Source organism: Belnapia sp. AC561, assembly GCF_979252845.1.
Genome location: NZ_CEEDBP010000034.1, coordinates 1 through 55,050 on the forward strand (window position 1 = coordinate 1; position 55,050 = coordinate 55,050).

A 55,050-nucleotide genomic window follows, 5' to 3' on the forward strand; every position below is an offset into this window, starting at 1 on the left:
GCCGGCAGGCCCCGCCCCCGCGGGACCCGCCGGCCGCCCCCTTTCGCCGCTAGAGCGGGATGTCCACGTCGAGCAGCGGTGCATGCTGCTGCGCCCCGTAGACATCGGTGTCGCCGAAGTCCCCCGCCGGCACCAGCCGCGGCAGCGTCGCCTTGAAGGCCGAGGCGGTGTCATAAGGCGTGAACAGCACGTCCGATTCCGCCACGCTGTACAGCCGGGCGAACAGCGCGGCGCTCAGCACGCCGGTCGCCTTGACCCGGCGGTAGACCGCCGGGTCCTCGAACAGCACGTCGATGGTCACCATGAAGGGGCCGGCGTTCTTGCTCTTGCAGACCTGGGCGATGTCGCGGATCAAAGCCATCAGCCGACCCTCTCGTATTCGATGGGGAACATCTCGTAGGGGTCGTCCGGCGCGACCACGTGGAAGATGCTGAAGCGGTACAGCTCGCCGAGCGGAATGTCGGAGGGCGAGAAGGGAAAGGCCATGTTGCCCTCCTTGCAGAGCCGCCCGGGGAAGTCGGCATGCAGCAGGCTGGTGCGCGCCATGGCCAGCACCGCATTGGCGATGTCCTGGCTCTCGGCCAGCACCTCCAGGATGAAGCCCAGCTCGTGGGAGGTGGTGGTCTTCACCGGCTCCCACCCCGCCATGACCGCATCCCGCCCGATGGTGCGGACGGACATGCGGTAGCTGTCGGCCGGCACCCCGAAGGCCGCCGCCTTGGCCGCCACCTTGGCCCGGTGGGTTGCCAGGTAATCCGCGATCTGGCCGATCAGCACCGGGTCGCGCGTGGCGCAGATGCTGATGGCGCGATAGCCCGCCAGCTCCACCCCTTCCAGCTTCACCGTATAGGTCTCGGCCGGCGTCCAGGTCATGCCGGCGACCTTCACGGCACGGTCGGTCACCGCGACGAAGGTCACGTCGCTGGTATCCAGCAGCCCACCCGGCTCGACATGGTGGGTCGGGCTGGAATTCTCGTGCAGCGCGAAATTCGCCACCGACAGCGGCGTGCAGCGGCGGATCGGGTTGGGCGGCTCGCAGATGATGTGGTCGTCGAAGATCGTCACCAGCAGGCAGTCCGGCTCCTTCGGCGTGGTCGGCTCGGCGCCGCATTCCAGCATCTTGCCCGCGTACCAGCTCGGTGCCGGCGCCATCCCGGCGCGGATCGCGGGCGCGGCCCATTGCGCCGGGTCGCTGCTGCGCCCGGCCAGGATCACCTGCGCGCCGCCGTCGAGCGCCCGAGCGATCGGCTCCGGTCCCATCATGCCGACGATGCGCGTCGCGCGGTCGATGGTCGCCGCATCGAGCGGCGCCAGCTTGGCCAGCGGCCTGGTGCGGCCGATGCGCCGGGTCAGCGTGGGCTTGTCCTGCTCCGCATGGATCAGCGCCATCTTGAACGACAGCTTCTCCTCGCGCGCGATCTCCCGCACCAACGCCGCGGTATCCTGCAGATGCGGCTCGCCGCCGGCGCCGCCGGAGGTGCCGATGATGCAGGGGATCTTCGCCGCGACGGCCGCCTGCAGCATCAGCTTCAGGTCGCGCTTGACCGACAGCCGCGAGCAGAAGGAGGTACCGGAGCCGAGGTAGTGCGGACCGGGATCGGTGCTGCCGCCGTCGCAGCCGATGACCTGCGGGTTGCGCGCCATCCCGATGCGCAGCGATTCCTCGGCATAGCCGTAACCGAGGATGCCGCTCGTCGAGAGCATGGTATAGCCGGATGCGTTGCTCATTGCTTCGGCAACAGCCCCTCGCGGGCCGCCTTCGCCCAACGGGCCTCGTCGTCGCGCAGCACCGCGGCCAGCGCCTCCAGATCCATCGGGGCGGGGTCGACCGCCATGCTGTTGTAGCGCGCCTGCATCGCCGGCGTGGCGCTCAGCTCGGAGCAGGCTCGGTTCAGCGTCGCCGCGATGTCCTGTGGCACCTTGGCCGGGCCGAACAGCCCGGTCCAGCCGATGAACAGGCTGTCCGGCAGGCCGCATTCCACCAGGGTCGGGCTGTCCGGCAGGAAGGCGGAGCGCTGCGGCGAGGTCACCGCGATGACCTTCACCTTGCCGCCCGGCAGCAGCGGCATCGCCGTCGCCGTGCTGCCCCAGGCGAGCTTGAGATGCCCGCCCGTCAGGTCGCCGAGATAGGCGCCGCTGCCGCGATAGGGCACCTCGGTCAGGTCGATCCCCGCGGTCTTGGCGAATTGGTTGGCGGCATAGGAGGATTGCGCATCCGAGGTCGCCTGCGCCAGCTCGCCCGGCGGCCGGGTCTTGGCATAGGCGATCAGGCTGGGGACGTCCTTGAAGGGCGCATCGACATTGGCCATCAGCACCAGCGGATAGCGGGCCAGCAACGCGATCGGCGTGAAGTCGTTGGTCGGGTCGAAGGGCAGGTTCGGCACGATCTGCCGGTTCATCACATGCGTGCTGGTGACGGCGACGAAGGTATAGCCATCCGGCGCGCTGCGGGCCACCGCCTCACTGCCGACGATGCCGTTGGCGCCCGCCCGGTTCTCCACCACGAAGCTCTGGCCGAAGCGGCCGGTGAGGGCTTCCGCCATCGCCCGCGCGGTCAGGTCGGTGCCGCCGCCGGGTGCATAGGCGACGACGAAACGCACCGGCCGGTTCGGCCAGTTGCCCTGCGCCCGGACGACGGCGGGCGCCGCGAGCAGCCCCCCCGCCACCGTTGCCGCCGCCGCGGCCAATCCGCGCCTGCTCCAACCGGTCATCGTGCGTTCCTCCAATTGCCGTGCTTGGGCTTTTCCAGCCCCAGGTTCTCGCGCAGCGTGTCGCCGGCGTAGTCGCCGTGATAGAGCCCGCGGCGCTGCATCTCCGGCACCACCATGCGGACGAAATCCTCGAAGGATCCCGGGTTCTGCGAGGCCACCAGCACGAAGCCGTCGCAGGCGCGGCCCTCGAACCAGACTTCCATCTGGTCCACGACTTCCTTCGGCGTGCCGGTGAAGTTCGGGAATTCCCGCGTCGTGCCGCGGCCGGAGAAGGTGACGAAATCCCGCACCGTCGGATTGGCCTTGCCGCTGAGCGAGACGATCCGGTCCTTGAATCCGCCCCAGGACAGGCCGGCCAGTTCCGCATCGGTGAAGGGCTCGTCCATCGGCTTCGAGGCGAAGTCGAAGTTCAGCGCCTCCGACAGCAGCACCACGCCGTCCTCGGCAGTCGCCAGCGCCTCGGTGTAGCGACGCTTCTCCTCCGCCGCGGCGGAGGTCTCGGCGACGTTCACGTAGCAGGCCGGCGCCACCGTCACGCTGTCCGGGTCGCGGCCGGCTTCCTTCACCGCCGCCTTCAGGTCGGCATACTGCTTCTTGCCGGCGGCGAGGTTCGGGTAGACCACGAAGATCAGCTCCCCCCAGCGCCCGGCGAAGCGGCGGCCGCGGCCGGACTGGCCGGCCTGGATCAGCACCGGGTGGCCCTGCGGGCTGCGCGGCACCGGCAGCGGGCCATGGCTGCGGAAGAACTTGCCCTCGTACTTCACCGGGCGGACCTTGCTCGCGTCGGCGAAGCGGCCGGTCGCCTTGTCCAGCAGGATGGCGTCGTCATCCCAGCTGTCCCAGTGGCCCATGACCGCTTCCATGAACTCGTCGGCGCGGTCGTAGCGGAGGTCGTGCTCGAGGTGCTCGGTGCGACCGAAATTCGCCGCCTCGCTGTCATTCAAGGAGGTCACGACATTCCAGGCGGCCCGCCCGCGCGACATCAGGTCGAGCGTCCCGAACAGCCGCGCCACATGGAAAGGTTCGTAGTAGGTGGTGGAATAGGTGCCGCCGAGGCCGAGCTTCGAGGTCACCTGCGACATCACCGCGAGGATGGTCGCCGGGTCCATCTTCACCACGCGGATGCCGTTCTCCACCGCCGCAACATGGTCGCGCCCGTAGATGTCCGGCATCGCCAGCCGGTCGTCGAAGAAGGCCAGGTGGAACTTGCCCTCCTCCAGCACCCGGGCGACGCGGGTGAAGTAGTCCGGCGTCAGGAAATCCGTGGCCGCGGCGGGATGCCGCCAGGACCCCGGGGCGATGGAGCAGTTCTGCGCCTGCAGGAAGCCCACCATCTTGATCGTACGTTGCATGGCTCAGCTCCCGTTCAGATGGCGCCGCTGCGGCGCAGCGCGTCGATGTCCTCGGCCAACAGGCCGAGCCAGTCATTCAGGATCGTCTGCGTATCGGCGCCGCGCGCCCGGCCGGCATGGCGGAAACTCGCCGGCGTCGCGGTCAGCCGCGGCACCGCGGCCGGCAGCGCCAGCTCCCCGGCGCGCTCATCGACCACGCGCAGGATGTTCTCCCGCGCGGCGAAATGCGCATCCTCGAAGATGTCGGCGATGCTGTTGATCGGCCCCCAGGGGACGTCGGCGGCATCGCAGGCGACGCCTAGCTCCTCCATCGTCATGCCCGCTGCCCAGTCTGCGACCAGCCCGTTGCACTCGGACCGCCGGGCGATGCGCTGCGCCGTGGTCTGCATCTGGTCGGCATTGGTCAGCTCCGGCTTGCCCATGGCGCCGGCCAGCCGTGCGAAAATCTTGTCGCTGGTGCAGGCGATGGCGACCCAGCGGCCCTCGCTGGTCTGCCAATGGCCATGCGGCACCACCGTCGGCACGTCGGCGCCCATGCGTTCCCGCACGAAGCCGGTCCTGGCATAGGCCGGCGCGATCTCGTCCAGCAGCCGGAACACGGATTCATACAAGCCGATATCCACGTCCTGGCCGATGCCCGTCCGCTCCGCGACGCGCAGCGACATCAGTACGCCGACCGCACCCCAGATGCCCGAGAGGTAGTCGGCCAGCGAGGTCGAGCCCGGCACCACCGGCTTGCCGTCCGGCTCCCCCGCAAGGTAGCTCAGCCCACCGAAGCCATGCGCCACGCGGGCGAAGCCCGGCAGCCCGCGCTTCGGCCCGGTCTGGCCATAGGCGGAGACCCGGAGCACCACCAGCTTCGGGTTGATCTCGCGCAGCAGGTCCGGGCCGAGGCCCCATTTCTCCAGGGTGCCGGGGCGGAAATTCTCCAGCAGCACGTCGGATTGGGCGATCAGCTTGCGGAACACCGACGCCCCCTCGGGGTGCCGCAAATCCAGCGTCATGCACTGCTTGTTCCGTGCTTCGCTCAGCCAAGCGAGCGTATCGCCGCATTCGGTCTTGGTGCCGAAGGCGCGCATCGGGTCGCCGAGCTTCGGATGCTCGATCTTCAGCACCGTCGCACCGAAATCGGCGAGGATGGTGCCGGCGAAGGGGGCGGCGAGGAAGGTGGCGATATCCAGCACCTTCACCCCCGCCATCGGTTGTGGCTTGGTCATGCCGTCTCTCCTGCGTGCCGTAGAATGTCGCGCGCCATCAGCGCATGGACCGCGTCCACCATCATGCCGTCCTCGCTGGCTGCGCCGGCGCCGGCGGCTTCCGCCCGCGCCAGCACCGCCAAAACCTTCCGGGCCCACTCGACCCGCGCCGCATCCGGCGAGAAGACCGCGTTGATCGGCGCGATCTGGTCCGGGTGGATCGCCCACTTGCCGTCGTAGCCCAGGGCGCGCGAGCGGATCGCCGAGGCCCGCAAGCCCACCTCATCGCGGAAATTCGCATAGACCGCATCGATCGGCCGCACGCCGGCGGCGCGGCAGGCATTGGCGATGCGCGCCAGGGCGTAGTGCCACTGGTCGTTGGCGGCGCCATCCAGGGCGTAGTCCGGGTTGGGCAGGCCGACTGCCATATCCGGCGTCCGCATCTCCCGCATGTAGTCGCCGAGGCCGAAGATCACCGTCTCCAGCCGCGGATGCGCCGCGGCGATCTCCTCCACCCGGCCGACGCCCCTCGCGGTTTCGACCAGGGCGGCGATGCCGATCGGCCTTCCGCCGCCACGCGCCTGCTCCACCCCGTCCAGCAGCGTTGCCAGGAAGCGGATGTCGAAGGCCTCGCTCGACTTCGGCAGCACGATGCGATCCAGCCGCGGGCAGGCCGTTGCCACCTCGACGATGTCACGATGGCACCAGGGCGTGCCGAGCCCGTTGACCCGGACCGACATGATCCGCCCGCCCCAGTCCACGTCCCGCAGCGCGGCGATCGCAGCCGCCCGCGCCTCGTCCTTGCGGTCCGGCGCCACGCCATCCTCGAGGTCGAGGACGATCGCATCCGCGGCACTCGCCGCCGCCTTGGCGAAGAACTTGCCCGAGGTCGCCGGCACCGACAGCTCGCTCCGCTGCGGCAATCGTGCCCGGGCTTCGACACCATATGCCTCGACGCTCCCCTGCTCCGGTGTCACCCTGCGCCCTCCATGTCCGTCAATCTCAAGCTGCTGAACGCCTTCCTGCTGGTCGCCGAGCACCGCAGCTTCCGCCGCGCGGCGGAGCTGTCGCGCCGCAGCCAATCCGCGCTCAGCCTGCAGGTGCGGGAGCTGGAGGCGCAGCTCGGCGCCTCGCTGTTCCACCGCACTACCCGCGCCGTGAGCCTGACGCGGGAAGGCGAGGCGCTGCTGCCGCATGCCCGCCGCGCCCAGTCCGAACTAGATGCCGGGCTGCGCCGGGTCCGTGCCGCGGCGGCGATGGAAGGCGGCCGGGTCGCGCTCGGCTGCGCCCCGCATATCGCCATCGTCGCGCTGCCCGCGGTGGTCGCCGCCTTCCGCCGCGCCCATCCGGATGTCGCCATCAGCATCCGCGAGGCGCTGCAGGCCGAGGTACTGGAGGCGGTGCGCCGGCAGGACCTCGATTTCGGCATCGGGCCGCGGCCGGCGAATGCGCCGAGCCTGACCTTCGCCCCGCTGCGGGAGGAAGCGATCCTCGCCCTGGCCCCGCCGCGCCTCGCCCCGCGCGGGGCGCGATCGATCGGGCTCGCCGCGCTCGGCGCCCTGCCGCTGATCGTCACCGCCGGCACCAACAGCCTGCGCGCGATGATCGAGGAGGCGGCCGCCAGCATCGGCGTCTCCTTCGAGATCCGCTGCGAGGTGCAGATGCCCGGCACCGCCCTGGCGCTGGCCGCGGCCGGCGTCGGCGTCGCCATCATCCCGGAATTGTCGCTGCCCCGTGGCCGGCTCGCCGGCCTCAAGCTGTTGCAGATCACCGATCCGCCGCTGATGCGGGAGGTCGGCATCGTCCAGTTGCGCGGCAACCGCCCCTCGCCGGCGGCCGCGGCCTTCCTGGCGTTGCTGGAGGCGCAGCTCTCGGCCAGGCCTGGTTGATCGGACATCGCGCTCCCACCCCGCGCCTTGGAACCGGCGCTTCGGAGCCATCGAAGCGCCTGCGGCCGCCCGACCACAAGCGAGTTTCGGCAACCGATTGATCGCATTTTCCGATCACCGCCCGGCGGCTCGACAGCGGGGCGAAACCGTTCCAGCCTTGGCCCCGGCAGATTGGGGAAAAGCGCCATGGCGGATGCACTGGGCAGCGGCGACTACCGCTACGAACCGGTCCCCGGCTGGGGCACCCTGCCGGAGGGTTGGCAGCTGCGCGATGTCGGCGCCGTCGCGGTCGATAGCCAGGACCGCGTCTATGTCTTCAACCGCGGCGAGCACCCGATGGTGGTCTTCGACCGCGACGGGAAATTCCTGACCTCATGGGGCGAAGGCCTGTTCGGCCGGGCGCATGGCCTGCACATGGGGCCCGACGACACGCTTTGGTGCACCGACGACGGCGACCATACCGTCCGCCGCTGCACGCTGGATGGCCGCGTGCTGATGACGCTGGGCATCCCCAACCGGCCGTCGAAATACATGGGCGGGATGCCCTTCAACCGCTGCACCCATACCGCGCTCTCGCCGGAGGGCGATATCTACGTCTCCGACGGCTACGGCAATGCCCAGGTCCACAAGTTTTCCGCCGAGGGCAAGTACCTGTTTTCCTGGGGAGGCTCCGGCACCGAGCCTGGCCAGTTCAACCTGCCGCACAACATCGCCTGTGATGCCGACGGCTGGGTCTATGTCGCGGACCGCGAGAGCCACCGGGTGCAGATCTTCAACGGCAACGGCCGCTACGAGACGCAGTGGAACAACCTGCACCGCCCCTGCTCGATCTTCCTCGGCAAGGGGAAGTGCCCCGTCTGCTACGTCGGCGAGCTCGGCCCGGCGCTGCCGGTGAACATCAAGGCGCCCAACCTCGGGCCGCGCATCAGCGTGCTCTCGCATGAGGGGAAGCTGCTGTCGCGCTTCGGCGAACTGGGCGAGGGCGCCGGGCAGTTCCTTTCGCCGCATGGCCTCGCGGTGGACAGCCACGGCGACATCTACGTCGGTGAGGTCGTCTATACCGCCTGGCCGCGCTACCACGGCGGTGCAGCACCTCCCGACCACCTCCGCAGCATCCAGAAGCTACGACGCGTCCAGTGATGCGCCGCCGCGCCCTGGCCCTGCTGCTGCTATTGCCGGGCTGCCTGGGCGAGACCATTCCCACCCCGCCGCCCGGCGCGCTGGACCAGGCCGGGCCCAGCGGCCCGCATACCGCCATCGCCGCCCCGGCCAGCCGCGTCCCGGCGCCGGACCTCACCACCCGGCGGTATCCGCTGCCGGCAGCGCGGCTGTTCACCGCCATCACCGCCGTCGCCGCGACCGAACCCCGCACCGAGCCGCTGACCACCTATCCGGCACAGCTGGAAGCCAGCTTCGTGGCCCGCAGCCGCATCCTCGGCTTTCCCGACGTCATCCTGTTGCGCGTCACGCCGCAGGGGGAGGCCGCCAGCGAGCTGACGCTGCATTCCTCCAGCCTCTACGGCTATTCCGACCTCGGGGTGAACCGCCGCCGGCTGGAACATTGGCTGGCGCGGCTGGAGACGGTTCTTCCCTAGGAGGCTGTCAGCTCCGCAGCCCCGGCGCCTCCTGCCCGGTCCGCGCCACGTATTCGGTATAGCCGCCGCCATACTGGTGGATGCCCTCCGGCGTCAGCTCCAGCACCCGGTTCGACAGCGCCGCCAGGAAGTGCCGGTCGTGCGAGACGAAGAGCATCGTGCCCTCGTACTGCGCCAGCGCGGCGATCAGCATCTCCTTCGTCGCCATGTCGAGGTGGTTGGTCGGCTCGTCCAGCACCAGGAAATTCGGCGGGTCGTAGAGCATCTTCGCCATCACCAGCCGGGCCTTCTCGCCGCCCGAGAGCACGCGGCAGCGCTTGCCCACCTCGTCGCCGGAAAAGCCGAAGCAGCCGGCCAGGGCGCGGAGCGAACCCTGCCCCGCCTGGGGAAAGGACGCCTCCAGCGCCTGGAACACCGTCAGGTCGCCATCCAGCAATTCCATGGCGTGCTGGGCGAAATAGCCCAGCTTCACGCTGCCGCCGAGCGCCACGCTGCCCGCATCGGGTTCGGTCGAGCCGGTCACCAGCTTCAGCAGGGTGGACTTGCCGGCACCGTTCACGCCGAGCACCGCGCAGCGCTCCCGCCGCCGCACCAGCAGGTCGAGGCCCTCATAGATCACCCGGCTGCCGTAGCGCTTGTGCACGCCCTTCAGGTTCACCACGTCGTCGCCCGAGCGCGGCGCCGGCTGGAACTCGAAGCTCACGGTCTGCCGCCGCTTCGGCGGCTCCACCCGCTCGATCTTGTCCAGCTTCTTCACCCGGCTCTGCACCTGCGCCGCGTGGGAGGCCCGCGCCTTGAAGCGCTCGATGAACTTGATCTCCTTGGCGAGCATCGCCTGTTGGCGCTCGAACTGCGCCTGCTGGTGCTTCTCGCTCAGCGCCCGCTGCTGCTCGTAGAATTCGTAGTCGCCGGAATAGCCGGTCAGGCTGCCGCCATCGATCTCGACGATGCGGTTGACGATGCGGTTCATGAACTCGCGGTCGTGCGAGGTCATCAGCAGCGCGCCGTCGTAGCCGCGCAGGAAATTCTCCAGCCAGATGAGGCTCTCGAGGTCGAGGTGGTTGCTCGGCTCATCGAGCAGCATGACATCGGGGCGCATCAGCAGGATGCGGGCCAGCGCCACGCGCATCTTCCAGCCGCCCGAGAGCGCGCCGACATCGCCCTCCATCATCTCCTGGCTGAAGCTGAGCCCGGCCAGCACCTCGCGCGCGCGGCCGTCCAGCTCATAGCCGCCGAGCTGCTCGAAGCGCGCCTGGACCTCGCCGAAGCGCTCGATGATCGCCTCGAGGTCGTCGGCCTGCTCCGGGTCGGCCATGGCGGCCTCCAGCGCCGCCAGCTCCGCCGCGACGGTGCTCACGTCGCCGGCGCCGTCCATCACCTCGGCGACGGCGCTGCGGCCCGACATCTCCCCCACGTCCTGGCTGAAGAAGCCGATGGTCACGCCGCGGTCCACCAGGACCTGGCCCTCGTCCGGCTGCTCGTCGCCGGTGATCATCCGGAACAGGGTGGACTTGCCGGCGCCGTTAGGGCCGACCAGCCCGGTCTTCTCCCCCCGCTGGAGCGCCGCCGAGGCCTCGATGAAGAGGATCTGCTGGCCATTCTGCTTGCTGATGGAATCGAGGCGGATCATGGGGTCCCGGGTCTTGGGGCAGTTGCGCGGGGCTTATGGCATGGCCCGGCGCAAAGGGCATGCCTGCCCTGCTGCATCCGCCGGGACCACCCCGGCGTAGTACCCGGGGCATGGGGGATGGTGATCGATGCGCTTGCGACGAATGCTGACGGCGCTGCTGGTCGCGGTCGGCCTCGGCGGCTGCTCAGGCGCCGATGTGCTGAACGCCCTCGCCTCGGGCCGCGGCGTCGCCGCCACCCCGGACATCGCCTATGCGGATGGCCCCGGCCGACGCCTCGACCTCTACACGCCCGCCACCCCCGCCCCCGGCGCCCCGGTGGTGGTCTTCTTCCATGGCGGCGGCTGGGAAACGGGTGCCCCCGCCGACTACCGCTTCCTCGGCACCGCCCTCGCCCGGCACGGCATCACCGCCGTCATCGCCGGCTACCGGCTGTATCCCGCGGTCCGCTACCCCGGCTTCCTCGAGGATGCGGCACTCGCCACCCGCTGGGCGCGGGACCACGTGGCCGGCGGCGGCCGGGTCTTCGTCATGGGGCATTCGGCCGGCGCCTATATCGCCGCCATGCTGGCGCTGGACAGCCGCTGGCTCGGCGCCGTGGGGATGCAGCCGGGGCGCGACCTGGCCGGCTTCGTCGGCCTCTCCGGCCCCTACGACTTCCTGCCGCTCGAGAGCGAGACCTTGAAAACCATCTTCGGGCCGGAGGACCAGCGGCCGGATACCCAACCGATCCGCCACCTCGGCCCCGGCGCGCCGCCGATGTTCCTCGCCACCGGCTGCGCCGATACCACGGTGCTGCCGGCGAATACGGCGCGGCTGGCGGCGGCGCAGCGGGCGGCGGGCGGGATCGTGGTGGAGCGCAGCTACCCCCTGCTCGGCCGCCCGCTGGTGCATGAGCTGACCATCGGCGCCTTCGCCGGGGTGCTCGGCTTCGTCGCCCCGGTGCGGGAGGATGTGCTGGCCTTCCTGGCCGACCCCGCCGCGCCGCCGCCCCCGCCGCAGCCCTGTCCGGCCGCGACCGGCTAGGCCGGCATCGCCCCCCGCAGGGTGCCGCAGAGCACCACCATGCGGGCGATCGCATCGCCGCTGAAACGGTCGATCGCCGCCCGCACCGCCGGCCGCTGCGCCGCCGGCAGGGGCACGGCCGCCGCCGGGTGCAGCCCCGCCGCCCGCGATTGCGCCAGCGCCAGCACCTCGGCGATCGTTGCCGGCAGCCCCTCCAGCGGCGCCAGCAGCGTCCAGGCCAGGGCCAGGTAGGGCGGCCAATGCGCCAGGGTGCGGTACATGCTGGCCAGGATCGGCTCCGGCCCGGCGCCGAGGCCGTTCAGCCGCAGCACCAGCGCCGCGGTCTCCGGCGCCATCGCCTCCAGCCGCAGCAGCGGCGGGAGTGGGATCGCGGCCTCCGGCGGCACCGCCGGGCCAGCCGGCAGCGGGTTGCCGATGCCGCCATCCAGGGCCTGTTGCAGCACCGCCAGCGCCACCAGCGCCATCGGATTGGTCCGCTCATAGGCATCCAGCACGGCGGTGATCCGCGCCTGTGCGGCCGCATCCAGCCCGGCCGCCGCCAGCACCTCCGGCGGCAGCACCGGCACCGGCGGCAGCCGCCGCGCCGCCCGGACCGCCGCCGCCTCCCGCGCGATGCGGCCATCGACATACAGCGGCCGCACCGTCCCCCAGGCCCAGGGCAGTGCCCCGGGGAAGGTTGCGAGGTGCCGCCAGATCAGGTTCACCACGCCGACGCCATAGACCGCGCGGATATCGGCGAAGATCGCCGCCGTCTCCCCGGTCGCCTCGGCCTCGGCGACGGCGGCGACCGGGTCGCTCATGCCCCGAAGCTGGGCGCGCTGCGGGCGAGGCCGCCGAACAGGTCCAGCATCCGCTCCCGCCACGCATGCACCGGATCGCCGGCTTCCAGCAGCGGCAGCGGGCTGACGCTGCGCGGCCACATCAGCGTGCCGAAGGCGGCGTAGTCGCCGTAGTCCGGCGCCGCCCCGCCGAGGAAGGCCTGGCCCCGCAGCACCATCCGCAGCGGATGCAGCAGCGCGCGGAATTCCGGCAGCTTCGCCTCCCGCCCCGCCGTCACCGCGGCCAGCGGCATGCCGAAGCGCTTCTCCCGGCTCTCGATGAAATAGGCGGATTCCGGTCCCAGCAGCGGCGGGATGTCGGAGACGATGAGCTTCGCCAGCGCCGGCATCAGTACCGCGTCGCACCAGGCCACGGTGAAGCGCTGGCTCTCGGGCGGTCCCTGGAACAGAGGCGGGGCCTCCGGATAGGCCTGGTCGAGGTAGAGGGCGATGGCCCAGCTATCGGTCACCGTGCGGTCGCCATCGACCAGCACCGGCACCTTGTCATAATCGGCGAAGGCCAGCGCCGCGGTATCGGTGAAGCGCCAGGGCACCACCTCGGCATCCAGCCCCTTGTGCGCCAGCGCCATCCGGCTGCGCCAGCAATAGGGGCTGAAGCGCCGCGCCGGATCGGTACCACAGAGCTCGTACAGCTTGCGCGCCATGGTTCTTTCTCCCTCGATGCCGGCGGACGATACCGGTGCCCTTGGCCAGCGCAAGCGCCTCCCCCATAGTCCCGGAAAAGGGGAAGGAAACGCGCCATGGCAAACCCGCAGGCCGGCAGGCTCGCCGGCAAGGTCGCCTTCATCACCGGCGCCGGCACCGGCATCGGCCGCGCCACCGCCGAGCTTTTCGCCCAGGAGGGCGCCCGCGTCGTCATCGCCGAGATCGACGCACCCAGCGGCGAGGAGACCGCGCATCGCATCACGACGGCCGGCGGCGATTCCATCGCCATCCCGACCGACGTGCGCGAGGCCGACAGCCTCCAGGCCGCCATCCGCCAGGCCGTTTCGCATTACGGCCGGCTCGACGTACTGCACAACAATGCCGGCGGCTCCACCCTGCAGGACTCCGACGTGGTGAATGCGCCGATCGAGGAATTCTGGCGCGCCATCACCCTCGACCTCTTCGGCACCTTTCTCGGCTGCCGCTTCGGCATCCCCGAACTGATCCGCTCCGGCGGCGGCGCCGTCATCAACATGGCCTCGGTCGTGGCGCTGATGGGCTTCCCCGGGCGGGATTGCTACACCGCGGCCAAGGGCGGCATCGCCGCGCTGACCCGCTCGCTGGCGGTGGAGTACGCGCCGCAGAAGGTGCGGGTGAATGCCATCGCCCCCTGCGTGACCCTGACGGACCGCGTCAACGGGCTGCTCGCCGGCAACGAGGGCGTCCGCAAGGTCGCCGAGGCGCATCTGCTCGGCCTCGGCCAGCCGATGGATATGGCGCAGGCGGCGCTCTACCTCGCCTCCGACGAGAGCCGGATCATCACCGGCCATATCCTGCCGGTCGACAGCGGCATCGTCACCGCCTGAACAGGAGCCTCCCATGGCCAATACCACGCATATCGGCTTCATCGGCCTCGGCCAGATGGGCGCGCCCATGGCCGAACGGCTGCTCGCCGAGGACGTGACGCTGCATGTCCATGACCCGCGGCCTGAGGCGATGGCGCCCTTCGTCGCACGCGGCGCCATCGCCTGCGCCAGCCCGCGCGCGGTCGCCGATGCGGCGGAGGTCATCTTCGCCTGCCTGCCCAACGGCAAGGTCAGCCAGGCCGTCGCTTCCGGCGCCGACGGGATCATCGGCGGCGGCGCGGTGCGCCTTTACGCGGAGATGTCGACCATCGGCAAATCCACCGTTGCCAGCATCGCCGCGACGCTCGCCGAGCGCGGCATCGCCATGGTCGATGCGCCGATCAGCGGCGGTCCCGCCGGTGCCCGGGCCGGGTCGCTGGCCATGCTCGCCGCCGGCGCGCCGGCCGCGGTCGAGGCGCTGCGGCCCTGGCTGCTGCGGATCGGCCGCCGCGTCTTCGTCCTCGGCGAGCAGCCCGGCCAGGCACAGGTGATGAAGCTGGTGAACAACCTGGTCTTCGCCGCCAACATGGTCTCGACGCTGGAGGGCCTCTCGCTCGGCGCCAAGGCCGGGCTGGATGCCGATACCATGCTGGCAATGCTAAATGCCGGCACCGGCCGCAGCATGGTCAGCGAGCATATCATGCCCGAGGTGCTGTCCCGCCGCTTCGCCTTCGGCGCCACCATCGCCGTGGTGGACAAGGACGTCTCGCTTGGCCTGGCCGAGGCGGCGTCGCTCGACGTGCCGATGTGGGGGTTGGAACAGGCGGCCCGGGTCTGGCGCTTCGCCGCCAGCCAGGGCGCCGGGGCGGAGGATATCTCCGAGCTCGCGCGGGTGATGGAGGGATGGGCCGGCGCCGAGATCCGCGGCGCGGGCTAGGCCGCGACCAGCGCCGCCAGCGCCGCCCGCACATCCGCCACGTCCAGCGCCGCCAGCGGTGCGTGGCGCAGCACCGCGACGGCCCGGCCGCGCGGCGCGCAGAGCGCCGGGTCGCTGTCGTCGCCGAACAGCGCCAGGGTCGGGCAGCCGGCGGCGGCGATCAGATGCGTCGGCCCGGTGTCGTTGCCGATGGCGAAGGCCGCCCGCCGCGCCACCGCGCCCAGTTGCACCAAGCTGGTCCGCCCGGTCAGGTCGAGGCTGCCCGGTATCGCCGCGGCCAGGGCTGCCTCCGCCTTGCCCCCCACCACCGCCACCGGCAGGCCGAGCCCGGTGGCCAGCGCCGCAAACCCCTCCACCGGCCAGCGCTTGCCCGGCCGCCCCGGCGAGGCGCCCGGCACCAGCAGGGCGAAGCGCGCCGGCAATCCGAGCCCGCCGATGTCGTCGTCCAGCCAATCCAATGCCGGGGCCGGGAAATCGGTGATCCCGGCGATCTCCAGCTGTTCCCGCTGCCGCTCCACCGTATGCAGCAGATCCCGCCCCGGATTGGCATGTGGATGGCTGGCCCCGGGCGCGATGCCGGACCACTCCACCCTGCCGGGCAGGAAATTGCGATAGCGCGAGGAGCGCGCCGAGGTCTGCAGGTCATAGACCCGGGCAAATCCCGCGCCGCGCAGCCGCCGCACCATCCGCCAGACCGCGCCGAGGCGGACCCAGGCCGGCCGCCCATCCTCCCAGACCGCGTCGAACCAGGGGCTGCGCCGGGCCAGCGGCGCATAGGGCGGCGTGGTCAGCAGGGTGATATGCGCGCCCGGATGATGCGCCCAGATGGCCGCGAAGGGCCCGAAGGCCTGCACGAAATCGCCGAGGGCGGCGAGCTTGATGACGAGAATACGTTCGGTCACGCCAATTCCCGATAGACCGCCAAGGTCGCGTCCTGCATCGCCCGCGTGGAGTAGCACGCCAGCACATGCGCCCGCGCCGCGGCGCCGATCGCATCGCGGCCCGCCGTCGGCATCGCCAGCACCCGCCTCAGCGCCGCGGCCAGCGCCGCCGCATCGTCCGGCGGCACCCGCCAGCCGGTCACGCCCTCCGCCACCGTCTCGCGCGGCCCGCCGAGATCGGCCGCGACCACCGCCCGGCCCATCGCCTGGGCCTCGATCACCGTCCGCCCGAAGGCCTCGGCATCGGTCGAGGCATGCACCACCACATCCGCCAGCAGCAGCGCCGAGGCCATGTCGTCCACATGGCCGACCAACCGCAGGCGATCTGCCACGCCCAGCGCCGCGGCCCGCGCCGTCAGCTCCGCCCGGAAGGCCGAGCCGCCGTCGCCCACCAGCACCGCGATGGCATCCCCGCCCAGCTTCGCCAGCGCCTCGACCAGCACCAGCTGGCCCTTCCACCGCGTCAGCCGGCCCGGCAGCATCACCACCGGCCGGCCCTCCGGCAGATGCCATTCCTCGCGCAGCGCCGCCAACGTCTCCGCCGGGACCAGCGCCGGGTCGAAGCGGCGCGGATCGACGCCGCGCGGGATGATGCGGATGCGCGCGGGATCGGTGCCATGCGCCGCCCGCAGATGCGCGGCGATGAACTCGCTGATGGCGATCACCCGCTCCCCCCGCGCCATGACCGAGTTGTACCAGCGCTTGCCGGGCAAGCCCGCGTTGTAGGTGCCATGATACGTGGTGACGAAATGCGCCCCGGTCCGCCGCGCCGCCAGCAGTGCCGACCAGGCCGGTGCCCGCGACCGCGCATGGATGATCGAGACCTTCTCCGCCGCCACCAGCTTCGCCAGCGCGCCGGCGTTGCGCCAGATGCCGAGCGGCGACTTCGCCTTCAGCGGCAAGGTCACGTGCTTCGCCCCCAGCCGTTCCAGCCGCCCCACCAGCGGCCCACCGGCCGAGGCCACCAGCGCCCGCCCCCCGGCGCCAAGGATCGCCTCGGCGATCTCCAGGGTCCCCCGCTCGACCCCGCCCGAGACCAGGGCGGGCAGCACCTGCAACACCGTCGGGAAACTCATGCCGGCAGGGGCACCGGCGCGGCGATCCCGGCCGCCTCGGCGCGCGCCGCCAGCATCGGCGGGATGGAGGGATGCAGCGACACGCCCTCGGCCAGGGCCGCGCTGCGCCGCTGCCAGGCGCGCTCGCCCGGCAGCCGCGGCGCCGGGCCGCCCTTGACCGCCGGGTTCGTGTGCACCGCCTCGGCCATCCAGCCGCTTTCGCGGAGAAACCCTTCGGTGCCGCCGAAGCGCGCCGGGTCGACCACCAGCACCAGGACGTTGGCGCCCCAGCCGGTGGGACTCTCCGCCCGCCCCTGGCCGGAAAGGCCGGAGGTCAGCGCCTCCACCAGCAGCCCCAGGCCGAAGCCCTTGTGCCCCGCCGCCATGCCGCCGAGCGGCAGCAGGGTGCCGGCCGGGTCGGTGAAGAAGGCATTGGGATCAGGCGTCGGCGCGCCATCGGCATCCAGCAACGCGTCGAAGGGGAATTGCGTCCCCTCGCCCCGGCGCCGCGCCGTCATCCCGTTGGTGGTGATGGACATCGAGACGTCGATCATCACCGGCCCGCCCGGGCTCGGCCAGCCGGCGGCCAGCGGGTTCGGGGTGATCACCCGCCGCGTGCCGCCCCAGGGCGCGACCGAGGCCGTCGCCGGGTCCGAGGACCAGACCTGCATCACCTGCCCACGTTCCACCACCCGCGGCAGATAGGCGGCCAGGCAGCCGATATGATGGCAGCGCCGGATCGAGACCGCCGCCAGGCCGAAGGTTGCCGCCCGGGCCGAGGCCAGGTCCCCCGCCTGCCGCACCAGCCAGGGCCCCGGCAGCTTGCGGCCATCCCAGGTCTCGACCACCGGCGTGCCGGATAGCACCTCCGGCTCTCCCTGCCCCAGCATGTCGCCGCTGGCCAGGCCGTCGAGGTAGGGCGGCAGCAGCGCCAGCCCATGGGTGTCGTGGCCCATCAGGTCGCCCTCGACCAGCACCTCGGCCACGGTGGCGGCCTTGGACGGCTCCATCCCCCCGGCTTCGAAGAGGGCGGCGGCGAAGCCGGTCAAGGCGGCAGCGGCGTAGCGGGTCATGCGGGCCTCGGCGAGGGTGGGGGCCGTTCGTCGTCCGCGCCCCGGGTTTCGTCAAGCCGGGGCGCGTGTAGGATCGCCCCGGGGGAGTGCGACGGCATGATCGACGAGGCTTTTGCGGCCCGCTGGCAACAGGCGGCGGCGGAGGATGCGGTGCTGGCCCGCTGGTGCCGCGGCGCCGCGGCGCGCTGCCTGATCCGGTTGGGCGACCACGCCCTGGCCTTCACCCTCGGTGCCGGCGGCCCGGAATTCAGCCTCTCGGCCCCCATGGCGGTCTGGGACAAGGTGCTGCAACCCATCCCGCCGCGGCACCACCACGCGATCTTCGCGCTGCGGATGCGGGTGCCCGAATTCCACATCGGCGGCGACGAACTCGCCTTCATCCAGCACTGCCGCCCGGCCCGCCGCCTGCTGGAGATCGGCCGCTGGACCCGCGCCGGGAATGCCGGCCCCGTCCCCGCCACCCTGCGCCCCACCCTGGCCGAACCCGCGCCCGCCGCGATCACCGGCCGCTACCTGCCCGTCCGGGCCGATGGCATCGACTGGCGGATCCATGCCGAGACCGCCGGCAGCGGCCGCGACCTGCTCTGCTTGCATACCGCCGGCGCCGATGGCCGCCAGTTCCACCGGCTGATGGCCGACCCGCGCCTCGCCCGGGACTGGCGGCTGACCGCCTTCGACCTGCCCTGGCACGGCAAGTCCCCGCCGCCGCCCGGCGCGCAACCCGGCGACTGGCGGCTGACGACGGACCGCTATGTCGCGCTCATCATGGGCGTCATCCGCGCCGCCGGGCTGCACCGGCCGGTGGTGCTCGGCGCCTCCATGTCCGGCGAGATCTGCCTGGAGCTGGCGCTGCGCCACCCGGAAGCCTTCGCCGGCATCATCGCCTGCGAAGCCTCCGCCCATATCGAGGGCCGCAAGGTGGGCTGGGCCGAGCACCGCGAGGTCGACCAGATGGTCTTCACCCCCGAATGGATCGAGGGGCTAATGGCCCCGCAAAGCCCGGCCGCCTGTGCCACCGACGTCTGGTGGCACTACAGCCAGGGCGGCCATGCCACCTTCGCCCGCGACATCGATTTCTACAGCGGCGAATGGGACGCGCGCGACCGCGTCCACCGCATCGATACGCGCCGCTGCCCGCTGTTCATGCTCACCGGCGAATACGACTATTCCTGCACCGCCGAGCATTCCGCGGCGACGGCCGCGCTCATCCCCGGCGCGCGCTTCGCCATGATACCGGGGATCGGCCACTTCCCCTTCGCCGAGAACCCGCCGCTGTTCGCCCAGCACCTGCTGCCGGTGCTGGACGAACTCCGCGGCTGATCAGAGGCCGAGGCGGCGGCGGAAAGCCTCGTCGCGCATGGAGGCATCCTCGCCCTGCAGGTCGTCGCTCGCCTTGGTGCAGAGATACAGCAGCCCGCTGACCGCATGCGCCACCGGCGAAAGCTCGGCGCGGGGGATCTTGCTGATGACGTTCATCCCCGAAGCGCGGATCTTCACCTGCATCTCGGTATCGATGGTGCCGGGGGAGAAGCCGAAGATGCGGATGCCCTTGCCCGCCGTCTCCAGCGCGATCGCCTTGGTCAGCATCGCCAGCCCCGCCTTGCCCGAGCAATAGGCGCTCCAGCCCTCGAGCGGCCGGTAGGCGGCGCCGGAGGAGATGTTCACCATCGTCCCGCCGCCGCCCGCCAGCAGCCCCGGCAGCACCGCCCGCACCACGTTGTAGGCGCCCACCAGGTTGATGGTGATGTTGCGCGCCCAATCCGCCGGGTCGGAGACGGCGATCTCGGCGATCGGGTCGATGACGCCCGCGTTGTTGATGAGGATATGGAGGCCACCCAGCTTCGAACGGGTCGCCGCCACCACCGCTTCGACCGCGCCATAGTCCGACACATCGCAGGCCAACGCCTCCGCCTGGCCGCCGGCCGCGACGATATCCGCCGCCACGGCGCCGATCGCCGCCGCGTCCCGCGCCACCAGCATCACCGCCACGCCCTCGGCCGCCAGTGCCCGGGCGATGCCCTCGCCCAGGCCGCGTCCGCCGCCGGTGACCAGCGCCACCTTTCCCGTCAATTCCGCCATCGTCGTTTCCCCCTTATTGCCCCGGCGGTGCCGGGTACCAGTAATCCGGCTCCGGCCGCTGCCAGCCCGGTTCGGAATACCGCACCTCGATCGTCGTGGTCAGGCTGCCCTCGGTCTCGTAATAGGCGAATTGGCTGCCGAGGTAATTCCCCTCCATCACCGGCGGCCAGCCGCGCGCGGTGAACTCGGCCGTGGTCTCGGCCAGGGACCGGTCGCCGTAGTCCACCATCACGTGGTGGATGCCCTCGCCGTGGTCGCGCAGGAATTCCTGGTAGATCGAGGGGCCCTCCAGCGGCTGGATCAGCTCCCACATCATGTCGCGGGTCCAGGCCAGCGCCAGCTTCATGCTGTAGGGCGTCTCGACCCCGCGGATCCGCATCCCCGTCAGCTTCGGCGGCGCATAGGTATAGACCCGCCAGGGCCCGACCCCGAGCTTGTTGGCATATTGATCCAGCGCCCGGTCCATGTCGCGGACCACGATCCCGACCTGGGTGATATTCTGCACCAGCGGCGCCATCGCCTTGCTCCCCTTCGGCAGCCTCTTGAAGCCGGGCCGCCCGGATGGTCTACCACCCCCATAGCGGGAGGCGAATATGGCAGGCGTTCTGGATGGCAAGGTCGCGCTGGTGACCGGCGCGGGGAAGAACATCGGCCGCGCGATCGCGCTGCAACTGGCGAAGGACGGCGCCACGGTGGTGGTCAACGGCCGCGCCGACCTGGCGGCGATCCAGGCGGTGGTCGCCGAGATCAACGCCATGGGCGGCCAGGCCCTGGCGCAGCAGGCCGACGTCTCGGACGAGGCCGCGGTCGCCCGGATGATGGCGGCGATCGAATCCAGCCTCGGCGGCGTCGACATCGCCGTGCTGAACGCCGGGCTGCGCCGGCAGACGCCCTTCCTGCAGATGGAACTGGCGGAGTGGAAGGAGATCCTCTCGGTCGCCCTCGACGGCGCCTTCATCCTCTCCCGCGCGGTGGCGCCGCAGATGATCCGGCGCGGCGGCGGCGCCATCGTCGGCCTCTCCGGCATCTCGACCCACGTCGGCACGCCGAACCGGGTGCATGTCTCGGCCTCGAAGTCGGGGCTGGAAGGGCTGATGCGGGCGCTGGCGGTGGAACTCGCCCCGCATGGCATCCGCTGCAACAGCGTCTCCCCCGGCAGCATCGATACCCAGCGCGGCGCCTCCGCCGGCGCCATGCCGGGCACGCTGGCGGAACGCGGAATCCCGCTGCAGCGCAAGGGCGCGGTCGAGGAGATCGCCGCCGTGGTGCGGATGCTGGTCGGGCCGGAGGGCGGCTACGTCACCGGCCAGACCATCCACGTGAACGGCGGCGCCTTCCTGACCTGACCCCTCCGTCGTGGCCGGGCCAGACCCGGCCATCGCGACCTAAAGCAGATCCTCCACGATCCGGGAGGAGATCTCGCGCAGCCGCGGCCCGATGCCGCGCTGCCGCCAGGTGGCGAGGTCGATCGGCCGGCCGCGGTCGAATTCCCGCATGAGGATCTTCTCGAGCGCCTGGGCGGTATCCCGCCCCAGCACGATCGCATCCACCTCGTTGTTCCAGGCGACGCTGCGGCGGTCGAGGTTGGAGGAGCCGATGGCCGACCAGACGCCATCCACCACGCAGACCTTGCCATGCAGCACGCCGTCGCCGATCTCGTGGATCTCGATGCCGTCGTCCAGCATGTCGTCGTAGGCCGCGTGCTGCACGTCCAGCGCCGGCTGGCTGTCGCTGATATGCGGCAGCAGCAGCCGTACCTTCACCCCCCGCCGCGCCGCCGCGCGCAGGGCCCGCCGCTGCTGCCAAGTCGGCACGAAGTAGCCGGTGCAGAGCCAGAGGCTTTGCCGCGCGGCGGAGATCGCGGTGAGCAGGGTGACGTAGTAGCGCGGATGCTTCTCCCCTGGTGCGCTGCCCAGCACCCGGATGCGGGCCGGCCCCGGCGAAGCCAGGGCGGGAAACCAGTTGCGCGCCGGCAGCGCCGCGCCGCCTTCCTTGGCCCAGGTCTCCATGAACAGCTTCTGCATGGCGCCGACCGTCGGCCCCTCGATGCGGATGGAGGTATCATGCCAGCAGGCGGCCTCGGTATCGGCCTCCGGCGCGCCGGTGCCGCAGGGATTCTCGTAGACGTGGTCGAGGTTGATCCCGCCCATGATGCCGATGCGGCCATCGACGATCAGCAGCTTGCGATGGTCGCGGTCATTCGGCAGCCAGCCGGTCCGCGCCGCCGTCGGGTCCAGCGGATGGAATTCCAGCGTCTTCGCCCCCGCTGCCCGCAGCGCCGCGAAATCGCTGCCGAGCGAGCCGTAGCCGTCATGGATGATGGTGACCGCCACGCCCTGGGCCAGCTTCAGCAGCAGCAGCCCGAATAGCGAAGGCCCCTCGGTGCCGGGGATGCGGACATCCTGCAGGATATAGAATTCGAGGTTCACATGGTCGGTCGCCCCGGCGATGGCGCGGAAGGCGGCCTCGAACATCGCCACCCCGCCGTCGAGCACCTCGGCCTTGTTGCCCGCCAGCAGCGGCGCGCCGTCCAGCTGCTCGACCAGCAGCGCATGGCGTTCCATCGGGTCCGCCGGACCATCCGGCACGACGGGGATCTGGGCGCAGGCGGCCAGGGCCGGGAGGCCGGCCAGCACGGCCCGCCGGGTGGTTTTGGGCTGGATCATTCCACCCCAACGTGGCGCCGCGGCTTCGTTTCATATCAGCAATGCGCGAGCATCCAATTCTTCCGGCGTCGCCGCCACGCCCCGCCGCCGCAACCAACCGGAAAAGCCCGGCGCGGCGGTGACGACGCAGAGCGGCACCGCCAGCAGCAGCCCCCCCGCCCAGGGCAGCAGCCACCAGAAGGCCTGCGGCGCCGCCAGGAAAGCCGCCACCCCGAAGGCGGTATGCGGCCACAGCAACCGCCACGCATCCGCCCAGCCGACGCCGCGGTCCGCCCGGTTCTGTGGCGCCCAGCCCGGCTTCAGCCCGAAGGGCAGCGCCGCCAGGAAGATCGCCTTGTTGACGATGCTGACCGGGTCCAGCAGCGTGGTGAAGGCCAGCTCCGCCGCCGCCCCGCGCAGGAAGGCCCGCCGCCCGCCGTAGCGCGCCGCCAGCGCGGGCTTCAGCAACACCTCCGCATAGCCGACCAGCTTCGGCGCATGCAGCATCGCCCAGGTCGCCGCCATCAGCAGCGCCAGCGCAGCGGAGGGCGCAGCATCGCCACCCCCGCTCGCCGCATTCAGCATGGCGAAACCCAGCACCCCCACCCAGAGCGGCGCGCCGAGGAACAGCAGGATCGCCTGCGCCAGCTGCCAACGCCCCATCCAGGTCATCCCCGGCAGGCGGAACAGCGCGAAATACTGCATGTTGCCGGCGGCCCAGCGCAGGTCGCGCGCCATGAATTCCGGCAGGGCGGGCGGGTTGCCCTCCATGCTGCCGGCCTCCTCCGGCAGGCAGCAGACCTTCCAGCCGGCGGCATGCAGCCGCACCGCCTCCACCTGGTCATGACTCAGGATGGGGCTGCCATCGGGCAGCGCCTCCAGCCGGCAGTGGCGGCGGAAGGGCTCAATGCGGATGATGGCATTGTGCCCCCAATAGGGGCCCTCGCCGCCCTGCCACCAGGCCTGGCCGGTCGCCCAGCTCCGCATCCCCGCCCGCATGCCGAACTGGAACAGCCGCGGGAAGGCCGCCGTCGCCGGCCGGCCGACGATCAGCTGCTGCAGGATCGCCAGCTTCGGGTCCGCCTCCATGCAGGCAGCCAGCCGCAGCACGGCGGCGGCCGTCATCTCGCTGTCGGCGTCGAGGCAGAGCATCAGCGCCGCCTCCCCCGCGTGATGGTCGAGGAAGTCCATGACATTGCCGGCCTTGAAGCCGGTATTCACCGTCCGCCGGCGGTAGCGCACCCCCGGCCAGTCCTGCCGGAAGGCCGCGATCGCCGCCTCCTCCGCCGCTGCCAGCGCCGGGTCCTGGGTATCCGAGAGGAACCACAGGGTGAAGCGCGCCCCCTGCCCCGCCTCGGCCAGCCCGGCCAGCAGCCGGGCCAGCGGCGGCAGCACGTCGGCCATGTCCTCGTTGCGGATGCAGACGGCGATCGCCACCGGCTGCATCCCTGCCGGCCCCCGCCCGCCAGGCCGCAACCGCCGTAGCACCGGCAGCACCGCGGCCGTGGGATGGCTCGCCCCCAACAGGATCGCCCCGCCCACCAGCGCATTGGCGGCGCAGAGCGCGGTCCAGGGCGCGGTGCCGGCGAAGCAGGCCAGCAGCAGCACCTCCCAGATCGTCCAGCCGCCCGGCGCCAGCACCCGCCAGGCCAGCCAGAGCAGCAACAACGTCAGCGAAAGGCCCAGCAGGGCAAAGGCGAGGCGGCGCAGGAGCATCCCGCGACCTTATGCCGGCAGCGTGACCAAATTGGGATGCGTCGGGAATAGCCTGCCGATCCGCGGCCTTGCCGGTCCGGCCGGGCCAGGCCGCGGGCAGGACATCACGGCACGCCGAGCCCCGCCGTCTTCACCACCTCCCGCCACTCGCCCAGCTCCCGCTCCAGCCGGGCCGCGAATTCATCCCGACTGCTGGCCGTCACGCTGAAGCCGATGCGGGTCAGCCGCGTCTCGCTCTCGGGCGCCCGCAGCGCCGCGATCAGCGCCGCATGGATGGTGGCCAGCACCGGCTCCGGCGTCGCCCGCGGCGCGACGATGCTGTGCCAGCTGCCACCCTCGAAGCCCGGCACGCCGCTCTCGTCCACCGTCGGCACCACCGGGAACAGCGGATGCCGCGCCAGGCTGCCGACCGCGATGGCCCGCAGCGCGCCCGATTGCAGATGCGCCGAGACGGTCGAGATATTGAGGAAGGACAGCTCCGTCGTCCCGGCGATCAGGTCCGTCACCGCCGCCGCGCCGCCGCCATAGGGCACATGCGTCAGGGTCGTGCCGGTCCGCTGGGCAAAGAGCTCCATGGTCAGATGCTCGGAGGAGCCGATGCCGCTGGTCCCGTAGCTGGCCTTGTTGGGGTTCGCCTTCAGCCAGGCGACCAGGCCCGCCACGTCGCGGGGGGCGAAGCCGGGGTTCGCGACCAGCACGTTCGGCGCGCTGATGGCGATGGTCAGCGGCGCGAAATCGCGCATCGGGTCATAGGGCAGGTTGCGCATGAGATGCGGGTTGATGGTCATGATCCCGCTGGCCCCGACAAAGAGGGTATGGCCATCCGGCGCCGCCCGCGCCGCCATCCCGGCCGCCACCGCGCCATTCGCCCCCGGCCGGTTCTCCACCACCACCGGCTGGCCGATCGCCGGCTGCATGGCGGCGGCCAGGGCGCGGGCCAGCGTATCCGAAGGCCCGCCGGCGACATAGGGCACCAGGATCGTCACCGGCCGGGTCGGCCAGGCGGGTTCCGCCGCGGCAGGCAGGGCGAGGCCGAGCAGGGTGGCGAGAAGCAGGCGGCGCATCGAGGATCTCCGGCGATTTGCCCGGCGCCTCGCAAGCCGCGTGCCGCCCGCACCTGCGCCCCCCACCTTGCGCCCGCGCGGCGCCGCCCCGAGACTGCGGGAAAATGGGGGGAAGCGACCGCAATGGTCTATGACACCATCATCGTCGGCGGCGGCTCGGCTGGCTCGGTCCTGGCCAACCGGCTCTCGGCCCGCAGCAGCCATCAGGTCCTGCTCTGCGAGGCCGGGCAGGACACGCCGCATGGCAAGGTCCCGCCGGAGATCCTCGACAGCTACCCCGGCACCGTCTACTTCGACCCGCGCTTCCACTGGAACGCGCTCCGAGTGCAGACCCAGGTGGTGCAGCACAACGCGCCCGAGGCGGCCCGCCCACCGCTGCGCAAATACGAGCAGGCCCGCGTCCTCGGCGGCGGTTCCTCCATCAACGGCCAGCTCGCCAACCGCGGCGCCCCCTGGGACTACGACGAGTGGGAGCAGCGCGGCGCCGCCGGCTGGAACTGGGAGAGCTGCCTGCCCTATTTCCGCAAGGTCGAGCGGGACATGGACTTCAGCGGCCCCTTCCACGGCAACGAGGGCCGCATCCCGGTCCGCCGCATCTTCCAGGACCTCTGGAACCCCCATGCCAAGGCCGCCGCCGCCGCCTTCGAGGCCGCGGGCTATCCCTATATCGCCGACCAGAACGGGGAATTCAGGGAAGGCCATTTCCCCATCACCATCTCCAATGCCTATGACCGCCGCGTCTCCGCCGCCATCGGCTACCTCGACCCGGCGACCCGGCAGCGGGAGAACCTGACCATCTCGACCAGCACCACGGTCGAGGCCTTGCTGTTCGAGGGCAGCCAGTGCACCGGCATCCGCGCCCGGGTGAATGGCCGGGTGCAGGAATTCCACGCCAAGGAGGTCATCCTCTCCTGCGGCGCCATCCATTCCCCGGCGCATCTCATGCGCGCCGGCATCGGCCCGGTCGGCCACCTGAAGGAGATGGGCATCGAGGTCCGCGCCGCGCTCCCCGGCGTCGGCCAGGGGCTGATGGACCACCCCTCCATCTCGCTCTCGGCCTTCATCCACCCGGAAGCGCGGATGCGCGACCTGACGCGGCGGCACATCCTCGTCGGCATGCGCTATTCCTCCGGCATCGGCGAAGCGCCGCCCTGCGACATGTTCGTCGCGGCGGCCAGCAAATCCGCTTGGCATGCGGTGGGCGAGCAGGTCTCCGCCATGGTGCTCTTCGTGAACAAGACTTTCTCCGAGACCGGCCAGGTCCGCCTCGCCTCCCGCAGCGTCGCCGACGAGCCGCAGGTGGAGTTCAACCTGCTGTCCGACAGGCGGGACATGGAGCGGCTGATGGACGGCTTCCGCCGCCTCGGCGCCATGCATCTGCAAGGGCCGCTCACCGAGGTCACCAGCAACCCCTTCCCCGCCAGCTATACCGACCGGGTCCGCAAGATCGGCGTGGTGAACACCAAGAACAAGCTCATCACCAAGGCCGTCGCCGCCCTGCTCGACGGCCCCGCCTCACTGCGCAAGGCGCTGATCGAGAAGGTCATCGTCGAGGGCTACCGCTTCGAGGAGGTGATGGCCGACGACGACGCCGCCGAGGCCTTCATCCGCGGCGCCGTCATCGGCGTCTGGCACGCCTCCTGCAGCTGCCGCATGGGCGCCGAGGGCGACCCGATGGCCGTCGTCGACCCCGCCGGCCGGGTGCGCGGCATCGACGGCCTGCGCGTCGTCGATGCCTCCATCTTCCCCGTCGTGCCCTGCGCCAATACCAATTTCCCCACGCTGATGACCGCCGAGAAGATGGCCGATGCCATCATCGCCGGGCACTGAGGATGACTGCCATGGAAGACGCCGACTACGTGATCCTGGGCGGCGGCTCCGCCGGCTGCGTCCTCGCCGCCCGGCTGTCGGAGGATCCGGCGGTGAAGGTCGTGCTGCTGGAAGCCGGCCCCTGGGACCGCAATCCCTGGATTCATATCCCGATGGGCTTCGCCCGCCTCTACGTCACCCGCAAGTACGACTGGAACTACCAGACCGAGGCCGAGCCCGAACTGGGCGGCCGCAGCGTCTACTGGCCGCGCGGCCGGGTCATCGGCGGCTCCGGCAGCGTCAACGGCCTGGTCTTCCTGCGGGGCTCGCCGCGCGACTACGACCGCTGGGCACAATCCGGCGCCCGCGGCTGGTCGCATGAGGACTGCCTGCCCTATTTCCGCAAGCTCGAGACCTTCGCCGGCGAGGCCAGCGAGTACCGCGGCAAGGACGGGCCGATGCAGGTCGGCGAGGTCCCGGCGCCCTCCCCCGGCTGCCGCGCCTTCGTCGCCGCCTGCGAGCAGCTCGGCTTCGCCCGCAACAAGGACAACAACGGCGAATGGTTCGAGGGCGTCGCCCCCAACCAGCTCAACGTCCACAAGGGCCGCCGCTGGAGCCCGGCCGTCGCCTACCTCCGCCCGGCGCTCGGCCGGCCGAACCTGGTGGTGCATACCGAGCAGGTCGGCCAGCGCATCATCCTGGAAGGCACCCGCGCCGTCGGCGTCGCCGTACGCGGCCCGGACGGCGCCGAGCGCATCCACCGGGCCAAGCGCGAGGTCATCCTCTCGGCCGGCGCCATCGAGAGCCCGAAGATGCTGATGCTGTCCGGCATCGGCGACGGCGCCGCGCTGCAGTCCCTTGGCATCGAGACGCGGGTCCATGCGCCGGAGGTGGGGCGGAACCTGCAGGACCACTTCATGATCCGCTTCGCCTTCCGCACCAAGCCCTGCGGCACCTTGAACGAGTTCATGGCCAACCCGCTGAAGACCGTGCAGCTCGGCCTCGACTACGCGCTGCGCCGGCGCGGCCAGATGGCGATCGGCGCCTCCGAGGCCAGCCTCTTCGCCCGCGTCCTGCCGGGCTCGGAGGAAGCGGAGGTGCAGTACCAATTCGTCAACTACAGCCTCGACAACCAGGCGACCTCGGCGGCGGCGCTGTCGAAGCAGCCGGGCTTCACCTTCAACTTCTGCCAGTGCCGGCCGGACAGCCGCGGCGAGCTGACCCTGCGGTCCCCGGATGTCGCCGACAAGCCGCGCATCCAGGCGAACTACCTGACCGCCGCCAGCGACGTCCGCATCATGCTGGAAGCGGCGAAGCTCGGCCGCCGCATCGCCCAGACCGAGCCCTTCGCCGGGCTGATCCGCACCGAGGACAGCCCCGGCCCGGCGACCGAGGGCGACGAGGCCATGCTGGACTACATCCGCCAGTCCGGCACCACGGTGTACCACCCCTGCGGCACCAACCGCATGGGCGACGACGAGCGCAGCGTGGTGGACACGCAGCTCCGGGTCCGCGGCGTGCAGGGGCTGCGCGTGGTGGATGCCTCGGTCTTCCCGCTGGTGCCGTCGTCCAATATCCACCCGGCGGTGCTGATGACGGCGGAGAAGGCGGCGGATCTGATCAAGCGGGCCGCCTGACCAGCCGCGCCATCGCCACGCAGCCCAGCGCGGGGCCGATCGCCAGCACGGCGAAGGCCCCGCCGCCCCAACCAAGCCGCTCCACCACCCATGGCAACAGATGGATTGCCGGCAGGGTCAGGGCGAAGCCGAGGCAGGTCTGCACCGTCAGCATGGTCCCGGCCAGCCCGGCCGGCGCCGCCTCGGCCACCGCCGCCGAGAATTGCGCGGAATCCGCGACCACCGTCGCCCCCCAGACCAGGCAGAGCCCGACCACCAGCCAGGGCGCCAGGCCGAAGGCCGGCCCCGCCAGCAGGCAGCAGGCCCCGCTGATCGCCATGGCCGCAATCGTCAGCCGCGCCCGGCCGATCCGGTCCGCCAGCCAGCCACCGGCGACGCAGCCCACCGCCCCCGCCGCCATGACCGCAAAACTTGCCAGTGCCGGATCAGCGCCACCGCCAGACTCGTAAAAGCTGGCCGCCAGATAGGCCCCGACCCAGGCCCACATCGCATACAGCTCCCACATGTGGCCGAGGTAGCCGAGCGTCGCCAGCCGCGTCCCCCGATGCCGGAACAGCTCGAGCGCCAGGGCCGACCGGAACGGCGGCGCCGGCGCATGCCGCGGCCCGGGCCGCGCCGCCAGCACCAGCCCCGCCGCCACGACCGCCGCCACCGAGGCCGCCGCCACCGTCGGCCGCCAGCCGAGCCCGCCCAGCGCATTGACCAGATGCGGCGAGGCCGAGCCGAGCGTCAGCCCGCCCACCAGCAGCCCCACCACCAGCCCGGCATCGCGCTTCCCGGCCCAGCCGGTGGCCAGCTTCATCCCCACCGGATAGACGCAGGCCAGCGCCAGCCCGGTGACGCCGCGCGCCGCGATGACCCAGGCATCGCCCACCGGCAGCGCCAGGATCGCCGCATTGGCCAGGGCGCCGAGCAGGCAGGCCGCCGCCACCAGCCGGCGCGGGTCCAGCCGGTCCGCCAGGGCGAGTGCGGCGCTCAGCAACGTCCCCAGCACGAAGCCGGCCTGCACGCCGCCCGTCAGCCAGGCGAGGAAGCCGGCCGGCAGCGCCGCCTCCCGCGCCATCGCCGGCCCGGCCGCGGTGCCGGAGAACCACAGCGACAGCGCCAGCACCTGCGCGACGGTGATCAGCGCCAGGTTGGCCGCCTTGCCCCTCAATCGACCGAGGCTCCCGAGGCCCGCACCACCGGCGCCCAGCGCGCCACCTCCTCCCGCATGAAGGCATTGTAGTCGTCGGTGCCGAGCGGCCAGGGCTCCGCCCCGATCTCGGCCAGGCGGCCGATGATGGCCGGATCCGCCACCGCCTCCAGCACCACCGCGGCCAGGCGGTCGATGACCGGCCGCGGCGTCGCCGCCGGCGCCGCGAAGCCGTACCACGACGCGACGTCGAAGCCGGCCACGCCCTGCTCCTGCATGGTCGGCAGTTCCGGCATGGTCGTCGCCCGCTTCGCCGTGCTGACCGCGATGGCCCGCAGGCTGCCGGCCAGCACATGCGGGCGGGAGGTCGGCGCATTGTCGATGTTGAACAGCACCTCCCCGTTCAGCACCGCCGAGAGGCTCGGCGCGGTGCCGCGATAGGGCACATGCGTCACCTCCACCCCCATGATCTGGCCGAATAGGATGCCCCCCAGGTGCGACGATGTCCCCGCGCTGGCCGAGCTGAAATTCGCCTTGGACGGATTGGCCCGGATGGTGCCGATCAGGTCGGCCACGCTGTGGATCGGCAGTTCGCTGCGGACGATCAGCACATTCGGCATGGCGGCGAAGCGCACCACCCCCGGCATGTCCCGCAGTGGGTCGAAGCCACCGCGGTTCCGATAGAGGCTCGGCCCGATCCCGTGCGAGGCGATGTGGTTCACCGTGAAGCTGTGCCGGTCGTTCGCCCGGATCGCCGCCTCCGCCGCCACCAGCCCGCCGCCGCCGGGACGCGGGTCGACGTAGAGCGACTGCCCCAGCCTCTCGCGGAAGCGGTTCTCCAGGATGCGGACCAGGATGTCGGAGACGCCGCCGACCTGGGCGCTGACGATGAAGCGCAGCGGCCTGTCGGGCCAGGGCGCCTGCCCCCGCGCGACCCCGGGCAGCGCCAGCCCCGCGCCGAGCGCCCCCCGGCGGCTAATCAACCGAAGCCCCCGAGGCCCGCACCACCGGCGCCCAGGCCGCCACCTGCTGGCGCATGTAGTCGTTGTATTCGGCCGCCGGCAGCGGCGCGGTCTCCGCCCCGAACTCGCGGATGCGCTGGGCGATGGCGGGATCGGCCAGCGCCGCCAGGATCTCCCCGCCGAGCCGTTCGGTGATCGCCTTCGGCACCCCGGCCGGCGCCGCGATCCCGTACCAGGAGGCGACGTCGAAATCCGGCACCCCCGATTCCTGCAAGGTCGGCAGTTCCGGCATGGTGCCCGCCCGTTCCGCGGTGGAGACCGCCAGCGCCCGCAACAGCCCGCCCAGCACCTGCTGCCGGCTGGCCGGGGCATTGTCGATGGCGAACAGCACCTCCCCGTTCATGACAGCCGCCATGCTCGGCGCGGTGCCGCGATAGGGCACATGCGTCGTCTCGATCCCGGTCCTGAGCCCCAGCAGCACGCCCGAGAGATGCGAGGAGGTGCCGGTTCCGGCCGAGGCGAAGGTCGCCGCCCCTGGATTGGCCCGCATGAAGGCGATCAGCTCCGCCACGCTGCGATGCGGGCTGTCGCCCTTGACGATCAGCACATTGGGCATCCGCGCCAGGCGGCAGACCCCCGGCAGGTCCTTCAGCGGGTCGAAGGAGAGCCGCTTGTACAGCGTCGGCCCGATCCCGTGGGAGGCGATGTGGTTGACGAAAAAGGTATAGCCATCCGGGGCGCTGCGCGCCGCCTGCTCCGCCCCCAGCATGCCGCCGGCGCCCGGCCGCGGGTCGATCACCAGCGGCTGGCCCAGCTTCTCCCGCAGCCGCTGCTCCATGATGCGGAGGAAGATGTCGGAGACGCCCCCCGCCGCCGCGCCGATGACATAGCGGATCGGCCGTTCCGGCCAGCCGGCCTGGGCGCGGGACGGCCCCGGCATGGCCAGCAGGCCGGCGGCGCCGAGCAGCGCCCTTCGCGTCTGATGCATGGATATCCTCCCGTTGCCTGGATGCTAGCACCGGCGCCGGCAAGAGCCAGCGTTGACGCCACGGCCCCCCGGCGCGACCCTTCCCGCAACTCAGGGAAGGATCAACGGCCATGCGCCAGATGCACCTCGTCGGCTTCCTCCAGGCGCAGAACTGCACCAACCTCGCCAGCTCCTGGCGCCATCCGGAAAGCCGCACCGATTTCCTCTCGGCCGACTACTACCAGGAGATCGGCCGGGTGCTGGAGGCGGGGAAGTTCGACCTCGGCTTCTTCGACGACCGGCTGTCGATGCCGGACCGCTACGGCTCCGACCACCACCACACCATCGAGCACGGCATCCGCTGCGTGAAGCTCGACCCCGTGGTGGTGCTGACCATGATGGCGGCGGCGACCAGGCGCCTCGGCCTCGGCAGCACCGCCTCCACCACCTATTTCGAGCCCTTCCACGTCGCCCGCGCCTTCCAGACGCTCGACCTGATGAGCCAGGGCCGCAGCGCCTGGAACATCGTCACCTCGCTGAACGACGGCGAGGCGGCGAACATGGGCCATGCCGAGATGATGGCGCATGACGCCCGCTACGACCGCGCCGACGAATTCGTCGAGGTGGTGCTCGGCCATTGGGACAGCTGGGAAGACGATGCGCTGATCGTCGACAAGTCCACCGGCCGCTTCGGCGACGGCGACAAGGTCCACCGGCTCGACTACCGCGGCAAGTTCCTCCACTCGCGCGGCCCCTTCACCGTGCCGCGCTCGCCGCAAGGCAGGCCGGTGATGATCCAGGCCGGCAGCAGCGGCCGCGGCAAGCGCTTCTCCGCCCGCTGGGCGGAGCTGGTCTTCGTCGCCTACCACGACATCGCCGCGGGCAAGCGCGACTACGATGCCTTCAAGGCGATGGTCGCCGCCGCCGGGCGCGACCCGGACCATGTGAAGGTGGCGACCCTCTGCAACCCGATCTGCGCCGCGACCAGGGCGGAGGCCGAGGACCGCGCCGCGCTGATCGAGAAACTACCGCTCGAGATCGACGCCCTCTCCCTGCTGTCCGAGGCGCTGAACTTCGACTTCGCCACCAAGGGCATGGACGAGCCCTTCACCGATGCCGAGATGGCCGGCATCCAGGGCCTGCAGGCGATCCGCGACCGGGTGGTGACGGCGACCGGCAAGAAGAACCCGACGGTGCGGGACTTCATCACCGGCAGCGGCCGCGGCCGCCCGCGCATGGACATGGTCGGCGGCCCGAAGGAGATCGCCGACAAGCTGGAGGCCTGGTTCACCGGCGGCGCCTGCGACGGCTTCGTCATCTCGGCGACGCATGTGCCGGGCAGCTACGCGGAATTCGTCCAGCACGTGGTGCCGGAGCTGCAGCGGCGCGGGATCTACCGCAAGGAATACTCCGGCCCGACTCTGCGCGACCATCTCGGCCTGCCGCGGTCGACGCTGGGGGACTGGAAGCCGCGGCTGGCGGCAGAATAGCGGCCTCAGGCGTCCCGCAGGTTGGTCACGATCGAGAAGGGCAGCAGCCCGCCCTCGGCCCGGGTCGGATGCGCGCCAACCAGCACCAGGACCTGCGTGCCGTCGGTCCAGCCCTGCGGCGGCAGCACCACCCGCTCGCGGGAGGGCGCGGTGACGCCGGCGTCGCGCCAGCGCCGCTCGGCCGCCAGGCTGCGGATGTAGTGTGCCTCGACGCCGTTCCAGCCGGCCGGCGGCACCTGGCGGCGGATCACCCGCAGGCCGCTGAAGCGGCTGCCGAGGCGCTCGCGGGCCAGCGCCTCCCCGGCCTCCATCGCCGCCAGCAGCCCGGCCGAGAAGCCGCCATCGGCGCGGGGCGCGGCCTCGGGCGCCTCGGGCGGCAGGCGGCCCGCCGCCTGGGCGAGCGCCGGCGCGGCGGGGAGGATGAAGGACAGGGCGACCAGGGTTCGGCGATGCATGCCGATTCCTATCCAGCCGGGACCGCCGCGGCAAGGCGGCGTCGCCATGCGCGGTGGCGACGGCCGCGCCGGCATGGCACATCGGTCCCATGGGAAACCGCACCGGCCTCTGGATCGAGCACGCGGGCGACGAACCGGAGCTCCTCTTCGAGGCGAACAACGCCCTGCCGCTGTTCTGGTGCGCCGCCTTCCGGCCCGACGACCTCGCTGCCCGGGCGTTCGCCGCGCCAGGCCCGCTGGAGCTGCGGACGCCCTGGCCGGTAGCGCTGGCCAACCTCCGGGCGGCGTCGCAGGCCGCGCCGGGACGGATGCCGGGCTTCGCGGCGCGGCTGGCCGCCTTCGCCGCGGCGCTGGAGGCCGCGGGGACGCGGCTCGGCGCGACCGCGCTGCTGCTCGACGCCGCCGAATGGGCGAACTTCTACAGCGACGATGCCGAGGCGGCCGTGGCGCTGCGCCCGATGATCGCGGTATGGCACGACCAGGACCCAGGCCCGCCACCGGCGGAGCCGCTGCACTGGCTGTTCCAGGTGGATGGCCTGGCGACGGACCCGGCGATGCAGCGCGCCCAGGCCGGGTGGCCTCCGGTACCGCTGGAGCCCCTACCGCCCAAGCCCGTGCCGCCGGCGCCGCAGCCAGCCTCGGGATGGTCGGACTGGGCCTGGGTCACGCTGATCGCCGCGGCGGCCATCGGCGGCTATGCCGCCACCGGCTCGGTGCTGGTGGCGGGCCTCGCCTTCGCCGTCACCAGCGCCGTCTTCATCGCCATCCTGTGGCGAAAGCCGCCCCGCGGCGGCTAGGCCGCCACCCGCCCGCGCCGCACCGCCGCCCAGACCCGCGGCCCCACCAGCGCCGCGACGGCCAGCGCCAGGATCGCTAGCGACACCGGCCGCTCCACAAAGGTCAGCCAGTTGCCCTCGCTGATCGTCAGCGCCTGCCGCATCGCCTGTTCCGCCATCGGCCCCAGGATCATCCCGATCACCACCGGCGCCGTCGGGAAGTCGAACCGCCGCATGAACATGCCGATGATGCCGATGACGTACAGCAGCACCAGGTCGGTGACCGAATTGCTGATCCCGTAGGTGCCGATCGTCGCAAACACCAGGATGCCCGCGTAGAGCTGCGGCTGCGGGATCTTCAGGATCCGCGCCCAGAGCCCGACCAGCGGCAGGTTCAGCACCACCAGCATGATGTTCGCCACGTAAAGGCTGGCGATCAGCGTCCAGACCAGCGCCCCCTGCTGCTCGAACAGCAATGGCCCCGGGTTGATCCCGTAGCTCTGGAACGCCGACAGCATGATCGCCGCGGTCGCACTGGTCGGCAGGCCGAGGGTCAGCATCGGCACCAGGATGCCCGCCGCCGCGGCGTTGTTCGCCGCCTCCGGCCCCGCCACGCCCTCGATCGCCCCGGTCGTGCCGAACTCCCCGGCATGCTCCGGCTTCACCAGCTTCCGCTCGGCGTAGTAGCTCAGCATGGTCGGCATCTCGGTCCCGCCCGCCGGCATCACGCCGAAAGGGAAGCCGAGCAGGGAGCCGCGGATCCAGGGCCAGAAGCTGCGCTTCCAGTCCGACCGCGACATCATGATGCTGCCCACCGGCCGCACCACCGCCGCTTCGTTGGTATGCCGCCAGGCCATGAACAGCGTCTCGCCCACCGCGAAGAGCGCGACGGCGACCAGCACCACGTTCACCCCGTCCAGCAGCTCCGGCACGCCCAAGGTCATCCGCGGCTGCCCGGTCTGCAGGTCGATGCCGACCAGCCCCAGCAACAGCCCGAAGAACAGGCTGGTCAGCCCCCGCAGCGCCGAGCCGCCCAGCACCGCCGAGACGGTGACGAAGCACAACAGCATCAGCGAGAAATACTCCGCCGGCCCCAGCTGCAGCGCCAGGTCCACCACCACCGGCCCGAGGAAGCTGATCCCCAAGGTGCCGATGGTCCCGGCGACGAAGCTGCCGATGGCGGCCGTCGCCAGCGCCGGCCCGGCCCGGCCGTTCCGCGCCATCTTGGCGCCCTCGAGCGCGGTGATGATCGACCCGCTCTCCCCCGGCGTGTTCAACAGGATGGAGGTGGTGGAGCCGCCGTACATCGCACCGTAGAAGACGCCGCAGAACAGGATGAAGGCGCCGGTCGCCTCGACCTTGAAGGTGATCGGCAGCAGCAGCGCGATGGTCAGCGCCGGCCCGATCCCCGGCAGCACGCCGACCGCGGTGCCGAGGAAACACCCCAGCAGCGCCCAGCCCAGGTTGGTCAGGGTCAGCGCATGGGAGAAGCCGAGCTGCAGCCCGGCAATCGAGTCCATCATTCGATCGCATCCATCCCGAGCGCCCGCAGCACCAACCCCTCGAGCAGGCCGGCGCCGATATTCACCCCGAGCACCTGCACGAAGCCGAACCAGACCACCAGGGTCAGCACCAGCGCCAGCAGCAGATCGCGCAGCAGCCGGCGGGACCCGAAGGCCGCGGCCACCAGCACGAATTGCACCGTGGCGGCGGCGGAGAAGCCGAAGGGCCCGATCAGCACCAGGTTCGCCGCGAGCCCGGCCAGCAGCAGCGACAGCGCCCGCCAGTTGGTCGGCGGCGCCTCGGCCACCTCCTCCAGCGCATGCGACCAGCCGCCGCGCAGCGCGGTCGCCAGCAAGGCCGCCCCCAGCGCCAGCAGCCCGGCACCGACCACATACGGCACCGCCTTCGGCCCCACCTGGGCATAGATGGGAGAGGTCGGGATGATGCTCGTCTGCCACAGCGCCAGCGCGCCCAGCAGCAGGACGAAGCCCCCGACCATCACGTCGGGGGCATTGCCGGGCCGGGTCACGCGAGCCCGATCTCCTTCAGCACCGCCTCGGTCTTGGCCACATCCTCGGCCAGGAAGGCGGTGAAACCCTCGCCGGTCAGGAAGGCATCGGTCCAGTCCCGCGTCTTCAGCAGCTCCGTCCAGGCCGGCAGCGCATGCAGCTCGGTCATCAGCGCCACCAGCTTGTCGCGTGCATCGGGGCGGATGCCGGGCGGGGCAAAGACCCCGCGCCAATTGGTCATCACCACGTCGGTGCCGCTCTCCTTCAGGGTCGGGATGGCGGGGTCGGTGCGCTCCGGCCCGGTGGTCGCCAGCGCCCGCATCCGGCCGGACTTGATCTGCTCGGCGAATTCGGAAAGTCCGGAGATGCCGGCCTTCACCTGCGCGCCGAGGATCGCCGCCTGGGCCGGCCCGCCGCCGGCGAAGGCGACGTAGGAGCCGTCCTTGGCCGAGCGCCCCAGCGACTTCAGGATCAGCCCCAGGGTGATGTGGTCGGTTCCCCCGGCCGAGCCGCCGGCGATCGAGACCCCGCCCGGATTGGCCTTCAGCGCCGCGAGGAGGCCCGCCAGGTCCTTGATGTCCGAGCTGGCCGGCACCACCACCACGCCGGCCTCCTCGGTCAGCCGGGCGACCGGGGTCAGGTCCTTCATCCCGACCGGCGTCCGGTTGGTCAGCGTCGCGCCGACCATGATGGAGCCGGTGACCATCAGCGCATCCGGCCGGCCGCGCCGCTGCCCGACGAAGCGCGGCAGCCCGACCGAGCCGCCGGCGCCGCCCACGTTCTCGAACTGGAAGGTGCCGACCAGCCCGGCCTGCCGCGCCACCTGCTCGATGGCCCGGCCGAGCCCGTCCCAGCCGCCGCCGGGCCCCGCGGGGATGAACATGTAGAGGCTGGCCAGGCGCTGCTGCGCCAGGGCGTCACCGGATCGCGCCGCGGCCACCAGGGCAGCGGCGGCGGCCAGCAGGGAACGGCGTCCGGACATGTTTCCTCCCAATGGGCCGGCCCCGGGCGGATGCGGTCATCCGGCAGGGGCGCATGGCCCGGCAAGCTTCGGCATGGAACGGCCTCAGGCACGGCTTGCCAAGGGCGCCGCGTCAGGCCTCGCCGTCTCTACCGCGCGCCCAGGCCCGCGGGCAATCAGCCGCGCCCGATCAGCGCCGCTTGATCGGCCCGGCCCGATCAGCCCTGCATGTCCTTCGCCAGGTCGGGCATCCCGCCGACCGAGAGCAGATGCGCATAGATCACCTCGAGCCAGCCGCGGTCCCGCAGCTCGGCCAGCTGCTCGGCCGGCAGGGCGGCGAGCGCCGGCCGGTCCACCGCGAAGAAGCCGTCGATCCGCATCGGCTTGCCATGGTGGTCGAATTGCACGACCGAGGACTTCAGCAGCCCCAGCTCGGCCAGCCGCAGGGTCATGGTGCGGGTGCGCAGCATCGCCTCCTCGACCGATTTGGTGAAGGCGAAGGCCCGCTCGAGCTGCGGCGCCGGCTTGCCCTCGGCGGTGAACAGCGGCTCGCCCTGCGTCGTGCTCACCTGCGGCGCGCCCGGGTCGATGCAGAGCGCCAGTTCCTCGGAACCCGGCGAGGTCCGCAGCAGGAAGAAAGGGAAGCGCCGCAGATAGGCCGGCACATAGGCGCCGAGCTTCCAGGCCCCGCCGCTGTCGACATAAAGGTTGGTGCCGGCGGACAGGCCGGTGATCACCACCGGCATATGCGGCGTCTGCGCGGCGAAGACGATCGGCAGGCTGCGCGCGGCGATGACGAATTCCTCGGCCGCAAGCGGCACCGCGCTCGCCCCGGCGGCGAAGCCGAAGCCCATGTCGCGCAGCCGCAGCGCACCGTGGCGCTCCGCCGTCAGGCCCTCGAGGCTGCCGTAGAGCGGCGGCATCACCGGGGCGGCGGCGGTGGAACCATTCACCGCACCCTGCGCATTGCCGGTTGAGATGGGCGTATCGGACATGTGATCGGCTCCTCCAGCGCGGCTTGTGCCGAGACCGCAAGGCTTCGGCAAGGACTCGGCCGGCAGAATGCGCCCTTCCCCGCCTCGGCACAGCGGCAAACCGGTTGCATACCGCTTGCGCAAGGAATGAAATGGTATCGACCGCACAACCAGGAGGAACGAATGGACCAGCCGACCCGGAATGACCGCCTTGGCCGCCGGCTCCTGGTGCTGCGCGTCGCCAAGCTCGGGGCCGCGGGGCTCGGGGCCGCCGCGGCAGCCACCGGCGGCACGGCCGAAGCCGCCAATGCCCTCGCACCGCCCGCTGCCCCGGCCACCCCCGGCACGGCGGTGCGGACCGACAACGACCCCAACGATGCGCCCGGCTATGGCCGCCGCGGCTACGGTGGTGGCGGCGGTGGCGGCGGCGGTGGCCGCACCGACAACGACCCGCGGGATTCGCCCGGCTACGGCCGCGGCTATTCCGGCAACAGCTACAACTATGCCCCACAGCGCCGCAGCGTCACCGACAACGACCCGCGCGATGGCCAGGGCCAGGGCCGCGGCTATGGCTATGTCCCGCCGCAGCGCCGCAGCGTGACCGACAACGACCCGAGCGACGGCCAGGGCCGGGGCCGCGGCTGGCGTTGACGCCCCAGCCGGGCCTCACCGTGGCCGCCTTCGACCTCGTCTTCGGCACCCTGCCGGTCGAGGCGGTGCTGGCATTGCGGGAGGCGACGCTCTGGCGCCATTTCCCCGCGGCGGCGCCGGATCGCTTCGCCGAGCTGCTCTCGGTCGCTGCGCTGGATGCGCTGCTGACGACCGATGCCGCCCGCGCACCCCGCATCGCCATGGCCGATGCCGGCCAGGCCGGCAGCGCCAGCGTGGCGGAGTCCGAGTTCTGCCTGCCCGATGGCCGGGTGGACCCGCTCCGCCTGCTCGCCCGCTTCGATGCCGGCGCCACCCTCGTCGTCTCCCAGCTGCAGGATCTGCATCCGCCGTTGGCCGGCTTCTGCCGCGGCCTGGAAAAGCTCTTCCTGCACGGCGTCCAGGCCAATGCCTATCTCACCCCGCCGCAGGCCCAGGGCTTCCGGGTGCATTACGACACCCATGACGTGCTCGTCCTGCAGGTGGAGGGCGAGAAGTCCTGGCGCATCTGGCACGACCAGCCCCTGCCCCACCCGACCCGCCACACGCCCTGGCAGCGCGAGATGGCGCCGGAGGGGGAGCCGGTCACCCTCACCCTCCGCCCCGGCGAGGCGCTCTACCTGCCGCGCGGCACCCTGCACGAGGCCAAGGGCCAGGCGGAGGTCGCCTCGCTCCATCTCACCATCGGCCTGCTGGAGCCCTCCTGGGCGGAGGCGATGCGGCTGCTGCTGGACCGGCTGGAGGCGACCGAGCCCGCCCTGCGCCAACCCTTCCCAAGCTGGCGCCTGACTGAGCCCGAGGCCGCTCCCGCCCTGCTCGCCGGCCTGTCGGCCCGGCTGGCCGCCTTGGCGAGCCAGGAGGCCCTGGACCAGATCTCCCTCGGTTTGCTGGATGGGCTGGCGGAACAACGCATGCCGCTGCCCGGCCGCGGCTTGCTGACGCCGCCACCACTGCCCGAGGCGCGGCTCCGCCTGGCCGATGGCATGCTGCATCACGTGGCGGCCCTGCCGGATGGCCGGGCCGAGCTGCGCTGGGCCGCCGGCCGTCTCGCCCTCGGCCCCCGCGAACTCGCCTGGCTGGACGCGCTGGCGGCGGGCAGCACGCCGGAGGCGCTCGGCGAAGGCGGCCCTGCCTTCTGCCGCCACCTCTCGGCCGCGGGCCTGCTGGAAGCGGCCTAGCGCCGATCGCTCACCTCAGGCCGCCGCCTCTTCCCGCCCCTCGAAGAAATCCGCGAAGATGCGGGTCTGCCGCCGCAGCTCCGCCGCCAGCGGCGCATGCACCAGGCGCCGCCCGTGCTTCGGCTCCAGCTCGAACAACCCGTTCGGGCAATAGCGGTCTTCGTCCCAGCCCATGTGGCTCAGCACGGGGTAGAGGCAGATGCCCTCCATCGGCACGCCCTGGCGGATCGCCTCGCGCACCTCCTCGGCGATGTAGCGCAGCCAGCCGGCGCGGTTCTCGCCCTCGATGCTGGTCTCGGCGAGGAAGATGCGCTTGCCGTAGCGCGCATGCGCCGCGGCGAACAGCTTGTGCACCGGCGTGAAGCGCTCGGTATCGAAGACCGAGAGCGGCTCCGCCCCATCGGTCCACTGGTTGTTCCAGTAGTAGTTCACGCCCAGCACGTCGAAGGCATCCGGGTGGCCGCCGAGCTCCGGTGCCGCCTGGCCCACCAGCATGTCCCAGCTTTCCCACTGGTAGCCGTTGTAGGTCTCGACCGGGCGGGGATCGGCGCCGCGCTTCGGGACGATGCGGATGATGGGATCGATGGCGAAGACCAGCGCACCCGGCGTCGCCGCCCGCACCGCCGCGGCCCCCGCCAGCGCGGCCCGGACCAGTTGCCGCTTCAGCTCGCCGCCCCGCCCTTCGCAATTCGGGTTCAGCCGCCGCATGTCGCCGCCGGCCCAGGCGAGGAAGGAGATCTCGTTCACCGGGCACACCATGGCCGGCCGTCCCGTGACGTCGAGGTGCAGCCGGGCGAAGGCCTCGGAATAGCGGGCGAAGCGCTCTACGAAGGCGGCCGAGAAGACATCGAGGTCGTCGGGCCAGCCGTAGTGGCACAGGTCCCAGACCACCCGCACGCCGGCCGCTTCCGCCGCCCGCAGCAGCGGCAGCACCGCGCCCCAATCGTAATGCCCGGGGGCGGTCTCGATCAGGTGCCAGCGCACCCCGTCCCGCGCTGCCTTGATGCCGTGCTCGACCAGTTGCCGGTAATCCTCCACCGCCATCAGGTCGTGCCGCGTCCCGGCGATCAGGTCGAGCCGCCGGCCATCCCGCCGCCGCTGCGTCGAGCATTCGAAGCCGCCGAGGAAGGTGCTGGGGAAAAGGCTGGGTCGGAAGGTCAAGCGGCTACCTCTGGTTCAGCGCGGCGCGGCGGCGAGCATGCCGCGCAGCCGCGCGGCATCCGCAGGCACCGCAGCCGGGGCCTGGTTGCCCCAGCTGTTGCGGATATAGGTCACGACATCGGCGAGTTGCTGGTCGTCCAGCCGCCATCCGAAGGCCGGCATGCCGGGTCCGGTCGGCGCGCCATCCGTCGCCACGGCGCGGACGCCGCCGGCGACGATGCGCAACAGGGTCTCGCTTCCCGGCTGCTGCACGACCTGGCTTCCGGCCAGCACCGGGAACAGCCCGGCCACGCCCTGCCCGTCCCGCCGGTGGCAGGCCATGCAGTTGTCGACGTAGAGCGCCTCGCCCGCCCGCATCGCCGGGTCATCCGCGGCCAGGGCGGCCGGGGGTATGGGCGCCCCGGCCGGCTGGTCCTTGAGATAGACGGCGATGGCGCGCAAGTCCGGCTCCGTCATCAGGCTGGTGGAATAGCCGACCACCTCCGCCATCGGCCCGCTGGCGCGGCTGCGCGCGGTGGCGCCGGTGCGAAGGTACGCGATGATTTCTTCCACGGACCAGTTGCCCACTCCTTGACGGGCATCGCCGGTCAGGTTCGGCGCGAACCAGCCCTGCAGGGGACCGCCCTGGTAGGCGGCGCTGCTGTCGCCGCCGAGCGCGTTGCGCGCGGTATGGCAGGCGCCGCAATGGCCGAGGCCCTCCACCAGATAGGCGCCGCGGTTCCATTCCTCGGACCGGTCGCCGCGCGGCTCGAAGCGGCCCGGCGTGAAGAACAGCATGTTCCAGCCACGCATGATGGTGCGGATGCTGAAGGGGAAGGGCAGCGTGTCGCGGTCCACCGCGTTGCGCACCGGCGGCAGGGTGCGGAGGAAGGCGTAGATATCCGCCACGTCGCGGCCGCTGACCTTGGTGTACCAGGGATAGGGAAAGGCGGGATACAACCGGCTGCCGTCCGGACGCTGGCCGTCATGCATGGCGCGGGCGAAATCCGCCTCGGTCCAGTTGCCGATTCCGGTATCCGCATCCGGCGTCAGGTTCGGCGCATTGATCAGCCCGAAGGGCGTCTCGATCCCCCGCCCGCCCGCATACTGGCCGGCCGGGCCGGTGTGGCAGGCGATGCAGTCGCCGACGGTGGCGAGGTAGCGGCCGTTCAGGATGCTGGTGACATCCGCGCTATCGGCGAAAGCCGGCGGTGCCGCCAGCAGCAGCGCGAAGACCAGACCGCGCATGGAAAACCTGGGCATCAGGCCGACACCAGCGGGCCAGGGTTCTTCAGGTAGCGGTCGCGGATCGCATCCAGCGCCCAATAGGCCAAGGCGCCCACCGTGCCGGTCGGGTTGTAGCCGGCATTCTGCGGGAAGAGGGAAGCCCCGGAGACGAAGACGTTCGGCACGTCCCAGCACTGGGTATAGCGATTGACCACGCTGGTCTTCGGATCGTCGCCCATCACCGTGCCGCCGGTATTGTGCGTGGTCTGGTAGGGCACGATGGAATAATGCCCCTCCCGATAGACCGGGTTGATCGACTTGGCCCCCATGGCGCGGGCGATCTCCGCCGCGCGGTCCGTGCAATGGCGCGACATCTTCAGCTCGTTCTCGTGGAAGTCGAAGGTCAGCCGCAACAGCGGCAAGCCATGCGCATCCTTGTAGGTGGGATCGAGGTCGAGGTAGCTGCCGCGGTAGCTCATCACGCTGCCATGGGTGCCGACCGTCGCGGTGCGGTTGTAGCTGGCCGCCGTCGCCTTCTTCCAGGCACTGCCCCAGCGCGGCGTGCCGGGCGGCGTCGGCCGCGCGCTGATCGGCCGCGCATTGGTCGCATAGGCCGAGAGATAGGCGCCGCCGACGAAGCCATGCGGCCCGTGGTCGAAATTGTCGCCGTTCAGGTCGTCGGCGATCATCCCATGCGCCCCGGCCCCGGCCCAGAGGTTCATCTCCCCCTGGTCGAAGAAGGCATTCACCGCCGAGGTGGTCTGATAGGCGTAGTTGCGCCCGACCACGCCCTCGTTCCTCACGGGGTCATAGGGCTGGCCGATGCCCGAGAGCAGCAGCAGCCGGGTGTTGAACAGCCCATAGGCGCAGACCAGGACGAGATCCGCCGGCTGTTCCCATTCCTCGCCCTGCAGGTCGACATAGGTGACGCCCGTCGCCCGCTTGCGGTCCGGCGTCAGGTTCACCCGCGTCACCTGGCAATCGGTGCGGCCCTCGAAGCCCGGATGGCGGATCAGCGCCGGCAGCACGCAGGTCTGCGGGCTGGCCTTGCTGTAGTTGCCGCAGCCGAAGCGCTCGCAGAAACCGCAATAGGTGCAGGGCGCCAGCCGCATGCCATAGGGATTGGTATAGGCCTGCGAGAGATTGCCCGAGGGGCAGGGAAAGGGATGCAGCCCGAGTTCCGCCGCGGCCTTGCCGAACATCGTCGGCGCCTGGCCCTGGCGCATCGGCGGCGTCGGATAGTCGCGCTGCCGGGCACCCTCGAAGGGATTGCCGCCCGGCTGGATCTCGCCCCGCAGGTTGCCCGCCTTGCCCGAGGTGCCGCAGATCTGCTCGAAGCGGTCGTAGTAGGGCTCGAGGTCCTCGTAGCTGACCGGCCAGTCCTGGATGGTATTCTCCGGCGGCAGGAAATCGGCGCCGTAGCGCGCGACCGTCGCGCTGCGCGCCTTGAAGTCCCAGGGCAGGAAGCGCCAAGTCTGCCCGTTCCAGTGCACGCCCGAGCCGCCGACGCCGTTGCCGAGCAGGAAGCTGCCCATCTTGCGGATCGGCAGCGCGGTTTCGGCCTGGGTATTGCGGAAGGTCAGCGTCTCCTGCGCCGGGCGCAGGAAGATGTCGTGCCGGATGGCGTTGCGCAGCTCGTCCGGCGCCACGTTGGGCGGGAAGTCGGTCGGCGTGTCGCGCCAGGGGCCGCGCTCGATCGCCACCACGTCGAGCCCGGCGCGGCACAGTTCCAGCGCCATGATCGAGCCGGTCCAGCCGAGGCCGACGACCACGACATCCTTGCGTGGCAAGCGTTTCATCGGGACCACTCCGGCCGGCCGGTGAGCGCCACCGGCGGCATCATGTATCGCTGGTTTGGCCGCTCGAGCACGTCGCGGTAGTCGTAGCGGGTGCCGGGGAAGCCGAGCAGCCGCCAGCCGCACATATCCTTGTTGCCGCCATAGATCGGGTCGGCGAAGAAACCCTCAGTCATGTTGGTCAGCAGCAGCTCGAAGAAGGCCTTGCCGTCGGCGCCCTCGATCGGGACCTCGCCCTTCTCCAGCGCGGTCAGGGCGGCATCCTGCTGCTCCGGCGCCAGCGCCTCGAAGCGGCGGCCGCCGAAGCTGCGGGTACAGTAGCCGGCGAAGGCATCGAGCCCCTTGCGGTACTGCGCCGCCGGCGGGTCCTCCCCCTGCATCCCCTGCTGCGGCGTGCCATGGGCGAAGGGCGGCCGCATGTACAACCATTCGCTGCGGCCATAGGGACCGGCGAGCTGGCGGTCGATGAAGACGGCGCATCCCGCCTCCCGCCCACCCGGGCCGAGGTCGTCGGCCGGGATCAGCCGGTCGGCGATGGCCTCGACCAGCGCCGCCTCGCCGGCGGTGAAGAAGACCCAGGGGCCGGGGACGACGCGCGGCGGCGGATAGGCCTCGTTCACGGACCAGGGCAGGGCTTCGCGGAGGGTACGCCCGGTGGCACCCCCGACAGCTCCCAGGCCGAACAGGGCGGAAGCAGCCAGCAAGGCACGGCGACGAGTCGGTGGGCTCGGCATGCAAGGTCCTCGGCTACGCCCGGAAGCGAGGCCGGGGCGGTGATGTCCAGAGGTAGCCGAGGCACAAAGCACGGCAGGCCCGGCCGTTCCCGCATGGGTGCACATGGCCGGGATTTTAGTCGGGTCGGGGCGGCCGGATGCGCCGCCCGCCGGTCGTCTCAGCCGAGCAGCCGGCCGATCACCCGGGCGGTATAATCCACCACCGGGATCACCCGGCCGTAGTTGATCCGGGTCGGGCCGATCACCCCGATGGCGCCGACGATCTTCTCCTGGCCGTTGCGGAACGGCGCCACCACCATAGACAGCCCGGCGCTGTCGAAGAGTCCGCTCTCGGCGCCGATGAAGATCTGCACGCCCTCGCCGCGCTGCGCCAGCTCCAGCAGCCGCAGCACCGTCTCCTGCGCCTCCAGCCGCTCGAACAGCGCCTGGATCTCGCCGACGCGGGAGGCCTGGTCGAGGTTCTGCAGCAGCTTGGCCTGGCCGCGGATGATCAGGCTGCCGCCGCCGCCGCCGGCCCAGGTGGCCAGCCCCGCCTCCACCACCTGGTTGGTCAGGGCATCGAGCGCGGTGCGGTTGGCGGTGATCTCCCCGGCCACACTCAGCTTGGCCTCGTCCAGCGACCGGCCGGCGAGGCGGGCATTCAGGTAGTTGCTGGCCTGGGTCAGCGCCGACGGTGGCAGCCCGGCCGGCACCTCGATCACCCGGTTCTCCACCCGCCCATCGGCGGTGACCAGCACCACCAGGGCGCGGCCCGGGCCGAGGCCGACGAATTCGATATGCCGGACCAGCCCCTCGGATTTCGGCGCCACCACCAGCCCGGCGGCACCGGCCAGGCCGGACAGCATCTGCCCCGCCTCGGCCAGGGTTTCCTGCATGGACCGGCCGGAAGCGGCGCAGCGGGCGGCGATATCGGCCCGCTCCTCCTCCCCCAGGTCGCCGAATTCCAGCAGCCCGTCGACGAAAAGCCGCAGGCCGCGCTCGGTCGGCAGCCGCCCGGCCGAGGTATGCGGCGCATAGAGCAGCCCCGCCTCCTCGAGGTCGGCCATCACGTTGCGGATGGAGGCCGGCGAAAGCCCCAGCGGCAGGCGGCGCGACAGGGTGCGGGAGCCGACGGGTTCGCCCGTGGTCACATAGATCTCGACCAGCTCGCGCAGGATGGTGGCGCTGCGGCTGTCGAGGCCGGCGAAGGCGGCACCCAAGGTCGCCCCAAGGGGTGCTTTCGGCGGGAACATTCTCGGCGGAAATCCTTGATTATCCACCATATGAGGGTAGGGAGCGGGGGCGGGTCCGTCAATGATCCGCCGTGCGGCCCTATCCCCTCGCCTTCGCCGGCCGCGCCATGATACCCAGCGCGCATGACCAGCCCCATGCCCCGTCCCGTGGCCCGGCCCCTGCAACGCCCCTCGGGCCGCACCGCCGATGCCCTCCGCGCCGTCCAGCTCGAACCCGGCGTCGCGCGGCATGCGGAAGGCTCCTGCCGCATCCGCATGGGCGATACGGAAGTGCTCTGCACCGCCTCCGTCGAGGGCCGCGTGCCGTCTTTCCTGCGCGGCACCGGCCAGGGCTGGGTCACCGCCGAATACGGCATGCTGCCCCGCGCCACCCATACCCGCGGCGACCGCGAGGCGGCGCGCGGCAAGCAATCCGGCCGCACCCAGGAGATCCAGCGGCTGATCGGCCGGTCCCTGCGCGCCGTCACCGACCTCAAGGCCATGGGCGAGATGTCGATCACCGTCGATTGCGACGTGCTGACCGCCGATGGCGGCACCCGCTGCGCCAGCATCACCGGCGCCTGGGTCGCGCTGCACCTGGCCTTCCGCCACTGCATGACGATGAATGTCCTGACCGCCGTGCCGCTGCGCGACCAGGTTGCCGCCGTCTCCTGCGGCCTTTGGCAGGGCGCCGCCGTGCTCGACCTCGACTATGCCGAGGACAGCAAGGCGCAGACGGATGCCAATTTCATCCTCACCGGCCGCGGCGGCATCGTCGAGGTGCAGGCGACTGCCGAGGGCGAGCCCTTCTCGGAGGCGCAATTGGCCGAGCTTCTGGCGCTGGCGCGGCACGGCACCGATGCGCTGTTCCGCCAGCAGCGCGCCGCCGTAGGGCTCGGCTGATGGCGGCCCCCGCCCCTGGCCCCACCCCTGGCCCCACCCATCGCAGGCTCGCCGCCGGCCGCCTCGTGCTGGCCACCCACAATGCCGGCAAGCTGCGCGAGGTCGCCGCCCTGCTCGCCCCCTATGGCATGGAGGTGGTCTCGGTCGGCGCCCTCGGCCTGCCGGAGCCGGCGGAAACCGAGGACAGCTTCCTCGGCAATGCCGGCATCAAGGCGCTGGCCGCGGCCCACGCCGCCGGCCTGCCCGCGCTCGCCGACGACAGCGGCTTCTCCGTCGCCGCGCTCGGCGGCGACCCCGGGGTGCGCACGGCGGATTGGGCGGAACTGCCCGGCGGCGGCCGCGACTATGCCATGGCCATGGCCAAGGTCGCCGCACTCGCCGAGCCCTTCCCCGATCGCCGCGCCTGGTTCAGCTGCGCCCTGGTCCTCGCCTGGCCCGATGGCCATGTCGAAGGCTTCGAGGGCAAGGTGCAGGGCACCTGGGTCTTCCCGCCCCGCGGCGCGCGCGGCTTCGGCTACGACCCGATGTTCATCCCCGAGGGCCTGACCGAGACCTTCGGCGAGATGGACCCCGCGGCGAAACACGCGATGAGCCACCGCGCCCGCGCCTTCGCCCTGCTCTCGGCCGCCTGCCTGGACTAGGCTGCGCCGCACTGGGCTGCGCCGCCGGGCCCGGGCCTACCAGAGCGCCGGCCAGCGCCGGGTCCGATGCGCCTCCTGCACCGCCGAAAGCCCGGCCGGTCCATCCGCCACGCCGCGCCGGCCGGTGACCGGCTCCGCCCAGCAATCCACCCGGCCGAGGCTGCGGGTGCAGAAGGGCGGCGGGCCGGGCGGCGCCTCCTCCGGCCGGCAATAGCTCATGCCACGGTCCAGCCGGACCACCGAGCAGTCCCGCCCGCTGACCACCGAGACCAGCGCATCCACCGGCGTCCGGCCGATCACCGCCACCGAGCCGCCTGCCACAGCCGCCCCGGCGGCGACGCCGGTGGGGTCGCAGGCGGCCAGCAGCAGCAGCATGGGGACGAGGATCGGGCGGCGCATCCCGCCCGGATACACGGCGCGGGCTTAACGCCCCGCGAAGGGGCTGCTATGGACCGCGGCCCGGCCGGCTTCGGAACCGGCCTTCCGCTCACCCACCTTGGGTGTCCATTTGGCGCGGACCCGCCGCGGTTCGCTTAGGGGTTACCGCGTGGCCGACATCTTCGACGAGGTGCAGGAAGACCTCCGCGCCGAGCGCATGAATCGCCTGCTGGCCCGCTACGGCGGCCTGTTCTTCGGCGTGATGCTGCTGGTGGTGGCCGGCGTCGCCGGGCTGCAGGGCTGGCGCTGGTGGCAGGCCCGCACCGCCAGCGAGGTGGCGGAACGCTACCTGGCGGTGAACAAGGCCGCGGCCGAGCCCGGCGCCGATGGCAAGGTCGCCGCCGAGGGCTTCGCCGGCATTGCCGCGGCGGCCCCGCCGGGCTACCGCACCCTCGCCCGGCTGCGTGCCGCGGCGCTGAAGGCCGAGGGCGGCGATCGCGCCGGGGCCCTGGCGCTTTGGGAGGAAGTCGCCCGCGATGATGCCATCGAGCCGATCTACCGGGACCTGGCCACGGTGATGTGGGGCCTGCATTCCCTGGGCGACGGCGACCCGGCGGCCATCGAGGCGCGGCTGAAGCCGCTGGCCGAGGGGCCCTGGAAGGCTTCCGTGCAGGAGATAAGGGCGCTGGCCGCCATCCGGCGCGGCGCGACCGAGGAGGCCCGGGGGCTGCTGACGGCGCTGGCGGCGGATGCCACCGCGCCCCAGGGCACGCGCGACCGGGCGGGAAAATTGCTGGCGGGGCTTGGCAGCTGATGCGGGAGAACGGCGTGCGACGCCTGACGCGAAGGACCGCCCTGCTGGGCGGCATGGGCCTGCTGGCCGGCTGCGACACCATCACCGAAACCTTCGATTCCTGGTTCGGCGAGCGCAAGGTGCCGCTGCGCGGCGAAAGGCGCCCGGTCCTCACGGTCGATCGGCCGCTGGATATCGATGAGGGCAACCAGGTGCCGGTCACCCTGCCCCCGCCCGCGCTCAACCCCGAATGGGCCCAGGCCGGCGGCACCATCAGCCATGCGCCGGGCCATCCGGCACTCGGCCTGCGGCTCGGCCAGGCCTGGCGGACCTCGGTCGGCACCGGCTCGGCCTATCGCCGCCGGCTGATCTCCCCGCCGGTCATCGCCGATGGCGCCGTCTATGCGGTGGATGCGCTGGGCGAGGTGACGGCGCTGACCGCGCTCGACGGCCGCCGCCGCTGGTCCTTCGACAGCCGGCGCGAGACCGACCGGGACGGCGGCCTCAGCGGCGGCCTCGCCTATGCCGGCGGCACCCTCTATCTGGCGACCGGCCTCGCCGAGGTCATCGCCCTCGACCCCGCCGACGGCAAGCCGCGCTGGCGGGTGGACCTGCCCGCCCCGGCGCGCGGCGGGATGACCGTGGCGGAGGGGCGGATCTTCGTCACCACCACGGAGAACCACCTGCTGGCGCTGTCCACCGAGGATGGCCGCAAGCTCTGGACCTATCGCGGCCAGCCGACCGTCACCATGGCGCTCGGCCTGCCGGCGCCGGCGGTGGAGGGCGATATCGTCGTCACCGGCTTCGCCTCCGGCGAGCTGGCGGCGGTGCGGGCCAGCGACGGCCGCGCCCTCTGGAGCGAGACGCTCACCTCCTCCCGCGGCGGCGGTCTCGCCGATATCGCCGCCATCACCGCCCTGCCGGTGATCGACCGCGGCCGGGTCTATGCCAGCGGCCTCGGCGGCATCACCATCGCGCTCGACCTGCGCTCCGGCCGCCGGCTCTGGGAACGGGACGTGGCCGCGGCCGATACCCCCTGGGTGCTCGGCGACTGGGTCTTCCTGCTGACCACCGGGGCCGAGCTCGCCTGCCTGGGCCGCGAGGATGGCCGGGTCCGCTGGATCCGCTCCCTCGGCCGCTTCAAGAACGAGGAGAAGCGGCGCGACCCGATCAATTGGGCGACGCCGGTGCTGGCCGGCGGCCGGCTGCTGGTCGGCAACAGCAATGCCGAGCTGGTCGAGATCGACCCGGCCGACGGCGAGATCGCCGGGCGGGTGAAGCTGCCGGATGGCGTGGTGCTGCAGCCGGCGGTCGCCGGGGGCGTGCTCTATGTCCTCTGCGAGGATGCGACGGTCGCCGCCATCCAGGGCGCCGCCTGACGCAGGGCCAAGGCTTAAGCCGGGCCAAGCCAGGCCAAGCCAAGCCAAGCCACGGGACAGCGGGGCGGGAATGGAGTAGGGAGCGCGGATGCTCCCCACTCTCGTCATCCTCGGCCGGCCCAACGTGGGCAAGTCCAGCCTCTTCAACCGGCTGGTCGGCCGCAAGATCGCCATCGTCGACGACACCCCCGGCGTCACCCGCGACCGCAAGGAAGCCGAGGCCCGGGTCGGCGGCCGCGATATCCGCATCCTCGATACCGCGGGGCTGGAGGAGGCCGCGCCGGAGACGGTGCAGGGCCGCATGCGCGCCAGCTCCGAGGCCGCGCTGCGGGAGGCCGACGTGGCCCTGTTCGTGGTCGATGTCCGCACCGGCTTGACCCCGGCCGACCGCGCCTTCGCCCAGTGGCTGCGCCGCCAGCACACCCCCGTCCTGCTCGTCGCCAACAAGACCGAGGGCCGCTTCGGCGGCCAGGCGGCGATGGAGGCCTATGAGCTGGGGCTCGGCGACCCGATCCCCGTCTCGGCCGAGCATGGCGACGGCATGGGCGAGCTGCACGAGGCCATCCGCGAGGCCCTGCCGGCCGAGGGCGATGAGGTCGCCGGCGATGCCGAGCGGCCGCTGCGGCTCGCCATCATCGGCCGCCCCAATGCCGGCAAGTCCACCCTGCTGAATGCCCTGACCGGCGAGGAGCGGATGATCACCGGGCCGGAGCCGGGGCTGACCCGGGATTCCGTCGCGGTGCAATGGACCGACGAGACCGGCGCCCTGGTCCGGCTGGTGGATACCGCCGGCCTGCGCAAGAAGGCGCGGATCGAGCAGAACCTCGAGAAGATGTCGGCCGCGGCCTCGATCGCCGCGCTGAAGGAATGCGAGATCGCCATCCTGGTGGTCGATGCCCTGCTGGGCATGGACGAGCAGGAGCTGCGCCTCGCCCGGCTGGCCGAGCGCGAGGGCCGGGCGGTGGTGATCGCCTTCAACAAATGGGATGCGGTCGAGGAGCGGGAGGCGACCCGGCGCCGGCTGGAGGATACGCTGACGGCCAGCCTGGCGCAGATGCGCGGCATCAAGGTGGTGCCGATCTCGGCCAAGACCGGCCGCGGCGTCGAGAAGCTGATGCCGGCGGTGCGCGAGGTCTATGCCCTGTGGAACCGCCGCATCCCGACCGGCGAGCTGAACCGCTGGTTCGAGACCATGATGACCCGGCATCCACCGCCGCTGTCGGAGGGCCGCCGGATCAAGCTGCGCTACGCGACCATGCCCAAGGCCCGGCCGCCCACGGTGACGGTCTTCGGGACGCGCGCGGAGCAGCTGCCGGAGGATTACCGCCGCTATCTGGTGAACGGCTTCCGCGAGGCCTTCGCCATGCCCGGCGTGCCGGTCCGGCTGCAGCTGCGGGGCACGACGAATCCCTATGCCGATGAGGATAAGTAGGCGAATTCAGGCCTGAGGCGGGTTGCCCCGGAAGGGGCGCTTGATTATGGTCCGCCGCCCTTAGGGGGGCCTGCCACGGTGTTGGCGGGGACCCTGCGGGACCGATGGACAGGTGGCCGAGCGGTCGAAGGCGCGCGCCTGGAAAGTGCGTATACGTCAAAAGCGTATCGTGGGTTCGAATCCCACCCTGTCCGCCAGTTGCCTAGGTCTTGCGCGGGTATTTCCGTCCTTCTATCCATGACCCACAAATCGGTCCACAAGGCGGCGTTAGTGAGATCCGCTGCAGTCTAAAAAACGCTCAAGGCGTAAGCAGCAACTGCGCGTCACGTATGGACGCGGCAGACGATCGGCATCATTGGCTTGCTCCCTCATCCGCCTGCCGATCTGGATCCTGGCAAGAGAGCTAAGCCCCCTAACTAGCGTAGTTGCGAAACCACCTCGCGTAGCCCAGTCTATAACTGCAAAGTGTTTGCTGCGAACTAAGGTGAGCAACGGTGAGTAAGAGCGCTGACGACCGACTAGATGCCATCTATAAAACGCCGCTCCGAGGAAACAGCTCATCTGAGCGCTCGTTGCCTGCTTCTGACGCAGCCAGCCAGAACGGACGCATCTTGTTTGCTGCTTGCTTGCGTGGGCTCGCAGCCGGTGTCGTCCTGGCATCGCACTACCTTGACGTTTTTTGGACCGAAACCAAAATTGTAGGTGACCTGATTGGCGCTCCACCTCTTATTTCTGAGGCTCAGCCCTGGTTCGTCGAGTTGGTCGCGCTGTTGCCCAAGCATTCTATGGGGCAGTTCGGAGTGGCTCTGTTCTTCCTGGTCAGCGGCTTCGTAGTGCCCTTCGGGCTGCTCGGGCGGAGGCGGAGCGAATTCTTGATTGCGCGGCTTTTTCGGATTTGGCCTACCTATGCCGTCGGCTTCTGCCTGACGCTCTTGTCGGTGGCTGCCTGCGCCGCCTGGTATGGCCAGCCGCCACCTCTGAGCCTTGGAGCGGTAGGCGCGCACCTCCTATTCATCCGCGATCTGCTTTGGCTGCCCTCGATCGACGGCATCGTCTGGACACTTGAGATCGAGGTAAAGTTTTATCTGCTTTGTGCTCTCATTGCGCCATCCCTGCGCCGGGGAGCATTGGGAATGCTACTGGTTTTTGGAGCCCTCTCGGCGCTCCTCACCATTGGCGCGTCCCATATGCCGTCATGGCTGACCGCGGGCGACCCGGCGCACACGTTGCTCTATGTCGCAACTTTCGACGGACAGATGATATGCTTCATGCTGATCGGGACGGTGTTCTGCGCGGCGCAGCGGCGCTTAGTGGGTCCAGGTATGGCGGCGATGGCCGTGACGGTGTTGCTCGCAGCGCATGCAGTGCAATGGCCTCTCGGGTTAGGCCGGGACATCGCCTCCTCCGGCCTAATCGCTTATTTCGCCGCACTGTCGATCTTCGCCCTGTGCTTCGCCGGCCAGAAAGCCTTCCAAAAGGCGCCGCGCGTAGTGATGTGGCTGGCAGACATCAGCTACCCACTTTATGTCGTTCACGGCATTCCCGGCTACGCCTTGCTACGAGTGCTGCTTGATCAGGACTTTTCTCCCGGCGTAGCAATCCTGGCGACGACGGGACTGGCTCTTGCATTATCCTGGCTTATCCACAGGACGGTCGAGCTGCCGACCCAGGCATTTGGGAAATCCGTCGCTCGCTGGTATGCCAAGCGATCTAACGTGGCCCACGCCGTCGCAACCACTTCGCCTGGCTGACCACTGCTTAGCAGCGGCAGCAACTTGGCCAGCCGCAGCCTGCTGCCGCGTGGCGGGTCTATACGCAGCGGCGGCCGCAGGTGACGTTCTACGATATTAAATCAACCAAACAAATCGTAGGTCGTCGCGTCCGGCACGTAAAATCCCACGCCCTCATATCGGAAATTCGGCAGCGTGTCTTGGATGGTGTTTCGTTCCAGCACTGAAGACGTGTAGAAATGCACGCCCGTATTTGTGTTGTAGAAGCGAAACACCTCCGTCAGGCCTGTGCCACCATGGTCAGAAGCGAAGAAGCCCACACCCTCGTAGCGCAGCAAACCTGAATTCAAGACAGCGTCACGCTCCGCCACGTTCGCTGTGAAGAAGTGCGTTTTCATTTCCGTATTGTAGAAACGGAAGACGGGATCGGCGCCCGGCTGCTCAGCGAGTGCTGTAAAAGCCACCCCCTCGTCACGGAAATCCGGGAGCGAACTCTTGATGATGTCGCGCTCGCTTGGCGATGGCGTGAAGAAGTGGCCGCCGGTGGCGGTGTTGTAGAAGCGATAAATCAAGGGATTGATCGGCGCAATCTGCAAGCTCGGTGCAGCCTCAACAAGCGGGACGTAGTCGATATCGGTTACCGTCATTGACGTGGCGTAGCTGGTATTCAGCCACCCGATGACATTGTTCATGCCCCCGTGGTCGTAATCGAGCGGTACGTACTGTGTCGTCGTCCACTGCGTAGCGCCGTCGACCAAATACGTCATATGCCCCGGCTCCCAGACCAGCTTGAACTCATGGAAGACGCCGGTCAGCACGTCGTCATAAATCTGCGTTGCAGCATGGTCCCCGTTGTCGTTCCAATGCAGCGCACCGTAGATGCGTCCGGTACCGTCATTGGTCACTTCCGCCAAATTTACCTCTTGGCCTGGCCATTTGTTGTCGCCTGGCCAAAGGATAATTGCAGGTCCGGGAACATTGCCCTCCATCTTCGCGTGGGTTGTGTAAGTGCCGTATCCCTGGCCGGATCTATTGCTGACGGCCTGCTGCATCAGCCCCGCCGGACCACGCAACGTCACCTGACCTGGGGTGCTTGCATCCACGTTCCAATTGTCAGTGAAGCCACCAATGCCGTTGTCAAAGCTTTCATGCAAAGGGACGTTGGTGGATGCCACTGATCTCTGTCCTCAAACTGTTTGAAAGGGGCTAGGAGCATAGTGGGCACACTTTCCTGTAGCACCATAGGGCGCCCCCTGGTTCACCGCGGGTCAGGGCTTCGCGCTAGACGGGAGGTTCCACAGAAATCATAGCCCCTGCGAGAACCACCACAGAGGCTGACAGATTGGATTAGGATGGCGTCCAGTTCTTCCTGCTAAGGCAATAACGAGACGCCATACGGCGGCGGCTTCCTACACCAAGCCCAAGGGCACAATCGCGATCGAGCCA

Annotated in this window: 51 protein-coding genes, 1 tRNA gene and 1 pseudogene; 21 read left to right on the forward strand and 32 right to left on the reverse strand. The window is 70.9% G+C overall.

From position 1 onward, the window contains the following. Nucleotides 1–49: 49 nt before the first annotated feature. From AC0IW9_RS22785 to AC0IW9_RS22810, 6 genes are read right to left on the reverse strand one after another with little or no spacing between them, the layout of a single operon-like run. Complete coding sequence (locus AC0IW9_RS22785) at nucleotides 50–361, reverse strand: DUF4387 domain-containing protein (protein ID WP_471650601.1); 312 nt, start codon at nucleotides 359–361, stop codon at nucleotides 50–52. Then, nucleotides 361–1,728 carry an acyclic terpene utilization AtuA family protein gene (locus AC0IW9_RS22790; RefSeq protein WP_471650602.1) on the reverse strand — a complete coding sequence of 456 codons (1,368 nt, stop codon included), beginning with the start codon at nucleotides 1,726–1,728 and terminating at the stop codon, nucleotides 361–363. The genes AC0IW9_RS22785 and AC0IW9_RS22790 overlap by 1 nt, the downstream gene beginning before the upstream one ends. Beyond that, nucleotides 1,725–2,711 (reverse strand): Bug family tripartite tricarboxylate transporter substrate binding protein, encoded by a 987-nt coding sequence (locus AC0IW9_RS22795; RefSeq protein ID WP_471650603.1) that lies wholly within the window; start codon nucleotides 2,709–2,711, stop codon nucleotides 1,725–1,727. The genes AC0IW9_RS22790 and AC0IW9_RS22795 overlap by 4 nt, the downstream gene beginning before the upstream one ends. Continuing rightward, nucleotides 2,708–4,063 (reverse strand): LLM class flavin-dependent oxidoreductase, encoded by a 1,356-nt coding sequence (locus tag AC0IW9_RS22800; protein WP_471650604.1) that lies wholly within the window; start codon nucleotides 4,061–4,063, stop codon nucleotides 2,708–2,710. Before AC0IW9_RS22800 ends, AC0IW9_RS22795 begins: the two co-directional genes overlap by 4 nt. Nucleotides 4,064–4,077: 14 nt before the next feature. Continuing rightward, complete coding sequence (locus AC0IW9_RS22805; protein WP_471650605.1) at nucleotides 4,078–5,280, reverse strand: CaiB/BaiF CoA transferase family protein; 1,203 nt, start codon at nucleotides 5,278–5,280, stop codon at nucleotides 4,078–4,080. Next, complete coding sequence (locus AC0IW9_RS22810; protein WP_471650606.1) at nucleotides 5,277–6,158, reverse strand: HpcH/HpaI aldolase/citrate lyase family protein; 882 nt, start codon at nucleotides 6,156–6,158, stop codon at nucleotides 5,277–5,279. Before AC0IW9_RS22810 ends, AC0IW9_RS22805 begins: the two co-directional genes overlap by 4 nt. A 90-nt stretch (nucleotides 6,159–6,248) precedes the next feature. Between AC0IW9_RS22810 and AC0IW9_RS22815 the strand changes: the two genes are divergently transcribed. The 3 genes from AC0IW9_RS22815 (at nucleotide 6,249) to AC0IW9_RS22825 (ending at nucleotide 8,743) form a co-directional block, all read left to right on the forward strand. Continuing rightward, a complete protein-coding gene (locus tag AC0IW9_RS22815; protein ID WP_471650607.1) occupies nucleotides 6,249–7,148 on the forward strand; it encodes a LysR family transcriptional regulator in 900 nt (299 codons plus the stop codon). A gap of 186 nt (nucleotides 7,149–7,334) precedes the next feature. Then, nucleotides 7,335–8,288, forward strand: coding sequence for a peptidyl-alpha-hydroxyglycine alpha-amidating lyase family protein (locus AC0IW9_RS22820; protein WP_471650608.1), 954 nt, complete (start codon nucleotides 7,335–7,337; stop codon nucleotides 8,286–8,288). Further along, a complete protein-coding gene (locus AC0IW9_RS22825) occupies nucleotides 8,288–8,743 on the forward strand; it encodes a DUF1499 domain-containing protein (protein WP_471650609.1) in 456 nt (151 codons plus the stop codon). The genes AC0IW9_RS22820 and AC0IW9_RS22825 overlap by 1 nt, the downstream gene beginning before the upstream one ends. 7 nt (nucleotides 8,744–8,750) lie before the next feature. Here the strand turns inward: AC0IW9_RS22825 and AC0IW9_RS22830 are convergent, their stop codons facing one another. Then, entirely contained in the window at nucleotides 8,751–10,373 is a 1,623-nt protein-coding gene (locus AC0IW9_RS22830; RefSeq protein WP_471650610.1) for an ABC-F family ATP-binding cassette domain-containing protein, read from the reverse strand. Between the two features lie 127 nt (nucleotides 10,374–10,500). Between AC0IW9_RS22830 and AC0IW9_RS22835 the strand changes: the two genes are divergently transcribed. Continuing rightward, complete coding sequence (locus AC0IW9_RS22835; protein ID WP_471650611.1) at nucleotides 10,501–11,397, forward strand: alpha/beta hydrolase; 897 nt, start codon at nucleotides 10,501–10,503, stop codon at nucleotides 11,395–11,397. Here the strand turns inward: AC0IW9_RS22835 and AC0IW9_RS22840 are convergent. After that, complete coding sequence (locus AC0IW9_RS22840; RefSeq protein WP_471650612.1) at nucleotides 11,394–12,197, reverse strand: hypothetical protein; 804 nt, start codon at nucleotides 12,195–12,197, stop codon at nucleotides 11,394–11,396. The two genes, AC0IW9_RS22835 and AC0IW9_RS22840, sit on opposite strands and share 4 nt — an antisense overlap. Further along, a complete protein-coding gene (locus tag AC0IW9_RS22845; protein ID WP_471650613.1) occupies nucleotides 12,194–12,880 on the reverse strand; it encodes a glutathione S-transferase family protein in 687 nt (228 codons plus the stop codon). The genes AC0IW9_RS22840 and AC0IW9_RS22845 overlap by 4 nt, the downstream gene beginning before the upstream one ends. A gap of 96 nt (nucleotides 12,881–12,976) precedes the next feature. Here AC0IW9_RS22845 and AC0IW9_RS22850 point away from each other — a divergent pair, with 96 nt between their 5' ends. After that, complete coding sequence (locus tag AC0IW9_RS22850; RefSeq protein WP_471650614.1) at nucleotides 12,977–13,747, forward strand: SDR family NAD(P)-dependent oxidoreductase; 771 nt, start codon at nucleotides 12,977–12,979, stop codon at nucleotides 13,745–13,747. Nucleotides 13,748–13,760: 13 nt separating this feature from the next. Then, complete coding sequence (locus AC0IW9_RS22855) at nucleotides 13,761–14,663, forward strand: NAD(P)-dependent oxidoreductase (RefSeq protein WP_471650615.1); 903 nt, start codon at nucleotides 13,761–13,763, stop codon at nucleotides 14,661–14,663. Here the strand turns inward: AC0IW9_RS22855 and AC0IW9_RS22860 are convergent. The 3 genes from AC0IW9_RS22860 to AC0IW9_RS22870 are packed head-to-tail and all read right to left on the reverse strand — an operon-like array spanning nucleotide 14,660 to nucleotide 17,732. Then, nucleotides 14,660–15,565, reverse strand: a complete 906-nt coding sequence (locus AC0IW9_RS22860) for a glycosyltransferase family 9 protein (RefSeq protein WP_471650616.1) — start codon at nucleotides 15,563–15,565, stop codon at nucleotides 14,660–14,662. The genes AC0IW9_RS22855 and AC0IW9_RS22860 overlap by 4 nt on opposite strands. After that, nucleotides 15,562–16,680, reverse strand: a complete 1,119-nt coding sequence (locus tag AC0IW9_RS22865; RefSeq protein ID WP_471650617.1) for a glycosyltransferase family 4 protein — start codon at nucleotides 16,678–16,680, stop codon at nucleotides 15,562–15,564. The genes AC0IW9_RS22860 and AC0IW9_RS22865 overlap by 4 nt, the downstream gene beginning before the upstream one ends. Next, a complete protein-coding gene (locus tag AC0IW9_RS22870; protein WP_471650618.1) occupies nucleotides 16,677–17,732 on the reverse strand; it encodes an Ldh family oxidoreductase in 1,056 nt (351 codons plus the stop codon). The genes AC0IW9_RS22865 and AC0IW9_RS22870 overlap by 4 nt, the downstream gene beginning before the upstream one ends. A gap of 96 nt (nucleotides 17,733–17,828) precedes the next feature. On the opposite strand from AC0IW9_RS22870, the gene AC0IW9_RS22875 reads away from it, so the two are divergent. After that, nucleotides 17,829–19,052, forward strand: a complete 1,224-nt coding sequence (locus AC0IW9_RS22875; RefSeq protein ID WP_471650619.1) for an alpha/beta fold hydrolase — start codon at nucleotides 17,829–17,831, stop codon at nucleotides 19,050–19,052. Here the strand turns inward: AC0IW9_RS22875 and AC0IW9_RS22880 are convergent, their stop codons facing one another. Together AC0IW9_RS22880 and AC0IW9_RS22885 are read right to left on the reverse strand one after the other, a co-directional pair. Next, a complete protein-coding gene (locus AC0IW9_RS22880) occupies nucleotides 19,053–19,811 on the reverse strand; it encodes an SDR family NAD(P)-dependent oxidoreductase (protein WP_471650620.1) in 759 nt (252 codons plus the stop codon). It lies immediately after the preceding gene. A gap of 13 nt (nucleotides 19,812–19,824) precedes the next feature. After that, nucleotides 19,825–20,328, reverse strand: a complete 504-nt coding sequence (locus AC0IW9_RS22885; protein ID WP_471650621.1) for a VOC family protein — start codon at nucleotides 20,326–20,328, stop codon at nucleotides 19,825–19,827. Between the two features lie 76 nt (nucleotides 20,329–20,404). On the opposite strand from AC0IW9_RS22885, the gene AC0IW9_RS22890 reads away from it, so the two are divergent. Beyond that, on the forward strand, nucleotides 20,405–21,157 hold the full coding sequence (locus tag AC0IW9_RS22890; RefSeq protein ID WP_471650622.1) for an SDR family NAD(P)-dependent oxidoreductase: 753 nt from the start codon (nucleotides 20,405–20,407) through the stop codon (nucleotides 21,155–21,157). A gap of 39 nt (nucleotides 21,158–21,196) precedes the next feature. On the opposite strand, the gene AC0IW9_RS22895 is transcribed toward AC0IW9_RS22890, so the two are convergent. The 3 genes from AC0IW9_RS22895 to AC0IW9_RS22905 form a co-directional block, all read right to left on the reverse strand. Further along, nucleotides 21,197–22,477 (reverse strand): phospholipase D-like domain-containing protein, encoded by a 1,281-nt coding sequence (locus AC0IW9_RS22895; protein ID WP_471650623.1) that lies wholly within the window; start codon nucleotides 22,475–22,477, stop codon nucleotides 21,197–21,199. Nucleotides 22,478–22,507: 30 nt separating this feature from the next. Continuing rightward, nucleotides 22,508–24,172 (reverse strand): glucans biosynthesis glucosyltransferase MdoH, encoded by a 1,665-nt coding sequence (gene mdoH, locus AC0IW9_RS22900; protein WP_471650624.1) that lies wholly within the window; start codon nucleotides 24,170–24,172, stop codon nucleotides 22,508–22,510. A 104-nt stretch (nucleotides 24,173–24,276) separates the two neighbouring features. Next, the gene (locus AC0IW9_RS22905) at nucleotides 24,277–25,236 is read right to left on the reverse strand and encodes a Bug family tripartite tricarboxylate transporter substrate binding protein (RefSeq protein ID WP_471650625.1); all 960 of its coding nucleotides are present in this window, start codon (nucleotides 25,234–25,236) and stop codon (nucleotides 24,277–24,279) included. Nucleotides 25,237–25,359: 123 nt separating this feature from the next. Between AC0IW9_RS22905 and AC0IW9_RS22910 the strand changes: the two genes are divergently transcribed. Together AC0IW9_RS22910 and AC0IW9_RS22915 are read left to right on the forward strand one after the other, a co-directional pair. After that, complete coding sequence (locus tag AC0IW9_RS22910; protein ID WP_471650626.1) at nucleotides 25,360–27,066, forward strand: GMC family oxidoreductase; 1,707 nt, start codon at nucleotides 25,360–25,362, stop codon at nucleotides 27,064–27,066. 11 nt (nucleotides 27,067–27,077) lie between these two features. Further along, nucleotides 27,078–28,682, forward strand: coding sequence for a GMC family oxidoreductase (locus AC0IW9_RS22915; protein WP_471650627.1), 1,605 nt, complete (start codon nucleotides 27,078–27,080; stop codon nucleotides 28,680–28,682). Here the strand turns inward: AC0IW9_RS22915 and AC0IW9_RS22920 are convergent. Genes AC0IW9_RS22920 through AC0IW9_RS22930 form a run of 3 tightly spaced genes read right to left on the reverse strand, consistent with a single transcriptional unit; the run spans nucleotide 28,666 to nucleotide 31,767 of the window. Beyond that, nucleotides 28,666–29,838 carry an MFS transporter gene (locus tag AC0IW9_RS22920; protein ID WP_471650628.1) on the reverse strand — a complete coding sequence of 391 codons (1,173 nt, stop codon included), beginning with the start codon at nucleotides 29,836–29,838 and terminating at the stop codon, nucleotides 28,666–28,668. The two genes, AC0IW9_RS22915 and AC0IW9_RS22920, sit on opposite strands and share 17 nt — an antisense overlap. Next, nucleotides 29,835–30,800, reverse strand: coding sequence for a Bug family tripartite tricarboxylate transporter substrate binding protein (locus AC0IW9_RS22925; protein ID WP_471650629.1), 966 nt, complete (start codon nucleotides 30,798–30,800; stop codon nucleotides 29,835–29,837). Before AC0IW9_RS22925 ends, AC0IW9_RS22920 begins: the two co-directional genes overlap by 4 nt. Beyond that, nucleotides 30,793–31,767, reverse strand: coding sequence for a Bug family tripartite tricarboxylate transporter substrate binding protein (locus AC0IW9_RS22930; RefSeq protein ID WP_471650630.1), 975 nt, complete (start codon nucleotides 31,765–31,767; stop codon nucleotides 30,793–30,795). Before AC0IW9_RS22930 ends, AC0IW9_RS22925 begins: the two co-directional genes overlap by 8 nt. Nucleotides 31,768–31,877: 110 nt before the next feature. On the opposite strand from AC0IW9_RS22930, the gene AC0IW9_RS22935 reads away from it, so the two are divergent. Further along, nucleotides 31,878–33,236 (forward strand): LLM class flavin-dependent oxidoreductase, encoded by a 1,359-nt coding sequence (locus AC0IW9_RS22935; protein ID WP_471650631.1) that lies wholly within the window; start codon nucleotides 31,878–31,880, stop codon nucleotides 33,234–33,236. A 5-nt stretch (nucleotides 33,237–33,241) separates the two neighbouring features. Here the strand turns inward: AC0IW9_RS22935 and AC0IW9_RS22940 are convergent, their stop codons facing one another. Further along, nucleotides 33,242–33,691, reverse strand: a complete 450-nt coding sequence (locus AC0IW9_RS22940) for a hypothetical protein (protein ID WP_471650632.1) — start codon at nucleotides 33,689–33,691, stop codon at nucleotides 33,242–33,244. Nucleotides 33,692–33,780: 89 nt separating this feature from the next. Here AC0IW9_RS22940 and AC0IW9_RS22945 point away from each other — a divergent pair, with 89 nt between their 5' ends. Then, on the forward strand, nucleotides 33,781–34,488 hold the full coding sequence (locus AC0IW9_RS22945; protein WP_471650633.1) for a hypothetical protein: 708 nt from the start codon (nucleotides 33,781–33,783) through the stop codon (nucleotides 34,486–34,488). Here AC0IW9_RS22945 and AC0IW9_RS22950 read toward each other — a convergent pair. From AC0IW9_RS22950 to AC0IW9_RS22965, 4 genes are all read right to left on the reverse strand, one after another. Continuing rightward, the gene (locus tag AC0IW9_RS22950; protein ID WP_471650634.1) at nucleotides 34,485–35,990 is read right to left on the reverse strand and encodes a tripartite tricarboxylate transporter permease; all 1,506 of its coding nucleotides are present in this window, start codon (nucleotides 35,988–35,990) and stop codon (nucleotides 34,485–34,487) included. The genes AC0IW9_RS22945 and AC0IW9_RS22950 overlap by 4 nt on opposite strands. Then, entirely contained in the window at nucleotides 35,987–36,499 is a 513-nt protein-coding gene (locus AC0IW9_RS22955; protein WP_471650635.1) for a tripartite tricarboxylate transporter TctB family protein, read from the reverse strand. The genes AC0IW9_RS22950 and AC0IW9_RS22955 overlap by 4 nt, the downstream gene beginning before the upstream one ends. Continuing rightward, nucleotides 36,496–37,461, reverse strand: a complete 966-nt coding sequence (locus AC0IW9_RS22960; RefSeq protein WP_471650636.1) for a Bug family tripartite tricarboxylate transporter substrate binding protein — start codon at nucleotides 37,459–37,461, stop codon at nucleotides 36,496–36,498. The genes AC0IW9_RS22955 and AC0IW9_RS22960 overlap by 4 nt, the downstream gene beginning before the upstream one ends. 197 nt (nucleotides 37,462–37,658) lie before the next feature. Further along, the gene (locus AC0IW9_RS22965) at nucleotides 37,659–38,435 is read right to left on the reverse strand and encodes a SapC family protein (RefSeq protein WP_471650637.1); all 777 of its coding nucleotides are present in this window, start codon (nucleotides 38,433–38,435) and stop codon (nucleotides 37,659–37,661) included. A gap of 162 nt (nucleotides 38,436–38,597) precedes the next feature. On the opposite strand from AC0IW9_RS22965, the gene AC0IW9_RS22970 reads away from it, so the two are divergent. Together AC0IW9_RS22970 and AC0IW9_RS22975 are read left to right on the forward strand one after the other, a co-directional pair. Continuing rightward, the gene (locus AC0IW9_RS22970) at nucleotides 38,598–39,065 is read left to right on the forward strand and encodes a hypothetical protein (RefSeq protein WP_471650638.1); all 468 of its coding nucleotides are present in this window, start codon (nucleotides 38,598–38,600) and stop codon (nucleotides 39,063–39,065) included. Beyond that, nucleotides 39,062–40,240: a cupin domain-containing protein gene (locus AC0IW9_RS22975; protein WP_471650639.1), complete on the forward strand. Its 1,179-nt coding sequence runs from the start codon at nucleotides 39,062–39,064 to the stop codon at nucleotides 40,238–40,240. Before AC0IW9_RS22970 ends, AC0IW9_RS22975 begins: the two co-directional genes overlap by 4 nt. A gap of 15 nt (nucleotides 40,241–40,255) precedes the next feature. On the opposite strand, the gene AC0IW9_RS22980 is transcribed toward AC0IW9_RS22975, so the two are convergent. The 5 genes and pseudogenes from AC0IW9_RS22980 to hrcA all read right to left on the reverse strand — a co-directional run bounded on the left by AC0IW9_RS22980 (nucleotide 40,256) and on the right by hrcA (nucleotide 46,347). Continuing rightward, nucleotides 40,256–41,401: a hypothetical protein gene (locus AC0IW9_RS22980; protein ID WP_471650640.1), complete on the reverse strand. Its 1,146-nt coding sequence runs from the start codon at nucleotides 41,399–41,401 to the stop codon at nucleotides 40,256–40,258. Nucleotides 41,402–41,416: 15 nt separating this feature from the next. Next, on the reverse strand, nucleotides 41,417–42,643 hold the full coding sequence (locus AC0IW9_RS22985) for a c-type cytochrome (protein WP_471650641.1): 1,227 nt from the start codon (nucleotides 42,641–42,643) through the stop codon (nucleotides 41,417–41,419). Continuing rightward, nucleotides 42,643–44,406 carry a GMC family oxidoreductase gene (locus tag AC0IW9_RS22990; protein ID WP_471650642.1) on the reverse strand — a complete coding sequence of 588 codons (1,764 nt, stop codon included), beginning with the start codon at nucleotides 44,404–44,406 and terminating at the stop codon, nucleotides 42,643–42,645. Before AC0IW9_RS22990 ends, AC0IW9_RS22985 begins: the two co-directional genes overlap by 1 nt. Beyond that, nucleotides 44,403–45,137: a gluconate 2-dehydrogenase subunit 3 family protein gene (locus AC0IW9_RS22995; RefSeq protein ID WP_471650643.1), complete on the reverse strand. Its 735-nt coding sequence runs from the start codon at nucleotides 45,135–45,137 to the stop codon at nucleotides 44,403–44,405. The genes AC0IW9_RS22990 and AC0IW9_RS22995 overlap by 4 nt, the downstream gene beginning before the upstream one ends. A gap of 158 nt (nucleotides 45,138–45,295) precedes the next feature. After that, a pseudogene (gene hrcA, locus AC0IW9_RS23000) lies at nucleotides 45,296–46,347 on the reverse strand (heat-inducible transcriptional repressor HrcA). A gap of 145 nt (nucleotides 46,348–46,492) precedes the next feature. Between hrcA and rph the strand changes: the two are divergent. Together rph and AC0IW9_RS23010 are read left to right on the forward strand one after the other, a co-directional pair. Continuing rightward, nucleotides 46,493–47,251 (forward strand): ribonuclease PH, encoded by a 759-nt coding sequence (gene rph, locus AC0IW9_RS23005; protein WP_471650644.1) that lies wholly within the window; start codon nucleotides 46,493–46,495, stop codon nucleotides 47,249–47,251. Beyond that, on the forward strand, nucleotides 47,251–47,892 hold the full coding sequence (locus tag AC0IW9_RS23010) for a non-canonical purine NTP pyrophosphatase (RefSeq protein WP_471650645.1): 642 nt from the start codon (nucleotides 47,251–47,253) through the stop codon (nucleotides 47,890–47,892). The genes rph and AC0IW9_RS23010 overlap by 1 nt, the downstream gene beginning before the upstream one ends. A gap of 36 nt (nucleotides 47,893–47,928) precedes the next feature. Here AC0IW9_RS23010 and AC0IW9_RS23015 read toward each other — a convergent pair whose 3' ends face one another. Continuing rightward, entirely contained in the window at nucleotides 47,929–48,291 is a 363-nt protein-coding gene (locus AC0IW9_RS23015; protein ID WP_471650646.1) for a hypothetical protein, read from the reverse strand. Between the two features lie 148 nt (nucleotides 48,292–48,439). Here AC0IW9_RS23015 and AC0IW9_RS23020 point away from each other — a divergent pair, with 148 nt between their 5' ends. From AC0IW9_RS23020 to AC0IW9_RS23040, 5 genes are all read left to right on the forward strand, one after another. Next, entirely contained in the window at nucleotides 48,440–49,084 is a 645-nt protein-coding gene (locus AC0IW9_RS23020) for a tetratricopeptide repeat protein (protein ID WP_471650647.1), read from the forward strand. 14 nt (nucleotides 49,085–49,098) lie between these two features. Next, on the forward strand, nucleotides 49,099–50,442 hold the full coding sequence (locus AC0IW9_RS23025) for an outer membrane protein assembly factor BamB family protein (protein WP_471650648.1): 1,344 nt from the start codon (nucleotides 49,099–49,101) through the stop codon (nucleotides 50,440–50,442). An 88-nt stretch (nucleotides 50,443–50,530) separates the two neighbouring features. Continuing rightward, the gene (der, locus tag AC0IW9_RS23030; RefSeq protein ID WP_471650649.1) at nucleotides 50,531–51,874 is read left to right on the forward strand and encodes a ribosome biogenesis GTPase Der; all 1,344 of its coding nucleotides are present in this window, start codon (nucleotides 50,531–50,533) and stop codon (nucleotides 51,872–51,874) included. Nucleotides 51,875–51,980: 106 nt separating this feature from the next. Further along, nucleotides 51,981–52,071, forward strand: a tRNA-Ser gene (locus AC0IW9_RS23035). Nucleotides 52,072–52,368: 297 nt separating this feature from the next. Further along, the gene (locus AC0IW9_RS23040) at nucleotides 52,369–53,625 is read left to right on the forward strand and encodes an acyltransferase family protein (protein ID WP_471650650.1); all 1,257 of its coding nucleotides are present in this window, start codon (nucleotides 52,369–52,371) and stop codon (nucleotides 53,623–53,625) included. A gap of 101 nt (nucleotides 53,626–53,726) precedes the next feature. On the opposite strand, the gene AC0IW9_RS23045 is transcribed toward AC0IW9_RS23040, so the two are convergent. Further along, nucleotides 53,727–54,779: a family 16 glycosylhydrolase gene (locus AC0IW9_RS23045; protein WP_471650651.1), complete on the reverse strand. Its 1,053-nt coding sequence runs from the start codon at nucleotides 54,777–54,779 to the stop codon at nucleotides 53,727–53,729. Nucleotides 54,780–55,050: the final 271 nt, after the last annotated feature.

Coding starts and splice junctions, on each gene's coding strand:
- AC0IW9_RS22785 (WP_471650601.1), bottom strand. CDS start 361: ATGGCTTTGATCCGCGACATCGCCCAGGTCTGCAAGAGCAAGAACGCC.
- AC0IW9_RS22790 (WP_471650602.1), bottom strand. CDS start 1,728: ATGAGCAACGCATCCGGCTATACCATGCTCTCGACGAGCGGCATCCTC.
- AC0IW9_RS22795 (WP_471650603.1), bottom strand. CDS start 2,711: ATGACCGGTTGGAGCAGGCGCGGATTGGCCGCGGCGGCGGCAACGGTG.
- AC0IW9_RS22800 (WP_471650604.1), bottom strand. CDS start 4,063: ATGCAACGTACGATCAAGATGGTGGGCTTCCTGCAGGCGCAGAACTGC.
- AC0IW9_RS22805 (WP_471650605.1), bottom strand. CDS start 5,280: ATGACCAAGCCACAACCGATGGCGGGGGTGAAGGTGCTGGATATCGCC.
- AC0IW9_RS22815 (WP_471650607.1), top strand. CDS start 6,249: ATGTCCGTCAATCTCAAGCTGCTGAACGCCTTCCTGCTGGTCGCCGAG.
- AC0IW9_RS22820 (WP_471650608.1), top strand. CDS start 7,335: ATGGCGGATGCACTGGGCAGCGGCGACTACCGCTACGAACCGGTCCCC.
- AC0IW9_RS22825 (WP_471650609.1), top strand. CDS start 8,288: ATGCGCCGCCGCGCCCTGGCCCTGCTGCTGCTATTGCCGGGCTGCCTG.
- AC0IW9_RS22830 (WP_471650610.1), bottom strand. CDS start 10,373: ATGATCCGCCTCGATTCCATCAGCAAGCAGAATGGCCAGCAGATCCTC.
- AC0IW9_RS22835 (WP_471650611.1), top strand. CDS start 10,501: ATGCGCTTGCGACGAATGCTGACGGCGCTGCTGGTCGCGGTCGGCCTC.
- AC0IW9_RS22840 (WP_471650612.1), bottom strand. CDS start 12,197: ATGAGCGACCCGGTCGCCGCCGTCGCCGAGGCCGAGGCGACCGGGGAG.
- AC0IW9_RS22845 (WP_471650613.1), bottom strand. CDS start 12,880: ATGGCGCGCAAGCTGTACGAGCTCTGTGGTACCGATCCGGCGCGGCGC.
- AC0IW9_RS22850 (WP_471650614.1), top strand. CDS start 12,977: ATGGCAAACCCGCAGGCCGGCAGGCTCGCCGGCAAGGTCGCCTTCATC.
- AC0IW9_RS22855 (WP_471650615.1), top strand. CDS start 13,761: ATGGCCAATACCACGCATATCGGCTTCATCGGCCTCGGCCAGATGGGC.
- AC0IW9_RS22865 (WP_471650617.1), bottom strand. CDS start 16,680: ATGAGTTTCCCGACGGTGTTGCAGGTGCTGCCCGCCCTGGTCTCGGGC.
- AC0IW9_RS22870 (WP_471650618.1), bottom strand. CDS start 17,732: ATGACCCGCTACGCCGCTGCCGCCTTGACCGGCTTCGCCGCCGCCCTC.
- AC0IW9_RS22875 (WP_471650619.1), top strand. CDS start 17,829: ATGATCGACGAGGCTTTTGCGGCCCGCTGGCAACAGGCGGCGGCGGAG.
- AC0IW9_RS22880 (WP_471650620.1), bottom strand. CDS start 19,811: ATGGCGGAATTGACGGGAAAGGTGGCGCTGGTCACCGGCGGCGGACGC.
- AC0IW9_RS22885 (WP_471650621.1), bottom strand. CDS start 20,328: ATGGCGCCGCTGGTGCAGAATATCACCCAGGTCGGGATCGTGGTCCGC.
- AC0IW9_RS22890 (WP_471650622.1), top strand. CDS start 20,405: ATGGCAGGCGTTCTGGATGGCAAGGTCGCGCTGGTGACCGGCGCGGGG.
- AC0IW9_RS22895 (WP_471650623.1), bottom strand. CDS start 22,477: ATGATCCAGCCCAAAACCACCCGGCGGGCCGTGCTGGCCGGCCTCCCG.
- mdoH (WP_471650624.1), bottom strand. CDS start 24,172: ATGCTCCTGCGCCGCCTCGCCTTTGCCCTGCTGGGCCTTTCGCTGACG.
- AC0IW9_RS22905 (WP_471650625.1), bottom strand. CDS start 25,236: ATGCGCCGCCTGCTTCTCGCCACCCTGCTCGGCCTCGCCCTGCCTGCC.
- AC0IW9_RS22910 (WP_471650626.1), top strand. CDS start 25,360: ATGGTCTATGACACCATCATCGTCGGCGGCGGCTCGGCTGGCTCGGTC.
- AC0IW9_RS22915 (WP_471650627.1), top strand. CDS start 27,078: ATGGAAGACGCCGACTACGTGATCCTGGGCGGCGGCTCCGCCGGCTGC.
- AC0IW9_RS22930 (WP_471650630.1), bottom strand. CDS start 31,767: ATGCATCAGACGCGAAGGGCGCTGCTCGGCGCCGCCGGCCTGCTGGCC.
- AC0IW9_RS22935 (WP_471650631.1), top strand. CDS start 31,878: ATGCGCCAGATGCACCTCGTCGGCTTCCTCCAGGCGCAGAACTGCACC.
- AC0IW9_RS22940 (WP_471650632.1), bottom strand. CDS start 33,691: ATGCATCGCCGAACCCTGGTCGCCCTGTCCTTCATCCTCCCCGCCGCG.
- AC0IW9_RS22945 (WP_471650633.1), top strand. CDS start 33,781: ATGGGAAACCGCACCGGCCTCTGGATCGAGCACGCGGGCGACGAACCG.
- AC0IW9_RS22950 (WP_471650634.1), bottom strand. CDS start 35,990: ATGATGGACTCGATTGCCGGGCTGCAGCTCGGCTTCTCCCATGCGCTG.
- AC0IW9_RS22960 (WP_471650636.1), bottom strand. CDS start 37,461: ATGTCCGGACGCCGTTCCCTGCTGGCCGCCGCCGCTGCCCTGGTGGCC.
- AC0IW9_RS22965 (WP_471650637.1), bottom strand. CDS start 38,435: ATGTCCGATACGCCCATCTCAACCGGCAATGCGCAGGGTGCGGTGAAT.
- AC0IW9_RS22970 (WP_471650638.1), top strand. CDS start 38,598: ATGGACCAGCCGACCCGGAATGACCGCCTTGGCCGCCGGCTCCTGGTG.
- AC0IW9_RS22985 (WP_471650641.1), bottom strand. CDS start 42,643: ATGCCCAGGTTTTCCATGCGCGGTCTGGTCTTCGCGCTGCTGCTGGCG.
- AC0IW9_RS22990 (WP_471650642.1), bottom strand. CDS start 44,406: ATGAAACGCTTGCCACGCAAGGATGTCGTGGTCGTCGGCCTCGGCTGG.
- AC0IW9_RS22995 (WP_471650643.1), bottom strand. CDS start 45,137: ATGCCGAGCCCACCGACTCGTCGCCGTGCCTTGCTGGCTGCTTCCGCC.
- rph (WP_471650644.1), top strand. CDS start 46,493: ATGACCAGCCCCATGCCCCGTCCCGTGGCCCGGCCCCTGCAACGCCCC.
- AC0IW9_RS23010 (WP_471650645.1), top strand. CDS start 47,251: ATGGCGGCCCCCGCCCCTGGCCCCACCCCTGGCCCCACCCATCGCAGG.
- AC0IW9_RS23015 (WP_471650646.1), bottom strand. CDS start 48,291: ATGCGCCGCCCGATCCTCGTCCCCATGCTGCTGCTGCTGGCCGCCTGC.
- der (WP_471650649.1), top strand. CDS start 50,531: ATGCTCCCCACTCTCGTCATCCTCGGCCGGCCCAACGTGGGCAAGTCC.